55 protein-coding genes, 1 tRNA gene and 1 other RNA gene (2 of these 57 cut by a window edge) are annotated in these 55,249 nt (G+C 63.1%); 22 read left to right on the top strand and 35 right to left on the bottom strand.

Annotation, left to right across the window (positions count from 1 at the left end; genetic code table 11):
- From J2Y48_RS02905 to J2Y48_RS02865, 9 genes are all read right to left on the bottom strand, one after another.
- Window positions 1-757, bottom strand: the 5' portion of a protein-coding gene (locus J2Y48_RS02905; RefSeq protein ID WP_310412407.1) for a type II secretion system F family protein. The gene continues 224 nt to the left of window position 1, outside the view; the window shows 757 of its 981 coding nt (coding positions 1-757); the start codon lies at window positions 755-757; the stop codon falls past the left edge of the window.
- A 14-nt stretch (window positions 758-771) separates the two neighbouring features.
- Window positions 772-1,782, bottom strand: a complete 1,011-nt coding sequence (locus tag J2Y48_RS02900; protein WP_310412404.1) for a type II secretion system F family protein — start codon at window positions 1,780-1,782, stop codon at window positions 772-774.
- A gap of 12 nt (window positions 1,783-1,794) precedes the next feature.
- The gene (locus tag J2Y48_RS02895; RefSeq protein ID WP_310412401.1) at window positions 1,795-3,267 is read right to left on the bottom strand and encodes a CpaF family protein; all 1,473 of its coding nucleotides are present in this window, start codon (window positions 3,265-3,267) and stop codon (window positions 1,795-1,797) included.
- A 36-nt stretch (window positions 3,268-3,303) separates the two neighbouring features.
- The gene (locus tag J2Y48_RS02890) at window positions 3,304-4,593 is read right to left on the bottom strand and encodes a CtpF protein (RefSeq protein WP_310412398.1); all 1,290 of its coding nucleotides are present in this window, start codon (window positions 4,591-4,593) and stop codon (window positions 3,304-3,306) included.
- A gap of 43 nt (window positions 4,594-4,636) precedes the next feature.
- Window positions 4,637-5,287: a CpaD family pilus assembly protein gene (locus J2Y48_RS02885; RefSeq protein ID WP_310412710.1), complete on the bottom strand. Its 651-nt coding sequence runs from the start codon at window positions 5,285-5,287 to the stop codon at window positions 4,637-4,639.
- Between the two features lie 61 nt (window positions 5,288-5,348).
- Window positions 5,349-6,899 (bottom strand): type II and III secretion system protein family protein, encoded by a 1,551-nt coding sequence (locus J2Y48_RS02880; protein ID WP_310412395.1) that lies wholly within the window; start codon window positions 6,897-6,899, stop codon window positions 5,349-5,351.
- 14 nt (window positions 6,900-6,913) lie between these two features.
- A complete protein-coding gene (gene cpaB, locus J2Y48_RS02875; protein WP_310412392.1) occupies window positions 6,914-7,720 on the bottom strand; it encodes a Flp pilus assembly protein CpaB in 807 nt (268 codons plus the stop codon).
- Between the two features lie 245 nt (window positions 7,721-7,965).
- Window positions 7,966-8,478 (bottom strand): prepilin peptidase, encoded by a 513-nt coding sequence (locus J2Y48_RS02870; RefSeq protein WP_310412389.1) that lies wholly within the window; start codon window positions 8,476-8,478, stop codon window positions 7,966-7,968.
- A gap of 174 nt (window positions 8,479-8,652) precedes the next feature.
- Window positions 8,653-8,829, bottom strand: a complete 177-nt coding sequence (locus J2Y48_RS02865; RefSeq protein WP_310412386.1) for a Flp family type IVb pilin — start codon at window positions 8,827-8,829, stop codon at window positions 8,653-8,655.
- A gap of 350 nt (window positions 8,830-9,179) precedes the next feature.
- Between J2Y48_RS02865 and J2Y48_RS02860 the strand changes: the two genes are divergently transcribed.
- The 7 genes from J2Y48_RS02860 to J2Y48_RS02830 all read left to right on the top strand — a co-directional run bounded on the left by J2Y48_RS02860 (window position 9,180) and on the right by J2Y48_RS02830 (window position 14,742).
- Complete coding sequence (locus J2Y48_RS02860) at window positions 9,180-9,572, top strand: pilus assembly protein N-terminal domain-containing protein (RefSeq protein ID WP_405030148.1); 393 nt, start codon at window positions 9,180-9,182, stop codon at window positions 9,570-9,572.
- Between the two features lie 255 nt (window positions 9,573-9,827).
- Window positions 9,828-10,409: a pilus assembly protein gene (locus J2Y48_RS02855; protein ID WP_310412381.1), complete on the top strand. Its 582-nt coding sequence runs from the start codon at window positions 9,828-9,830 to the stop codon at window positions 10,407-10,409.
- Complete coding sequence (locus J2Y48_RS02850; protein WP_310412378.1) at window positions 10,406-11,047, top strand: pilus assembly protein; 642 nt, start codon at window positions 10,406-10,408, stop codon at window positions 11,045-11,047. The genes J2Y48_RS02855 and J2Y48_RS02850 overlap by 4 nt, the downstream gene beginning before the upstream one ends.
- A 100-nt stretch (window positions 11,048-11,147) precedes the next feature.
- Complete coding sequence (locus tag J2Y48_RS02845) at window positions 11,148-12,377, top strand: phosphopentomutase (RefSeq protein ID WP_310412374.1); 1,230 nt, start codon at window positions 11,148-11,150, stop codon at window positions 12,375-12,377.
- Window positions 12,374-13,342 (top strand): adenosine deaminase, encoded by a 969-nt coding sequence (locus tag J2Y48_RS02840; RefSeq protein WP_310412371.1) that lies wholly within the window; start codon window positions 12,374-12,376, stop codon window positions 13,340-13,342. Before J2Y48_RS02845 ends, J2Y48_RS02840 begins: the two co-directional genes overlap by 4 nt.
- Window positions 13,343-13,464: 122 nt before the next feature.
- Window positions 13,465-14,094 (top strand): uracil phosphoribosyltransferase, encoded by a 630-nt coding sequence (gene upp / locus J2Y48_RS02835; protein ID WP_310412368.1) that lies wholly within the window; start codon window positions 13,465-13,467, stop codon window positions 14,092-14,094.
- A gap of 123 nt (window positions 14,095-14,217) precedes the next feature.
- Window positions 14,218-14,742 carry a TIGR02281 family clan AA aspartic protease gene (locus J2Y48_RS02830; RefSeq protein ID WP_310412365.1) on the top strand — a complete coding sequence of 175 codons (525 nt, stop codon included), beginning with the start codon at window positions 14,218-14,220 and terminating at the stop codon, window positions 14,740-14,742.
- Here the strand turns inward: J2Y48_RS02830 and deoA are convergent.
- Genes deoA through J2Y48_RS02795 form a run of 7 tightly spaced genes read right to left on the bottom strand, consistent with a single transcriptional unit; the run spans window position 14,732 to window position 21,655 of the window.
- Window positions 14,732-16,045, bottom strand: coding sequence for a thymidine phosphorylase (gene deoA / locus J2Y48_RS02825; RefSeq protein ID WP_310412362.1), 1,314 nt, complete (start codon window positions 16,043-16,045; stop codon window positions 14,732-14,734). The two genes, J2Y48_RS02830 and deoA, sit on opposite strands and share 11 nt — an antisense overlap.
- A 1-nt stretch (window position 16,046) precedes the next feature.
- Window positions 16,047-16,820 (bottom strand): deoxyribose-phosphate aldolase, encoded by a 774-nt coding sequence (deoC, locus tag J2Y48_RS02820; RefSeq protein ID WP_405030143.1) that lies wholly within the window; start codon window positions 16,818-16,820, stop codon window positions 16,047-16,049.
- A 4-nt stretch (window positions 16,821-16,824) separates the two neighbouring features.
- A complete protein-coding gene (locus J2Y48_RS02815; protein WP_310412357.1) occupies window positions 16,825-17,622 on the bottom strand; it encodes a purine-nucleoside phosphorylase in 798 nt (265 codons plus the stop codon).
- Window positions 17,619-18,011 carry a cytidine deaminase gene (locus J2Y48_RS02810; protein WP_310412354.1) on the bottom strand — a complete coding sequence of 131 codons (393 nt, stop codon included), beginning with the start codon at window positions 18,009-18,011 and terminating at the stop codon, window positions 17,619-17,621. Before J2Y48_RS02810 ends, J2Y48_RS02815 begins: the two co-directional genes overlap by 4 nt.
- A gap of 1 nt (window position 18,012) precedes the next feature.
- Complete coding sequence (locus J2Y48_RS02805; RefSeq protein WP_310412351.1) at window positions 18,013-18,984, bottom strand: ABC transporter permease; 972 nt, start codon at window positions 18,982-18,984, stop codon at window positions 18,013-18,015.
- 5 nt (window positions 18,985-18,989) lie between these two features.
- Window positions 18,990-20,123, bottom strand: coding sequence for an ABC transporter permease (locus tag J2Y48_RS02800; RefSeq protein WP_310412348.1), 1,134 nt, complete (start codon window positions 20,121-20,123; stop codon window positions 18,990-18,992).
- A complete protein-coding gene (locus J2Y48_RS02795) occupies window positions 20,120-21,655 on the bottom strand; it encodes an ABC transporter ATP-binding protein (protein WP_310412345.1) in 1,536 nt (511 codons plus the stop codon). Before J2Y48_RS02795 ends, J2Y48_RS02800 begins: the two co-directional genes overlap by 4 nt.
- A 171-nt stretch (window positions 21,656-21,826) precedes the next feature.
- Here J2Y48_RS02795 and J2Y48_RS02790 point away from each other — a divergent pair, with 171 nt between their 5' ends.
- Complete coding sequence (locus J2Y48_RS02790; RefSeq protein WP_405030147.1) at window positions 21,827-22,057, top strand: SlyX family protein; 231 nt, start codon at window positions 21,827-21,829, stop codon at window positions 22,055-22,057.
- A gap of 69 nt (window positions 22,058-22,126) precedes the next feature.
- Here the strand turns inward: J2Y48_RS02790 and J2Y48_RS02785 are convergent, their stop codons facing one another.
- The 3 genes from J2Y48_RS02785 to J2Y48_RS02775 all read right to left on the bottom strand — a co-directional run bounded on the left by J2Y48_RS02785 (window position 22,127) and on the right by J2Y48_RS02775 (window position 24,343).
- Entirely contained in the window at window positions 22,127-23,119 is a 993-nt protein-coding gene (locus J2Y48_RS02785; protein WP_310412339.1) for a BMP family ABC transporter substrate-binding protein, read from the bottom strand.
- 208 nt (window positions 23,120-23,327) lie between these two features.
- Window positions 23,328-23,978 (bottom strand): peptide-methionine (S)-S-oxide reductase MsrA, encoded by a 651-nt coding sequence (gene msrA / locus J2Y48_RS02780; protein ID WP_310412337.1) that lies wholly within the window; start codon window positions 23,976-23,978, stop codon window positions 23,328-23,330.
- A gap of 44 nt (window positions 23,979-24,022) precedes the next feature.
- On the bottom strand, window positions 24,023-24,343 hold the full coding sequence (locus J2Y48_RS02775; protein ID WP_310412335.1) for a hypothetical protein: 321 nt from the start codon (window positions 24,341-24,343) through the stop codon (window positions 24,023-24,025).
- A gap of 235 nt (window positions 24,344-24,578) precedes the next feature.
- Here J2Y48_RS02775 and J2Y48_RS02770 point away from each other — a divergent pair.
- Window positions 24,579-24,668 (top strand) — tRNA-Ser (locus J2Y48_RS02770).
- A gap of 462 nt (window positions 24,669-25,130) precedes the next feature.
- Here J2Y48_RS02770 and J2Y48_RS02765 read toward each other — a convergent pair.
- Window positions 25,131-26,987, bottom strand: a complete 1,857-nt coding sequence (locus J2Y48_RS02765; protein WP_310412332.1) for a hypothetical protein — start codon at window positions 26,985-26,987, stop codon at window positions 25,131-25,133.
- Between the two features lie 573 nt (window positions 26,988-27,560).
- On the opposite strand from J2Y48_RS02765, the gene J2Y48_RS02760 reads away from it, so the two are divergent.
- The gene (locus J2Y48_RS02760; RefSeq protein ID WP_310412329.1) at window positions 27,561-28,085 is read left to right on the top strand and encodes a hypothetical protein; all 525 of its coding nucleotides are present in this window, start codon (window positions 27,561-27,563) and stop codon (window positions 28,083-28,085) included.
- Window positions 28,086-28,130: 45 nt separating this feature from the next.
- Here the strand turns inward: J2Y48_RS02760 and J2Y48_RS02755 are convergent, their stop codons facing one another.
- Both J2Y48_RS02755 and J2Y48_RS02750 read right to left on the bottom strand, forming a co-directional pair.
- On the bottom strand, window positions 28,131-29,720 hold the full coding sequence (locus J2Y48_RS02755; protein ID WP_310412326.1) for an ABC transporter substrate-binding protein: 1,590 nt from the start codon (window positions 29,718-29,720) through the stop codon (window positions 28,131-28,133).
- Window positions 29,721-29,768: 48 nt separating this feature from the next.
- On the bottom strand, window positions 29,769-30,710 hold the full coding sequence (locus tag J2Y48_RS02750; protein WP_310412323.1) for an alpha/beta hydrolase: 942 nt from the start codon (window positions 30,708-30,710) through the stop codon (window positions 29,769-29,771).
- Between the two features lie 296 nt (window positions 30,711-31,006).
- Between J2Y48_RS02750 and J2Y48_RS02745 the strand changes: the two genes are divergently transcribed.
- Entirely contained in the window at window positions 31,007-31,987 is a 981-nt protein-coding gene (locus J2Y48_RS02745) for a GlxA family transcriptional regulator (protein ID WP_310412320.1), read from the top strand.
- 182 nt (window positions 31,988-32,169) lie between these two features.
- Here J2Y48_RS02745 and J2Y48_RS02740 read toward each other — a convergent pair whose 3' ends face one another.
- The 4 genes from J2Y48_RS02740 to J2Y48_RS02725 are packed head-to-tail and all read right to left on the bottom strand — an operon-like array spanning window position 32,170 to window position 37,620.
- A complete protein-coding gene (locus J2Y48_RS02740) occupies window positions 32,170-33,408 on the bottom strand; it encodes an aminotransferase class III-fold pyridoxal phosphate-dependent enzyme (protein WP_310412317.1) in 1,239 nt (412 codons plus the stop codon).
- Complete coding sequence (locus J2Y48_RS02735) at window positions 33,408-35,549, bottom strand: iron ABC transporter permease (protein ID WP_310412313.1); 2,142 nt, start codon at window positions 35,547-35,549, stop codon at window positions 33,408-33,410. The genes J2Y48_RS02740 and J2Y48_RS02735 overlap by 1 nt, the downstream gene beginning before the upstream one ends.
- Entirely contained in the window at window positions 35,549-36,655 is a 1,107-nt protein-coding gene (locus J2Y48_RS02730; protein ID WP_310412311.1) for an ABC transporter ATP-binding protein, read from the bottom strand. The genes J2Y48_RS02735 and J2Y48_RS02730 overlap by 1 nt, the downstream gene beginning before the upstream one ends.
- A complete protein-coding gene (locus J2Y48_RS02725) occupies window positions 36,652-37,620 on the bottom strand; it encodes an extracellular solute-binding protein (protein WP_310412308.1) in 969 nt (322 codons plus the stop codon). The genes J2Y48_RS02730 and J2Y48_RS02725 overlap by 4 nt, the downstream gene beginning before the upstream one ends.
- Before the next feature lie 108 nt (window positions 37,621-37,728).
- Here J2Y48_RS02725 and J2Y48_RS02720 point away from each other — a divergent pair, with 108 nt between their 5' ends.
- Complete coding sequence (locus J2Y48_RS02720) at window positions 37,729-38,601, top strand: LysR substrate-binding domain-containing protein (protein ID WP_310412305.1); 873 nt, start codon at window positions 37,729-37,731, stop codon at window positions 38,599-38,601.
- A gap of 43 nt (window positions 38,602-38,644) precedes the next feature.
- On the opposite strand, the gene J2Y48_RS02715 is transcribed toward J2Y48_RS02720, so the two are convergent.
- On the bottom strand, window positions 38,645-40,402 hold the full coding sequence (locus J2Y48_RS02715; RefSeq protein WP_310412302.1) for a hypothetical protein: 1,758 nt from the start codon (window positions 40,400-40,402) through the stop codon (window positions 38,645-38,647).
- A 145-nt stretch (window positions 40,403-40,547) separates the two neighbouring features.
- On the opposite strand from J2Y48_RS02715, the gene J2Y48_RS02710 reads away from it, so the two are divergent.
- Window positions 40,548-40,829, top strand: a complete 282-nt coding sequence (locus J2Y48_RS02710) for a hypothetical protein (RefSeq protein WP_310412299.1) — start codon at window positions 40,548-40,550, stop codon at window positions 40,827-40,829.
- Window positions 40,830-40,984: 155 nt separating this feature from the next.
- Here J2Y48_RS02710 and J2Y48_RS02705 read toward each other — a convergent pair whose 3' ends face one another.
- Window positions 40,985-41,557 (bottom strand): thermonuclease family protein, encoded by a 573-nt coding sequence (locus J2Y48_RS02705; protein ID WP_310412297.1) that lies wholly within the window; start codon window positions 41,555-41,557, stop codon window positions 40,985-40,987.
- Window positions 41,558-41,862: 305 nt separating this feature from the next.
- Between J2Y48_RS02705 and J2Y48_RS02700 the strand changes: the two genes are divergently transcribed.
- Together J2Y48_RS02700 and J2Y48_RS02695 are read left to right on the top strand one after the other, a co-directional pair.
- The gene (locus J2Y48_RS02700) at window positions 41,863-41,997 is read left to right on the top strand and encodes a hypothetical protein (protein ID WP_310412295.1); all 135 of its coding nucleotides are present in this window, start codon (window positions 41,863-41,865) and stop codon (window positions 41,995-41,997) included.
- Window positions 41,998-42,349: 352 nt separating this feature from the next.
- Complete coding sequence (locus J2Y48_RS02695) at window positions 42,350-42,679, top strand: hypothetical protein (protein ID WP_310412292.1); 330 nt, start codon at window positions 42,350-42,352, stop codon at window positions 42,677-42,679.
- Between the two features lie 61 nt (window positions 42,680-42,740).
- On the opposite strand, the gene J2Y48_RS02690 is transcribed toward J2Y48_RS02695, so the two are convergent.
- Both J2Y48_RS02690 and J2Y48_RS02685 read right to left on the bottom strand, forming a co-directional pair.
- Entirely contained in the window at window positions 42,741-43,067 is a 327-nt protein-coding gene (locus J2Y48_RS02690) for a hypothetical protein (RefSeq protein ID WP_310412290.1), read from the bottom strand.
- A gap of 451 nt (window positions 43,068-43,518) precedes the next feature.
- Window positions 43,519-44,232 carry a cytochrome c family protein gene (locus J2Y48_RS02685; protein WP_310412287.1) on the bottom strand — a complete coding sequence of 238 codons (714 nt, stop codon included), beginning with the start codon at window positions 44,230-44,232 and terminating at the stop codon, window positions 43,519-43,521.
- A gap of 150 nt (window positions 44,233-44,382) precedes the next feature.
- Here J2Y48_RS02685 and J2Y48_RS02680 point away from each other — a divergent pair, with 150 nt between their 5' ends.
- Together J2Y48_RS02680 and J2Y48_RS02675 are read left to right on the top strand one after the other, a co-directional pair.
- On the top strand, window positions 44,383-45,138 hold the full coding sequence (locus J2Y48_RS02680; RefSeq protein WP_310412284.1) for a 3-deoxy-manno-octulosonate cytidylyltransferase: 756 nt from the start codon (window positions 44,383-44,385) through the stop codon (window positions 45,136-45,138).
- A gap of 23 nt (window positions 45,139-45,161) precedes the next feature.
- Window positions 45,162-46,016: a prephenate dehydratase gene (locus tag J2Y48_RS02675; protein ID WP_310412281.1), complete on the top strand. Its 855-nt coding sequence runs from the start codon at window positions 45,162-45,164 to the stop codon at window positions 46,014-46,016.
- A 436-nt stretch (window positions 46,017-46,452) separates the two neighbouring features.
- Here the strand turns inward: J2Y48_RS02675 and J2Y48_RS02670 are convergent, their stop codons facing one another.
- Genes J2Y48_RS02670 through J2Y48_RS02660 form a run of 3 tightly spaced genes read right to left on the bottom strand, consistent with a single transcriptional unit; the run spans window position 46,453 to window position 48,547 of the window.
- Complete coding sequence (locus J2Y48_RS02670; protein ID WP_310412278.1) at window positions 46,453-47,151, bottom strand: YafY family protein; 699 nt, start codon at window positions 47,149-47,151, stop codon at window positions 46,453-46,455.
- Window positions 47,152-47,162: 11 nt separating this feature from the next.
- Window positions 47,163-48,140 (bottom strand): NAD(+) diphosphatase, encoded by a 978-nt coding sequence (nudC, locus tag J2Y48_RS02665; protein WP_310412276.1) that lies wholly within the window; start codon window positions 48,138-48,140, stop codon window positions 47,163-47,165.
- The gene (locus J2Y48_RS02660) at window positions 48,137-48,547 is read right to left on the bottom strand and encodes an HIT domain-containing protein (RefSeq protein WP_405030142.1); all 411 of its coding nucleotides are present in this window, start codon (window positions 48,545-48,547) and stop codon (window positions 48,137-48,139) included. Before J2Y48_RS02660 ends, nudC begins: the two co-directional genes overlap by 4 nt.
- A 118-nt stretch (window positions 48,548-48,665) precedes the next feature.
- On the opposite strand from J2Y48_RS02660, the gene ffs reads away from it, so the two are divergent.
- The 5 genes from ffs to J2Y48_RS02635 all read left to right on the top strand — a co-directional run bounded on the left by ffs (window position 48,666) and on the right by J2Y48_RS02635 (window position 53,137).
- Window positions 48,666-48,762, top strand: an RNA gene (ffs, locus tag J2Y48_RS02655) — signal recognition particle sRNA small type.
- Window positions 48,763-48,808: 46 nt separating this feature from the next.
- Window positions 48,809-50,689, top strand: a complete 1,881-nt coding sequence (locus tag J2Y48_RS02650) for a DNA polymerase III subunit gamma/tau (RefSeq protein ID WP_310412273.1) — start codon at window positions 48,809-48,811, stop codon at window positions 50,687-50,689.
- A 33-nt stretch (window positions 50,690-50,722) separates the two neighbouring features.
- Window positions 50,723-51,046: a YbaB/EbfC family nucleoid-associated protein gene (locus J2Y48_RS02645; protein ID WP_310412270.1), complete on the top strand. Its 324-nt coding sequence runs from the start codon at window positions 50,723-50,725 to the stop codon at window positions 51,044-51,046.
- 202 nt (window positions 51,047-51,248) lie between these two features.
- Entirely contained in the window at window positions 51,249-51,854 is a 606-nt protein-coding gene (recR, locus tag J2Y48_RS02640) for a recombination mediator RecR (protein ID WP_310412267.1), read from the top strand.
- 11 nt (window positions 51,855-51,865) lie between these two features.
- Window positions 51,866-53,137: a lytic murein transglycosylase gene (locus J2Y48_RS02635; RefSeq protein WP_310412264.1), complete on the top strand. Its 1,272-nt coding sequence runs from the start codon at window positions 51,866-51,868 to the stop codon at window positions 53,135-53,137.
- A 7-nt stretch (window positions 53,138-53,144) separates the two neighbouring features.
- Here the strand turns inward: J2Y48_RS02635 and J2Y48_RS02630 are convergent, their stop codons facing one another.
- Window positions 53,145-54,773, bottom strand: a complete 1,629-nt coding sequence (locus J2Y48_RS02630; RefSeq protein ID WP_310412261.1) for an MFS transporter — start codon at window positions 54,771-54,773, stop codon at window positions 53,145-53,147.
- A 229-nt stretch (window positions 54,774-55,002) separates the two neighbouring features.
- Window positions 55,003-55,249 carry the 3' portion of an SRPBCC domain-containing protein gene (locus J2Y48_RS02625; RefSeq protein ID WP_310412258.1) on the bottom strand. Its footprint extends 215 nt past the window's final position, so only the last 247 of its 462 coding nucleotides appear in the window; its start codon lies off the right edge, out of view; the stop codon is at window positions 55,003-55,005.

The following is a 55,249-nucleotide window of genomic DNA, read 5'->3' as shown; positions in this document are numbered from 1 at the left end:
CCTTGACGATGTCGAGTCCAGTGCGGGTGCCGAGGTTTTCATAGGCCACCCGGCGATCCTGCAGGAAGGAAAGCTCCGCCGTCGTCAGCACCAGCTCTTCTGCCAGTTCGGCCGAGGCGACAGCCATTTCATCGGCCACGCGGCGCAGCGCCACCTCCATCGAAATTCCCGACTCGACGCAGATCAACAGCAAGTCCAGCGCGTCGGGCCAGGCGCGCCGGATCGAAAGCTGCCGTTTGGAAACACGGTTCGAAATGTAGATGTTCGGCGCGTAGAAACCGAGATAGGCGATGCCGATGGAGGCCAGGATGCGGATCGACATCGGCTTGTCGCCAAGATAGCCGAGATAGAAGATGTAGAAGGCACCGACGGCGAAGAACACGAACGGCAGGACGAAACGCGCGAAGAGGAAGATGTTGAGCGCGTTCTGCGATCGATAGCCCGCCTGACGCAGCTTGTTCATCGTGCCGGCGTCCACCAGTGCTTCGCGCAGGTTCAGTTTGTCGACGATCTGGCGCACGGAAGTGTTGTTCCGGGCCCGCAGCGAGCCCTTTCCCTGCAACTCGGCGTTCAGCCGCGCGCGCTCGCGCGCCCGGATCTGGTCCCGCTCAAGCGCGACCGTCTTCATCCGCTTATTGAGATCGCCACCCTCGAAATAGGGGGCTGCGAGCGTGTAGAAGGTCGCCAGCACCGCGATCGCGACGAAAGCGGGCAACAGGATATCGGGGTTTGTAAGCGTGCTGGCCAGTTCCGACATTGCGCCGTTCCCTCTCAGATATCGAAGTTGATCATGTTGCGCATCACCATGACACCGATCGACATCCAGACCGCCGAGGCGCCGAGAATGAGGTGGCCGCGCGGATCGGTGAAGAGGACTATCATGTAGGCGGGCGACGAGAGGTAGACGAGCAGCATGACGATCAGGGGCAGCGCGCCGATGATGGCAGCGGACGCCTTCGCCTCCATCGACATGGCGCTGATCTTGGCTTTCATCTTGCGCCGCTCGCGCAGGACACGGGAAAGATTGCTGAGGGCTTCCGAGAGATTGCCGCCAGCCTGGCTCTGGATGGCGATGACGATGGAGAAAAAGTTGACCTCTTGCAGCGGGATGTAATTGAACATGCGCGCGCAGGCTTCCGGCACGCTCAGTCCCATCTGCTGTGATTCGATGACGCGACGGAACTCCGACTTGACCGGCTCCTGACCCTCCGCGGCGATCAGGCGCAGGGCATCGGTGAGCGGCAAGCCGGACTTGATCGAACGCACCATGACGTCCAGCGAATTGGGAAACTCCTCGAGGAACCTGTTCATGCGTCGCTTCACCATGAAGCTCAACGCCCAGCGCGGAAAGCCGAGACCGGCGATGACAAAGACGCCAACGGCGATGAGGAGCGGCGCCCCGGCAATGATCGACGCGACCATCATGAAGAAGCCGAAGGCCGCACCCATGACCGTGAACCGCATCGGTGTCACGGAGAGCCCCGCCTGAGAAAGTTTGGCCTTGAGATTGGGCGAGGTCTTCTTGTGCCGTTCCTGCTGCTTCTTTTCGAGCTCCTTCAGCGAATCCTGCACCGATTTGCGGCGCTTCGTCATCTCCTGCATGCGCTCGCGCGCAGCCTTGACCTTGTTCTGGTCGGTTTCGGCAGCCTTCACCCGGTTGACGCGGCTTTCGGATTTCTTTTCGGTCTCGATGCGCGAAAACAGCACGCCGTATCCGAGGGCGCCGGCCGCCAGGGCGGCCAGGGCGATGATCGCGACGACGATGATATCCAGTCCGAACATCTCAAGCCTCGGCTATTCCGGTTTTTCCATCATGTCGAGCGTTGCCGCCAGACGCCGTTCCTCGTTGAAATAGCGCGCGCGGTCCCAGAAATGTGGTTTGCCGATACCGGTTCCGACATGACGGCCGATGATGCGGCCGTTAGCGTCCTCTCCCTCGATCTCGAAGCGCATCAGGTCCTGGGTGACGATCACGTCGCCTTCCATGCCGACCACTTCGGTGATGTGGGTGATGCGACGTGAACCATCGCGCAGGCGTGACGCCTGAATAATGACGTCGATCGAGCCGGCAATGATCTCGCGGACGGTCTTGGCCGGCAACGTAAAGCCGCCCATGGCGATCATTGATTCCATGCGGCTCAGGCATTCGCGGGGGGAGTTGGCGTGGATCGTGCCCATCGATCCGTCGTGACCGGTGTTCATGGCCTGCAGCAGGTCGAACACCTCGGGACCACGAACTTCGCCGACGATGATGCGTTCGGGCCGCATGCGCAGGCAGTTCTTGATGAGGTCGCGCATGGTGATCTCGCCCTCGCCCTCGATGTTCGGCGGGCGGGTTTCGAGGCGAACCACGTGCGGCTGCTGCAATTGCAGTTCGGCGGAGTCTTCGCAGGTGATGACGCGCTCGTCGGTATCGATGTAACGCGTCATGCAGTTGAGCAGCGTCGTCTTCCCCGAGCCGGTACCGCCGGAGATGACGAGATTGCAGCGCACGCGGCCAATGATCTGCAGGATCGTCGACCCTTCCGAGGTGATCGAGCCAAAGCGCACCAGCTGGTCGAGTGTCAGTTTGTCCTTCTTGAACTTGCGGATGGTGAGTGCGGTGCCGTCGATGGCGAGCGGGGGGGCAATGACGTTCACGCGCGAGCCGTCGGGCAGGCGGGCGTCGCAGATCGGGCTTGATTCGTCGACCCGGCGGCCGACCTGGCTGACAATGCGCTGGCAAATGGACAGCAACTGGGCATTGTCGCGGAAGCGGATTTCCGATTCCTCCACCTTGCCGCCAACCTCGATGTAGGTCTTGCCGGCGCCGTTGACCATGATGTCGGCGATGTCGTCGCGCGCCAGCAGCGGCTCCAGCGGGCCGTAGCCGAGAACGTCGTTGCAGATGTCGTCGAGCAGTTCCTCCTGCTCGGAAATCGACATCGCAAAGTTCTTGATCGTGATGATGTCATTGACGATGTCGCGAATTTCCTCGCGCGCACTCTCCGTGTCGAGCTTGGCGAGTTGCGACAGGTCGATCGTATCGATCAGGGCGGAGAAGACCTGCGATTTGGTGTCGTAATAGTCTTCTGTGCGCGGTGAGCGCTTGCGGCCGATCGGTGAGGGCTGGTGCGGCGCCGGCGGGGGTGTCGTTTCGCGAACGGGTTCAGCCACGGCGATAGCGGCCGTGCGCTCGACAGGGGCAGGCGCCGGCGCGGCCTGCGGCGGATGGCCACTTGGGCCACCACTCTTTCCAAAGCCTTCGTTTCCGCGTCTACCGAACATACTGCTTCATCCAGTTCTCAAAGCCCTGGCAGGGCGTCATTTGCGGCCGAGCATGCCCAGCACTTTGCCGAGCCCGCCCTTTTTGGGCTTCTTCACCGTCGCCCGTCCCGTCACGATGTGCGCAATCTGCGAGAAGGTTTCCGCCGCCGGCGACTTCTTGTCCATTTCGGCGATCATGCGGCCACTGTTGGCGGCCGTGCCAAACAGCTGGGCATCGAAGGGGATGATCGCGATCGGCTGGACTTCGAGCGGATCGCAGAACTCGTTGGGGGCGATCTCAGGTCGTTTCGGCAAGCCCACCTGGTTGAGAACCAGGTGAGGGGGGCGATCGTTCGGCCGCAGCTTCTTCAAAGCATCGAACATGTTCTTGGCGTTGCGCAGGTTCGCGAGGTCCGGCACGGCGGTCACGATCACCTCGTCGACCTCGCCGAGAAGCGTGCGGGTCCACTCCGACCATGCATGTGGCACGTCGAGCACGTTGACCGGGGCGCTTCGCTGGAGAACCTCGATCATCGGCTGGAACGAACCGCGTTCGAGATCGTAGGCGCGGTCGAGCATCGAGGGTGCCGCAAGCAGGGACAGGTGCTCGGAGCACTTCGACAGCAATCGATCGAGGAAGACCTCGTCCAGCCGCTCGGGCGTGTAGACGGCCTCGGCCATCCCCTGCGCCGGATCCTGGTCGAAATTGATGTTGGCCGTGCCAAAGGGCAGGTCCAGGTCGGCCAGCACCACTTCCGTCGAGAACAGGCTGGAGATGCCCCAGGCGCAATTGTGCGCGATCGTCGACGATCCGACCCCGCCCTTGGCGCCAATAAAGGCGACCGTGCGGCCGAGCGGCTCGGCTTCGGGATCGATGAAGATCGAGGCGACGGCGTTCAGGACATCGGCCATAGATACCGGCGCGACCAGATACTCGGAGACGCCGTTGCGGATCAGCTCGCGGTAGAGCGCAATATCGTTGTGATGGCCGACGATCACCACCTTCGTGCTCGGATCGCACACTTCGGCGAGCGGCGCGAGCTCAGCCATCAGCGCGGACGGTTCGGTCGACGTTTCGATGACAATGAGGTTTGGCGTCGGGGCGGAGGCGAACATGTTGGCGGCCGCCGGGATACTGCCGCTGTTGATGCGCAGGCTTACCTTGGCCATGCGGCGGTCGCTTGCGCAGCGCTCCATTGTCTGCAGCATGCCCTCGCTCTCGCAGAACGCATGGATCGAAATGCGTGGCAGCGGCCGCAGATGATCGAGTTGGCCGGTGTGCCCGCCGTCCTCGAGGAAGACGTCGGCGGGTTCGTGCGCCTCAATGCCGTATTCGATACTCGTCATCTCTCAAGTCCCATCCTTGACCGTCAGGCCGCTCTGGCGTCCGTTAGAATCTCGTGCCGTCCTCGCGGTAATCCTGGATCGCAGTTGCGCGGCGCTCTGCGTCGATCGGCGTCATGCCGCGCGGTCCGACGAGATCCATCGGATTGGCAATCTGTGCGGCGAGATTGGCCTGGGTCGCGCAGCCGAAATTGTAGTACTGCCGGTTTTCCATGGTGTTCAGCGTCAGATCTTCTGGCCACTGACCGCAGGGGTTCGTCTTGGCCGTGGTCGAGACGAAGGCGAGCCGGATCGGGGCGGCGTCGCCCTGGCCGGCGGCCCCATAGCTGGTCTGGATGATCCGCTTGCTCGGCACGCCCTCCGCGACGAGGGTCGCGCGGATTTCCTTGCGCAGAGCGGCGGCGGCGCCGGCGTTCAATGATCCTTGCGGTACCATGATCTGCACTGTCCCGTTCGACTTCGACGCATAGTTCTGGGCAAAGCCGCGGATGTTGTCGCGCATGGAGAGTGTCAGTGACCGATCGCCCGATGCGACGGGAACATCCAGGGTGTGTTCGGCTTCCGTCAGCACGATCGGGTGCCGGGTGCGATAGTCGTCGGGGATCGAAGCGGTTGTCGTAACGTCGCGGTTGGCGCAGCTTGCAAGCAGCGCGGCCGAAAGAACGAGTACTGCCGGAACGGCGCGGTTGAGCGGCATTGGGCGGAGCCTTTCGAGCGGACCCTTTAAGCGAATGCGTGCGGTCATGTCCGTTCCCCGATCACTTGTAGATGAAGCCGACGGCGCCGGCATAGTTTCCGACCGGCACCCCAGCCTCCTTGCGGCCGTAGATCTGGTTGACCCGGCCGAGGAAGAAGCTCGCGGCGTCGTTCGTCGGGTTGAAGTTGTCGTCCGGTCGGTTCAGCACGCTGCGTGCGACCGGGCGAACGAGGTAGGGGGTGGCGATGATCACCATTTCGGTCTCGTTGCGCACGAAGTCCTTGGAGCGGAAGAGGGTACCGAAGATCGGGATCTTGGAGAGACCCGGGAAGCCCGACATCGCCTGGCGGATGTCGTCCTTGACGAGGCCGGCGATCACGATCGAGCCGCCGGAGGGCAGTTCGACGCTGGTGGAAGCCTGGCGGCGGCGGATGCTGAGCGCGGTCGCACCGGGAATGCCCTTCTGGCCGATCAGCGAAGCCGAGCCCTCGAAGGTCGGCTCCGAAACTTCGGTATCGACCCGCAGGCTGATGCGGCCGGCCGACAGCACGACCGGCTTGAAGTTCAGCCGGATGCCGTATTCCACGGTGTCGTAGTCGCGGCTGACTTCGGTCTCCCTGGTCTCTTCGTTGGTCTTGATTCCCTGCTCGCTGAGCAGGCGGAACTCGCCGCCGACATAGAAGTTCGCCGCCTCGCCGGAAATGGCCGTGAGGCTCGGTTCTGCGAGTGTGCGCATGACGCCCGCCTGTTCCATGGCGTTGAGATAGCTGGCAATCGCTGTCCCACCGACCGTTCCCGAAAGCGCCGCATTGGTGGCCCAGTCGACCGAACCGCCGAGATTGGTGGGGTTGCGGAAGGAGATACCGCCGTCGTTGCCCAGGACGGAGCCGTTGAAGCCCAATTGTTTCAGGACCTGGCGGCTGACTTCGGCGACCGTGATCTTGAGCGTGACTTGGTCCTCGCCGTCGATCTTGAGCATGTTGACGACCTGCGAGCGTTGCCGGTCTTCGCCGAAGATCGCCGCGTCACCGTTGTTGCCCTGTGCGGTTACGGTTCGCGTCGTCGCTTCACCGCCTGTCAGGAAGATGTCCGCCAGGCGAGCGGCCTGCAGCGCATCCTGAGGCGTGCGCACGGTCCCGGTGAGAACGATGTTATCGGAGATGATCTCGACGGAGATGTCGGAGTCGGGAATGAACCGGCGCAGGTGCTCCTGAAGTCCGGCGATGTCGCGTTCGACGGCAAGCTCGAGGCTGATGATCTCTTCGCCGTTCGGCCCGAAGATGAAAACGTTCGTCTGGCCGACCTCCTTGCCGAAGATATAGATGCGGCGAGAGGTCCGGGTGACGGCGTCGGCCTTCATCGGATCGGCGACGAGGATGTCGTGTGCGTCGGTTGGCAGGTCCACGACGATTGCCTTGTTGAGCCCGAGCTTCAGCGATTTGCGCGCGCCCGGACCGGCATTGGTGATGCGAACGAGCGAGGTCGAAGCCGCCTGCGCCAGGTCAACCGCGCTGCCGCCCGTCACCACCGCTCCGGGCATCCCGGAGAAGGCGAGGCAGAAGGTCATCCCGCCGGCGACAGAAGCTCGAAATCTCTTTCCGAATCCACGCACGTTGCGCTCCTGCTTCATTGGTTGGCACCGGGCGAGTTCGATTTGACGATCTCGCCGGATTTGATGACCTGGATGATCGGCGCGCCGTCACCACCACTCAAAAGATAGTCAGCGGCCTCGGTATCCTGCTCCTGCGCATCGGCTACGCTTCGCAGTGCCAGCTGCAGCCGTTCGGCCATCTGCTGGGCGACCGTGATTACCTTGGCCTGGTCGGGCGTCAGCTCGAGCGTCGCCGTCGTGCCGACGACGGTCTTTGAGCCGTCGTCCTTCTCTTCGATCTGCTGGTCGATCGCCAGCACCCGCACATTGCTCAGGATGGTCTCGGTGATCTTCATCTCGGCGTCCCCCGGACGGACCATGATGACGTCGACCCGGTCGTTCGGCAGGATGAAGCCGCCAGCACCGGTTGCAACGGAGATCTCGGTCGAGACGGCGCGCTTGCCGGCAGGAAGCAACGACGACATGATCTTGCTGCTCGAATCGGCAACCTTCTCCTGCCGGATCGGTTCGCCCTTGAAGATCGGCATGCGCACGACCGCGCCCTCGAGTTTCTCCACCGCGTCGGGCCGGTTCTGGTCGGTAATGAAGCCCTCGGCGACGCCGGTTTGCGGCCAGGCGCTCCAGCCGAACGAATCGGCGTTCAGCCGCGAGCCGACCGGAAGGCTTTGGGTTGCGACCAGGACGTTGACGGTTGGTTCGCGCTCGACCACCGGCTCGCTTTGAACCACGGACTTGCCGCGGGTGAGCTGCAGCGCGAGATAGCCCGCGCCGCCCGCCGAAAGGACGGCCACTGCCAGTATGATGATTCGCGCCGGTTTCATGGTTGGCCCCTGGACGTGCGGAGATGCGTAACGTCACCTTAACCATCAATTGGTGTATTTATGGTTAATGAGTTGCTTAGGAGTTTGGTTAACAGATCGTTTCTGGCGAGCGTCTGCCAGGGAATTGCGCATTGCTAACGCAATTTCTGAGGGAGGAAATCCCGTCTACGCCCACGCAACTGACGCCAGGTACCTGAGCCGATATGGCTGGACGAACGGCAGTCGTGCCGCGGTACGCCAGCGTCTCAATGGAAGTTGGCCAGTGCGGCTTGCATGAGTGGCGAAGACGGATAGGCGAAAAAGGCCGCAATGCCGATTGCAATGCCGTAGGGTACCTTTTTGGCCGTCAGGAGATGGTTCGGCAGGGGCAGGCCGGAAGCCATGATTGCGCTGGCGTGGCCACGAAGTGACAGGATTGCGAGCGTGAGAATGCCACCGAAAAACGAAACATAGACGAGGTACGCCACGAGCGACGGCGTCAGGCCGAACCATATGGCGCTCGCCGAAAGAAGCTTTGCATCGCCGCCGCCCATAACGCCGATGGCGAAGAGCGCGAAGCAAGAGGCGAACACGATCAGGCCGGCGAGCAGATGGAATCCAATCTGCGGCATGGCCAAGCCTGCAAGTGGTGCCACGACGATGAAACTGGCCAGCAGGATCGCGGAGACGCGATTCGGGATGGTCATGGTAAAGAAGTCAGAGAAGGCAGCGATCGCCAGGCACAGCGGAAAGACGACAAAGATGGCTGCTTCGGTCATATGACATGCTCCCCTTTGCGGCCAACTCTAGCGCGTGAGCGTTAAGGTTTTCCAAAGTAAGCCATCGGTGCTGATCGTGCTTGGCTCAGGGAAAAAAGGACCGCCTCCCAGGAAGGCGGTCCTTTTTGATTATGCGACTGTCGCGTCGGGCCGCCCCAGGGCGGGCGCCGTCGCTTAGCTCTGCGACTCGGTCATCGTGGTCGCGAGGAAGTTGAACTGATTGTTCAGCGCGCCACCGAGAGCGTTGGCGCCGAAGATCAGGGCAACGGAGATGAGGGCTGCGATCAGGCCGTATTCGATGGCGGTCGCGCCGGATTCGTCCTTCAGGAAGCGAGCGAAAATCTTGGTCATGGGAACTCTCCTAACTCCACAAGTGTTGGGTTCAGCACGTCCGACAACTGTTTGCCGTTGTTCGGATGACTGCAACCTACAGGCGCCGCATTGCCACCTGCTTAAGGAAGGCGGTTACCGGAGCGTTAATGCAGACTGTCAGAAATCGTGGTAAACAAAGACCTCAAGGAACCTTGCTCGTCGGAGCCAGCTGTAGGGGATGGGATCGCGCACTACCTGCCCTTCTATTGCCGGGCGGGAACTGCTGCGCGGTTAAGGCTTCGTTCACCATTCGCGGCGATGCTTACGCGAGCGACAGCTATAGGGTATTCGGGATGGAAACCGCCAGGACACTTGCCACCTCCAGGGCCATGCGCCTGGTCATCGGCATTTTGCTTTCACAGGCATGTCTTGCCATCGGCGCCGCCCGTGCCGAGGACACTGACATGCTGCGGGTCTATATGGACCACGCGCGCGTGCTTAAGCTCGACCGCCCGGTCAGCAAGGTCATCGTCGGCAACGCCGATGTCGCCGACGCGACCGTGGCCGATGCCAAGACGATTGTTCTGACGGGGCGCAATTTCGGGACAACCAATCTCGTCCTTCTCGATGCCGACGGCAACGCGATCGTCGACGAGCGCATCCTCGTTTCGATCGATGAGGGCAATACGGTCCGGGTGTTCCGCCAGACGGAGCGCTCGGTACTCTCCTGTACTCCGATTTGCGAGCAACACGCGCAGCGCATTGCCAGTCCGTCTCCCTGACGCGGTCCCTGCCGGCAGCCCAGCATCGCGGAACGGCTGAAAAATTGCGGCTCTCTGCAATGCGCCGACCGCGCGCGAAAGTGAGCCCGCTAGAAGCCCGGCTCCGCTTACGAAAAATAAACAATCGATGACTTAAATTGCCGAAGCTGTTCTGCCGTTGCGCCATGAGGTCGACGGCACGGCGATGCGTGGATCGAAGCATCCGGTGTCCATCGATGATGGACCGGCGATGCGGGCGTAGGGTGTGTCGCAACCATGCTGACAATCGGCAAGCGGACAAGCAGGAAATCCGGGTCCTTCAGGCGCGTCCTCGGCGATCGCCGGGGTGCGACTGCTTTGGAGTTCGCGATTCTGGCGCCCATATTCCTTGGCGTGGTGTTTGCGATCATCGAAACCTGTGTCGCCTATGTTGCCGAGCAGGTCCTGCTCAACGCCAACGACGCGATGGCGCGCAGAATCCGCATGGGCGAGATCACCTTCAACACGGGACGCCCGACAGACAAGACGAAGGAGCAGTTTCGCGCGCTGTTTTGCGACGAACTGGTCGTCCTCCTTTCCTGCACGCCCGAGGAGGCAATGATAGCGTCACGCCTGCACGTCGACGTGCGCAGCGTCACGTCGTTCAATGAGCCGACGACCATTCCAAGCTCTCTCCCTAACAATTTCACACCTGGTGGGAAGTCATCGATCAACATCGTGCGTTCCTATTACACCTGGCCCGTCATTGTTGATTACCTGCGGCTGGTAACGTTTCACAGGCCGGAAGCGCAGCGGTCTTCGATCAACCAGCAACTATTGGTCGCTACGGCTGTGTTCAGGAACGAGGACTACAAATGACGGTACGTGGCAACGGGCGGACGCATTTCCTTGCCGACATGATCGCAACGTTGCGTCGCCTCCTGTCGGCGCGGGAGGGAGTGGGTGCGGTCGAGTTCGCGATCCTCGTCCCCCTGCTGCTCGTCGCCTATATCGGCGCCTACGAAACGTCGGTTGCAATGTCGTTCCTCAACAAGGTCGGCCGAGCCTCGGCAACGATTTCCGATTTTCTGACCCAGGGCGAAACCGTTTCGGTGGAGAAGGACATGCAGGGGGCGGCGACGGACATAGCCCTCAACGTGATTGCTCCCTTCACAAGCGAGGATTTCGAGATCAAGATTACCGGGGTTCAGGTGGACGACGCTGGCACCGCCACGGTCGCCTGGTATTGGCAGAATGCTGCGGCCACCGGCAGCACACCCGCCAAGGGCGATCCGTTTGCGCTGGCTGCAGACATGAGAATGAGCAAGTCGTTCTACGTCCAGACCCAACTGTCGATGAAATACGAATACCTGCTCTTTCTCCGCGAGATCGCCTGGCGTCTGGAAGACCCGACATTCCGCCGAACCAGCCTCAGCCGCGTTCGCAAAGGCGACACGATTTCCTGTACGATGGCCGCGGGTGCCGTCACACAATGGCCCGGTTGCGTGAAGAACTGATTCTTCTTGAGCGAACGGCGTCTTCTGTGTCATTTCGACGGCTGTTCGCTGCTCCGGCCCGGGGTGGCGGGCGCACTGTTCCGATTTCGGCAGGTGGCGGATGGCCAGAGCGTTTCTATTCGTACTCGATTCCTTCGGCATTGGCGGGGCGCCGGACGCTGCCGCCTTCGGTGATGACGGCGCCAATACGCTCGGACATATCGCCGAGTTCTGCGCCGCCGGCGCTGCCGATCGGGCCGGTCTGCGCCACGGTCCGCTGAAGCTTCCGAATATGTCGACTCTCGGCCTGCTGCACGCCGCGCGCGCCGCGACCGGTCGCTTTCCGGCCGGCATGGACGTACCCGAACGCGTGTTCGGTCACCACGGGGCAGCGACCGAGGTCTCGCGCGGCAAGGACACACCGTCGGGCCACTGGGAGATAGCCGGGACCCCGGTCATGTTCGATTGGGGCTACTTTCCCTCCGAAGGCGACGCCTTTTCCCCCGAACTGGTCGCCGCCGTCTGCGAGCTCGGCAAGGTTCCGGGCATTCTCGGTAACTGCCATGCGTCCGGAACCGAGATCATCGCCCGGTGCGGCGACGAGCACATCCGAACCGGCAAGCCGATCTGCTATACCTCGACCGATTCCGTCTTCCAAGTCGCGGCGCACGAGACCCATTTCGGGCTCGACCGGCTCCTGTCGTTCTGCCAGACCGTGCGGATCATTCTCGACGAATGGCCCGGCGGCAGGATCGGCCGGGTGATCGCGCGTCCGTTCACAGGCGAGACGCCGGCGACTTTCACGCGGACCGGCAACCGGCGCGACTATTCGGTTTCGCCGCCGGAGCCGACGCTGCTGGATCGCCTGACCGAGGCAGGACGCACCGTTCACGCCATCGGCAAGATCGGCGACATCTTCGCGCACAAGGGGATCGGCCGACTGTCGAAGGCGGACGGCAACCGGGCGCTTTTCGAGGCGACGCTGCGGGCCATGGACGAGGCGAAGGACGGCGACCTCGTCTTCGCCAATTTCGTCGACTTCGACATGCTCTACGGCCATCGCCGCGACGTGGCCGGGTATGCTGCGGCGCTTGAGGCGTTCGACCGGCTCCTGCCGGAGGTCGATCGCAAGATGCGTCCCGGCGACCTCCTCGTTCTCACCGCCGATCACGGCTGTGATCCGACCTGGCGCGGCACCGATCACACGCGTGAGCGGGTACCGATCCTGACCTTCGGTCCGGGCATCCGGTCCCGCCTGATGGAGACCCGTACGACCTTCGCCGACATCGGACAAACGATTGCAAAGCACCTGGGTCTCACACCCGGCCCTTACGGAAAGAGCTTTTTGTGATCGGGCACCTGAAGAAGGTAGAACTGCACTGTCATCTCGAAGGGGCCGCGCCACCGGTGCTGGCGCAGGCACAGGCCAACAAATACGGGGTAGACACCCGCGATTTTCTGCGCGACGGCGCGTATGTCTGGCATGATTTCACGAGCTTTCTTGGCGCCTATGATGCGGTCGCAAGCCTGTTTCGCACCGAGGCCGACTACGCATTGCTGACCGAGACCTATCTCGGCTCACTCGCTGCGGCGGGGACCGTCTACAGCGAGATCTTCGTCTCTCCCGACCATGGCGAGGCGGTCGGGCTGGGCGCTGACGGATACATTGCCGGCATCAGCCGAGGCATCGAGGCAGCGAGGATTCGCACCGGGATCGAGTGCCGAATGGTCGTCATCGGCCTCAGGCACAAGGGGCCGGAGCGGGTCGAATGGGCGGCGCGCTATGCCGCGAACTGCCGCAATCCGCTCGTCACCGGTTTCAACATGGCGGGTGAGGAGCGCGTCGGACGAGTTGCCGATTACGCCCGCGCCTTCGACATCGCGCGAGATGCCGGTCTCGGAATCACCATCCACGCCGGCGAGCTTTGCGGCGCTTTTAGCGTGCGCGACGCACTCGACCATGTCCGTCCCAGCCGCATCGGCCATGGTGTGCGGGCGATCGAGGACCCGGCACTCGTGGATCGGCTGGCGGACGAAGGTATCGTGCTCGAAGTCTGCCCGGGGTCAAACGTCGCGCTCGGCGTGTTCCCGGATTTTGCCAGCCATCCGCTTCGCCGGCTTCATGCCGCAGGCGTCAAAGTCACGCTCAACTCGGACGACCCGCCATTCTTCCAAACCTCGCTCCAGCGCGAATACGCCGTTGCCAGCGAGGCCATGGGATTCACCGCGGCGGAGACTGATGAAATGACTCGGACCGCCATCGACGCCGCCTTCGTCGACGAGGCGACGCGGGCAGCGCTCCTTGAGCGCCTCTGACGCCGCCAACGACGTTTCGCTCGATCGGGGATGAGCCGTCGTAGACTACGCCCGTCCCTTGCGGGCGAGGGCGTTATCGTGGAAAAAGGGGCGATCAACACAGAACCAGGGAAGGTTTGTCCATGGACGGCGTCACAGTCATCGATCACCCGCTCGTGCAGCACAAGCTGACCATCATGCGCAAGAAGGAGACCTCGACCGGCAGCTTCCGCCGGCTCCTCCGTGAGATTTCGACGCTGCTCTGCTACGAGGTGACGCGCGATCTGGAGCTGACGACCGAACGCATCGAGACCCCGCTGCAGGCGATCGACGCGCCGATCCTTGAGGGAAAGAAACTCGTGTTCGCCTCGATCCTTCGTGCCGGCAACGGCCTGCTCGAGGGTATGCTCGAACTCGTCCCCTCCGCCCGCGTCTCGCATATCGGCGTCTACCGTGACCATGAGACGCTCGAGGCAGTCGAGTACTTCTTCAAGGCGCCGGATCTCCTGGGCGAGCGCCTGGTCATCGTCGTCGATCCGATGCTGGCGACCGGCAACTCGGCGATCGCGGCGATCGAGAAACTGAAGGAGCGCGGCGCCAGCAACATCCGCTTCCTCTGCCTGCTGGCGGCCCCCGAGGGCATCCGGAACTTCCGGGCGGCGCATCCGGACGTGAAGATCTATACCGCTTCGATCGACAGTCATCTGAACGAAAAGGGCTACATCATGCCCGGCCTCGGCGACGCCGGCGATCGGATGTACGGCACGAAGTAGGGCGTTAATCCGCCGTTAGCCATGGCGTCGGTTCGTTGTGGCAAAGCGGGACAGTGAGGACGGTTTTTCCGTTCCATCAACCCGGGCATGCTCTAGTCGGGATGTTTCCCAAAGGAGATGCCAATGCTCACCCGCAGTCTGTTCGTGGTTGCCGCCATTGCCGTTGCCGCCGTCTATGTGCCCGGCATTGCCGGCACCTATCTGCCGGCCAAGCCGGAAACGAGGGCGGTGGATGCACCAAAGGCCCAACCGGTGTCGACCGCGCGCTACACCGGTAGTCGCGGCGTGACGCTCGAAGCAGACGCCACCGGCCATTTTTCCGGCGTGTTCACGATCAACGGCCGCAAGGAAAAGGGCATGGTCGACACCGGCGCCAGCATGGTGGCGATCAATCTTTCGACCGCCGAACGGCTCGGCATTCCCCGCAAGAACCTCGACTTCCGCTATGCCGTCGACACGGCGAACGGCAAGGCGCGCGCAGCCTATGTCCGGCTGGACAGTGTCGCGATCGGTTCCATCAGCGTGCCGAATGTCGGCGCGATGGTGCTGGAGGACAAGGCGCTCTCGGGGATGCTGGTCGGCATGACCTTCCTGAAAGGGTTGTCGTCCTACCAGGTCGATGGCGCGCAGATGCGGCTCATCCGCTGATCCGGCTGACGATCGGATAATCCGGTCCTAGCGCCACCTCGCCAACCGTATAGAGGCGGCGCAGGCGCGCGGCGCCGGCAGCCGCCTCATCCAGTGTGCGGGCGTGCACGCGCCCGATCTCGTCGCCCTTGTCGATCCATGTCCCGAGCGGGCGCAGCCGGTCGAAACCCACGCGAGGATCGATTTCCTGGTCCGGTCTCGTGCGACCACCGCCGAGTTCGATCAACGCGATCCCGAGACCGCGCGTGTCGCACGCCGTCAGGTAGCCGGTCTCGTCAACGGTGACCGGCAGGATGATCGGCGCCTTGGCGAGGATCGAGCTGCCGCCGTCGAGCAGGTTGGCCGGGCCACCAAGGAGGTCGACCATGCGGGAAAAGGCTTCGGCGGCGCTGCCGTCCGACAGCACGCGCTGCGCTCTTGCATGGGCCGCCGCACCGTCCGGGTCGATTCCGGCGGCCACCAGCATCTCGGCCGCAAGGGCCAGAACCACGGCTTCGAGCCGCGTCCCGGGTTTTTCTCCCTTGAGAAAGGCAAGGCAGTTCTCGATTTCGACAACATTGCCGACGGCATCGGCGAGTGGCTGGTTCATGTCCGTGATGAGGGCAGTGCTGCGCAGGCCCGCGCCGTTGGCCACGTCCACCAGCGCTCGGGCAAGCCTCTCGGCGTCGGGCCGGTCCGTCATGAACGCGCCGTTGCCGAGCTTGACGTCCAGCACCAGTGACTGCAGCCCTGCGGCAAGCTTCTTCGACAGGATCGAGGCGGTGATCAATGGCACGGAATCGACGGTGGCCGTAACGTCGCGAATGGCATAGAGGCGGCGGTCCGCGGGCGCCAGATCGGCGCTTTGGCCGATGATGGCGCAACCGACCTCCCGCACCGCTCGACGAAACAGGCTGTCAGGTGGATTGATCATGTAGCCGGGGATCGATTCCAGCTTGTCGAGCGTGCCGCCCGTATGGCCGAGGCCGCGGCCGGAGATCATCGGCACCGCCAGTCCGCAGGCGGCCGCAATCGGCGCCAGCATCAGCGAGACATTGTCGCCGACGCCGCCGGTGGAATGCTTGTCGGCGACAGGCCGGTCGACGTCCCGCCAGTCGAGGACGTCGCCCGAGTCGCGCATCGCCTGGGTCAGTGCCACGGTCTCGCGTGCGTCCATCCCGCGAAACCACACCGCCATGGCGAAGGCTGCAATCTGCCCCTCGCTTGCGGTGCCGTCTGTCAGCGCGGCGATGAAGCCGGTGATTTCTTCATCCGTCAATTCCGCGCCGTCGCGCTTGCGGCGTATGATCTCCTGCGGGAGCATCTCAGTAGGTCGCGTTCGCGCTGCCGCCCTGCCTGCCTTCGAGCGTGGCGAGGATGTCGCCAAGCAGGCCAGAGGCTCCGAAGCGGAAGGTGGAGGGTATCGCCCAGTCCGGCCCATGGATCGCCGCGGCGAGATTGAGATAGAGCGCAGCGTCGCCGACGGTACGGACGCCGCCGGCCGGCTTGAAGCCGATATTGCGCCCACTTTCGCGGATGGCGTTCAGCATGATGTCGGCCGCCTCGAGCGTGGCGTTGACAGGGACCTTGCCGGTCGAGGTCTTGATGAAGTCGGCTCCAGAGGAGATCGCCAGTTGCGAGGCGTTGCGGATCAGGTCGCGATCCTTGAGCTCGCCGGTCTCCAAAATGACCTTGAGCAGGATGGGGGCCGTGCAAACGGCCCGCACAGCGGCGACCATCTCGCGCACCGCCTGCTCGTTGCCCGCGATCAGCTTCCTGTAGGGGATGACCAGATCGATCTCGTCGGCGCCATCGGCAATTGCCGTCTTCGTTTCTGCCGCGACCTCATTCACCGGCAGATCACCGGAGGGGAAATTGACGACGGTGGCGATCCGGACCGGGCTGTTCTGACCGAGCAGTGCGCGCGCCTGCTGAACGAAGCGCGGCCAGATGCAGATCGCTGCCGCGTTGCCGAAGGGCGTTTGCGCCTGCTGGCACAGGCGCTCGATCGCCGCCGCGTCGCAATTGTCGGTCAGATCGGTCAGGTCCAGCAGCGAAAGGGCTTTCGCGGCGACAAGGCGAGGGGTTGTTTCGATCATTGTCCTACTCTCCATCCGCGATCATCTCCGCAAGGATGGCGGACAGCCGCGCACCGCCGACCGGCGCCATGTCCTTGGTTTCGTGATGGCTTAGTTCTGCACCCGTCATGCCCGCCCCGAAGTTGGTGATGACGGAGGCCGCTGCGACCTTCAGGCCGAGGAAGCGGGCGATCAGCACCTCCGGCACGGTCGACATGCCCACCGCGTCCGCCCCGAAGGTGCGCGCCATACGGATTTCGGCCGGCGTCTCGAAGCTCGGTCCCGAGAACCACATGTAGACGCCCTGATGCAGCGGCGTCCCGGTCTTCTTGGCGGCCGCCTCCATCCGCGCCGCGAGCCCGGCGTCATAGGCGTTGGTCATGCCGACGAAGCGCTCGTCGCTGTCGACGCCGATCAGCGGGTTGGCGCCGGAAAAATTGATGTGGTCGGCAATCCGCATCACCGAGCCGGGCGGCATGTCCTCGCGCAGCGAGCCGGCGGAGTTCGTCAGGATGAGCGAGTCGACGCCGAGACCCTTCAGCACTTCGAGCGGTCCGCGCATCGCATTCGCGTCGCCCTTTTCATAGTAGTGTACACGGCCGGAAAGCATGATGACGGGGACGCTGCGAAGATGGCCGATCACCATCTCGCCGGCGTGACCGGAGACGGAACTGACCGGGAAGCTCGGGAGCTCGGAGTAGGGGATGCGCACGGCACCTTCCACCGCCTCCACGAGGGAGCCGAGGCCGGAGCCGAGCACGATGCCGTAGCGCGGCGCAAGGCCGCCGAGCCGCGGGGTGAGATGGTCGACGACAGCTTTCATCCGATCACCTCCGTCGCGAAGCTGTTCGGCAGAAGCTCGTCCATCGTCATCATTTTCTTCACGCCAGTCTCGTCGCACAGATAGATACGCGTCGCGGGCGAGGCGAACTCGGCGATCTTCTGCCGGCAGCCGCCGCAGGGCGGGCAGAGCGGCAGCTTTTCGGCGATCACCGCCATTTCGACGATTCGCTTTGCTCCAGCCATGATCATGGCGCTGATCGCGGTCGGCTCGGCGCACCAGCCCTGCGGAAACGAGATGTTCTCGATGTTCGCGCCAGTGTAAACCTTGCCGTCCTCGGCGCGGATCGCGGCCCCCACCGGGAACTTCGAGTACGGGGCATACGCATACGCCATCGCGTCGCGTGCCGCTTCGAACAGGTCGTGGGACATCTCAGCGCTCCTTCACATAGGGCACACCGCCGGCCTTGGGCGGGATCGCCTTGCCGATGAAGCCCGCAAGCAGGATGACGGTGAGGATATAGGGCAGCGCCTGCATCAATTGGACCGGCACCTTGCCGATCAACGGCAATGGCGTGCCCTGGTAGCGGATCGCAAACGCGTCGAGGAAGCCGAACAACAGGCAGGCGAACATGACGTTGACGGGACGCCATTTGGCAAAGATCAGCGCGGCCAGCGCGATGTAGCCCTTGCCGGCCGTCATGCCCTTCGTCCAGCCGGCATTGGCGGCGAGCGAGAGATAGGCGCCTGCGACCCCGCACAGGATGCCGCAGCAGATCACGCCGCGGTAGCGCATCCAGATGACCGAGATGCCCGCGGTATCGACCGCGCCCGGATTCTCGCCGACGGCGCGCAGCCGAAGACCGAAACGCGTGCGGTAGAGGACCCACCAGGTGAAGGGCACCATCAGGAAGGCGAAATAGGTCAGCGCTGCGTGGCCGGAGAGCAGCTCGGCATAGATCGGGCCGATCAGCGGTACGCTCCGGAGTGCCTCGGCGAACGGCAGCTCGATCTCCTGGAAACGGGCCCCTTCGGATAGCGCCGGCGTGCGGCCACCCTGTTGGAACCAGGCTTGGCCGAGGATGACGGTGGAGCCGGCGACGATGAAATTGATGGCGACGCCCGAGACGATCTGGTTGCCGCGCTGGGTGATCGAGGCATAGCCGTGCACCAGCGACAACAGGACGGAGACGACGACCGCCGCCAATAGTCCGGCCATGGCCGACTGGGCGACAAAGGCGACGCAGCCGGCGGCAAAGGCGCCACCGAGCATCTTGCCCTCGAGGCCGATGTCGAAGACGCCGGCCCGCTCGGTGAAGAGGCCTGCCAGTGCCGCCAGGATCAGCGGCGTGGAAAGGCGCACCGTCGATTGGGCCAGTTCGAGGAAGAGCTGAAGAAGATCCATCGGCATCAGGCTCCCTTGACAGCCGCTTCCGTGTGTCCGCGCCCGGAGACGGCGAGGACCGCGCGCGTGATGGCGGGGCGGAACATGTGCTCCAGCGCACCGGCAAAGAGGATCACGAGACCCTGGATGATGACGATCATGTCGCGCGAGATGGACGGCATCTCGAAGGAGATCTCCGCCCCGCCCTGGTAGAGCACGCCGAACAGGATCGCCGCCGGAATGATGCCGGCCGGGTGTGAGCGCCCCATCAGCGCCACTGCGATGCCGACGAAGCCGGCGCCCTGGACGAAGTCGAGCTGCATCCGGTAGGTCTCGCCCATGATCGGGTTCAGCGCCATCATCCCGGCAAGCGCGCCGGAGATCATCATGGTGATGACGATGATGCGCGCCTCCTTGATGCCGGCATAGCGGGCAGCCGCCGGGCTATGCCCCATGGTGCGCATCTCGTAACCGAGGCGGGTCCGCCAGATCAGCACCCAGACGCCGAAGGCGGCTGCGAGCGCCAGCAGAAAGGTGACGTTGAAGGGCGAGGTGCCGACGCTCAGCCCGAAGATTTTCATCAGCCAGTCGAGCTTCGGCAACTGTCCGCCGGCCTCGAAGGTGCGCGTCTCCAGCGACATCGAGCCGAGCGGCTTCATAACCCGGTTGAGCATGTAGTTCATCAGGCTCGCGGCGATGAAGTTGAACATGATCGTGGTGATGACGATGTGGCTGCCGCGCTTGGCCTGGAGCCAGCCGGGGATAAAGGCCCAGGCGGCACCGAAGAGGGCGGCGCCGAGGATCGCAACCGGGAAAACCACATACCAGGGCATGATCCGGTCGAGCGAAAGGCAGGCGAGCGCCACGCCGATGCCGGCGACGTAGGCCTGTCCCTCGCCGCCGATGTTGAACAGCCCGGCATGGAAGGCGACGGCAACGGCAAGGCCGGTGAAGATGAAGGTGGTGGCGTAGTAGAGCGTGAAACCGATGTACTCGCCGCGCCCGAAGGCGCCGTTGATCATGTGGTAGGCCGCTTCGAGTGGGCTCTCCCCGACGAGCAGCACGACGAGGCCGGCCACCGCAAAGGCGACGATGAGATTGACGAGCGGGATCAGGCCGTACTCGGCCCAGGCGGGCAGTTTCGCATAGGGTACGCTCATTCTGCGGCCTCCTTCCGGCCTTCCACGCCGGCCATCAGCAGGCCAAGCTCGCCCTCGGAGGCATCGGGGGCGCGCTCGCCGACGACGCGGCCGGCAAACATGACGAGGATGCGGTCCGACAACGCGCGAATCTCATCGAGTTCGACGGATACCAACAGCACCGCTTTGCCCTGGTCGCGCATCTCGATGATGCGCTTGTGGATGAATTCGATCGCGCCGACGTCGACGCCGCGCGTCGGCTGGCCGATGATGAGCACGTCCGGGTCTCTTTCCATTTCACGCGCCAGCACGATCTTCTGCTGGTTGCCGCCGGAGAAATTGGCGGTCTTCAGCCGCGCATTCGGCGGGCGGATATCGTACTTCTCGATTTTCTCCTCGGCATCTGCGCGGATCGCGTCGATGTCGAGCAGGAAGCCCTTCCGGTATTTCGGATCGTCGTGGTAGCCGAGGATGGCATTCTCGCTTTCCTCGAACTTCAGCACGAGGCCGACATGGTGGCGGTCCTCGGGAACATGCGCCAGCCCGCGTGCGCGAAGCTCCGCCGGATCGGCATTGCCGGTGACGTCGATCGCCTCGCTGTTCAGCAGCACGCTGCCCGACACGGCGCGGCGGATGCCGGAAATCGCCTCCAGCAGCTCCGACTGGCCGTTGCCGGCAACCCCGGCGATACCGACGATCTCGCCCGCGCGCAGATCGAAGGACACGTTGTCGACCATCGTCACGCCACGGCTGTCGCGTACGGTGAGGTTCTCGACCGAGAGCTTCACGTCACCCGGCTGCGCCTCGCCTTTCTGCACCCGCAGCAGCACGCGTCGGCCGACCATCAGCTCTGCCAGTTCCTCCACCGATGTCTTGCCAGTCTCGCGCGTCGCCACCATCTCGCCGCGGCGCATGACCGAGACCTCGTCGGTGATCGCCATGATCTCGCGCAGCTTGTGGGTGATCAGAATGATCGTCTTGCCCTGAGCCTTGAGCTGCTCGAGGATGCGGAACAGGTGGTCGGCCTCGGCGGGGGTCAATACGCCGGTCGGCTCGTCGAGGATCAGGATGTCGGCCTTGCGGTAGAGGGCTTTCAGGATCTCGACGCGCTGTTGCAAACCGACCGGCAGTTCCTCGATCACAGCGTCCGGATCGACCTCCAGCGCATACTCCCTTTCGAGCCGCTTGAGCTCGGCGCGCGCCCTGGCGATGCCTGCGTTGAGGATCCGGCTTTCCTCGGCTCCGAGCATGATATTCTCAAGCACGGTGAAGTTCTCCACCAGCATGAAGTGCTGGTGGACCATGCCGATCCCGGCGGCGATCGCCGTGTTCGGGTCGCGAATGTCGATGGGGCGTCCGTCGACCAGGATCTCGCCGCGGTCGGCCTGGTAGAAGCCATAGAGGATCGACATCAGCGTCGACTTGCCCGCGCCATTCTCGCCGACGATGCCGTGGATGGTGCCCTTGCGGACCTTCAGGTTGATGTCCTTGTTGGCATGGACGAGCCCGAAGCTCTTGTCTATGCCCTTCAATTCGATAGCCAATTCGCCCATGACGATCCGTTGTTTTTCCGCGTGGGAGCCGTCCGTCCGCTTGCTGCGGATTCTTCAGGTCCAGTCTTGTTGCTTCCGGTCCGCTTGTCCAGCATCATTGCGGCCTGCCTCGCCATTCGATAGATCCACCGCAATGAAACGGAAGGCGGCCATAGCATGGCCGATCGAACAATGACCAACCCAGTGCCCCTCGACGACGACAGCTCGGGCCGCATCGCGGCCCTTGAGGAGCATATCGCCCATCAGGACCGGACAATCGAGGAGCTGTCCGGCCAGATGGCCGAACAGTGGAAGGTCGTCGAGCAAATGCGGACCAAGCTGGACCGGTTGACGGAGCGCTTCCTCGTTCTCGAGGAAAGCTCGCTCGAAGCACCGCCGATCACGCGCCCGCCGCACTACTGACATCTGGAAGCAGATACGCAAAAGCCCGCCGGACCGTTGCGATCCGGCGGGCTTTTTGTTCGAAGGCTATCAGTAGGGGCAGGACTCGTCCGACATATAGTCGTGGACGGTCACCGTGCCGGCGATGATATCGGCCTTGGCCTTCTCTACCGCAGCCTTCATCTCCGCCGATATCAGCGAGGCGTTGTTGTCGTCGATGGCGACGCCGACGCCGTCTTCCTTGAGCCCAAGCACGTTGATGCCGGGGGTGAACTTGTCCTCGTTCGCCGACTTGAAGGCGTCGTAGACGGCGACGTCGACGCGCTTGAGCATCGAGGTCAGCACCTTGCCCGGATGCAGGCCGTTCTGGTTGGAGTCGACGCCGATGCCGAGCTTGCCGGCATCCGCTGCCGCCTGCAGGACGCCAACGCCCGTGCCGCCGGCAGCGTGGTAGACGACGTCCGAACCCTGGTCGAACTGCGACTTGGCGATTTCACCGCCCTTGACCGGGTCGTTCCAGGCGTCCGGCGTCGTGCCCGTATAGGCTTCGAGCACCTTGACGTCCGGACCCGTCGACTTGGCGCCGCCGATATAGCCGCAGGCGAACTTGTGGATCAGCGGAATGTCCATGCCTCCGACAAAGGAGACGGTCTTGGACTGGGACGACATGGCGGCGAGGATGCCGGCGAGCCAGGAGCCTTCCTCTTCCTTGAAGACGACCGAACGGACGTTCGGCTTGTCGACGACCATGTCGATGATGGCGAATTTCGTGTCCGGATACTCGGCTGCGACCTTTTCCAGCGTGGCGGCCCAGGAGAACCCGGCCATCACGATCGGGTTGTTGCCGTCCCCGGCGAAGCGGCGCAGTGCCTGCTCGCGCTGGGCGTCGTTGGCGATCTCGAAGTCGCGATACGCGATGCCGGTCTCGGTCTTGAACTTTTCGGCGCCGTTATAGGCTGCTTCGTTGAAGGATTTGTCGAATTTGCCGCCCAGATCGTAGATGATCGCCGGCTTGATGTCGGCCGCAAGCGCCGTCGCCGACATCGCCGCGGTGGCAAGAAAAGTCAGTAAGGTTTTTTTCATCGTGCAGCCCTGTTGCTCTGATTATGTCGGGTCCCTCCCGCACGTCCCGTAAATCACGGGTGCGGAGTTGCCGACCCCGTTCCCTAGGGTCAGACGGCCGCGATCCTTGCATGGTTGTAGGAAAAATTCACCAGAAATTTTTCACTTGGTAAAAAAACGTTGTCGCCCGGATTCGCAGGGGCTTGCCGGGCCACTTCGTTGCAATCCGTCAGCCGATGGCGCAGGAGATGCCGGTGCCGCGCAGGCCGCAGTAGCCGCCGGGGTTCTTGGCGAGATACTGCTGGTGATAGGGTTCGGCGAAATAGAACGGACCGGCGGGGGCGATCTCCGTCGTGACCTTGCCGCCATGCCCGGCCGCCTCCAGCGCCGCCTGGTATTGGTCGCGCACCTTCACGGCCGCCTCCAGCTGATCGTCGCTGTTGGTGTAGATCGCCGAGCGATAGGTGGTGCCAATGTCGTTGCCCTGCCGCATGCCCTGCGTCGGGTCGTGCTGCTCGAAGAAGATCCTCAGCAGTTCCTCGAGCGAGACGACCTGCGGGTCATAGACGACCCGAACGACCTCCGTGTGACCGGTCAAGCCCGTCGTCGTTTCCTGATAGGTCGGGTTCGGCGTGTAGCCGCCGGAATAGCCGACCGCCGTTACCCAGACACCGGGAACCTGCCAATAGAGCCGCTCGGCACCCCAGAAGCAGCCAAGCCCGAGCAGGATGGAGCGTGTGTTGTCCGGGTAGGGCTCTCCCAATGGGCGACCGTTGACGAAATGGGTTTCGGCCGTCGGAATCGGGTCCGGCCGGCCGGGCAGCGCGCCCTCCGGCGTCGGCATCGTGGTCTTCTTGTTGAACATGTCGATCAGAAACACGCGAGTCTCCTCTTTAGCCAACCTGTGGCGCCATTCGAACCCGGTCAGGCGGTGAAACGTCCGGCGAAGGGCTGGCGTTTGTAGCCCACCATCCAGAACAGAAGCGAAAGTGCCAAAAGGACGGCGGCGGCCGGCTGCGAAAGCACCCACAAGGCCACGGGATCCCAAAGCAGGGGGCTAAGCCTGTTCATGATCGTGTCGGCAACAAAAGCGATCGATTGCGGGCTGGCGGCGGTCCAGGCGACCGCAAGGGGCGTGAGCACCGGTTCGGACGCTGCGACCGACTGGATGGCGTCCAGCGTCGCCGCCATGATGGCCATCGCCAGGGTGATGAGGCTGAGCAGCCTGAAGACAAAGCGGAACATGGATTGCCGGACTCCAAAGGAGCGGTATGGCGCAAAACGCCCCTTCCGCCAATAGATAGGGTCATCGATCATGGCTTGCAATCCACTCCGCGCGGAAGCGCGAAGCGGCCGAGGGCAAAAATCTGTGAGAAAGCGGTTGATCCTTCCGCCGTCATCGGTATATATCGCGCCGTCCCGCCAAACTGGAAATCAGCGAAGCGGCCCGCACCGGGTTGACCGCCGGTCGTTTGCGGACGGACAGGTGGCCGAGTGGTTGAAGGCGCACGCCTGGAACGCGTGTATACGTGAAAGCGTATCGAGGGTTCGAATCCCTCTCTGTCCGCCATTAATCATAAGCATTTGAAATATCGGTCTTTTTCGAGGATCCTTGGCCGGCCCTTGCATCTCTGCTTGCACCTTCGTGGCGGGTATGAATTAATGCAATTTGAGCCAGAAACAAGAAACTGGCCGGGCCCGGAATATCAGGCCATTGGCTTGCGGTTCACAGAGAACGTTCCAGCTTTCCAGCATTCCTTCACGTCGCCCATGCTGAAGCGCGTTAGCTCGCTTCGGTGTCCTTGCGGATACAAGACGCGGTCAACACCGAAACGATCTCGTGGTCCAACCACCTCTTTTCGCATAGCTGTCGAGCCATTGCGCCGCAGACCGCGGTGCCGAAACAATCCTCACCGCCAGCCGACAGCGCCCAGCTCCAAAAAACACATCCAGCTATGGCGTCGCCATTCGGAGAGTTCTTTTCAAACCAGATTACCCAGGCGAACCAGCCAGATAGAAGCCATCCCGTGGCTCAACGATCCAAGAAAATCTCCCTCATGAGCATTGCCGCCTGCCTTGTTTCCAGATGGCTTATACTCTTGAAAATAGCTATTGTTACCTGACAATACTTTGCATGGCGTTCCGGCGCGACGCTGCTCGGTTCAAGCGAAAAGACTTCCACCTCGTCGGAAGTCATGCTCTGGAATATCGACGCCCACGCTGCTTCACTTTCCTCTGGCTGCATAGGCGGCCGGTCGCGAGCGGAGCGGAGCACACGCTCATTCAAAATTGTTTCCACCGTAATCAACTCTTGGGGGAATGCAGAAGTTACTTGGACACTCGCTCCTAGTGCCGCGTATTGAAAGCATAGGGCAGGGTCTTTCGCATTCAAGGCGGTGTATTGATCTGACATAAGCGCAGCATACTGTGCGAGCGTATCATCGTCTGCTCGGGCGAGATTGGCTACGATAGCCTTGGTGAGCAGATCATTTACGTCTTCGCGCAGTTTGGCCTCAGGCTTCGCTGCCAGAATGCCTTGCCTTGTAGTCGTGTAGATTTGCCGAGCCGCGTCTGGATATGTCGTATGGAGAGCATCGATTAATCGATTTGCTGCACGCATTTCGCGCTCGATCGCTGCAAGCGATGGGACGACCTCGTGCCCCGACAACGCGAACCCGTCACCTGTTACCACGGCTGTTACCGCATTCGCTTCCAATAGCTCACTAGCGCTTGGATACCACACTGTTTTCGGAGAAACCGCCAACGCTTTATTGACGAATTCGCTTCTCAATCCTGCTTCCCGATATAAGTGCGCCCATTCTTCTGTCAAATGTCGCAGCTCCGCGTCACCTAACCCAGGGAATGAAGGGCCGTGGAACCCTAGTTTGGCACCCTCTAGCAATGACCGGCGGCTGCCTGCTGCGAACACTAGCGTACAAGCTGACGAGCACTCATTCGGCACGTATGTGTCGAGCGCGCGGGACCTGATTAGCTTTAAGAGCTTGCCCGCTTCAGCGATGCGCCCCCCACTGCTTGTCAAATGAATTGTTGTAACCGCCGGCGCCACCTTGAGCAGCCGTTCAACATCGTTCGATAACCCATACTTTATCCCGCCGAAAATACTAAGCTCGGTGCCACCAGCCAAAAGCTTGAGTTCGCTGGGTGGAATGTCAGGGTCGCCTTCGAAGGCTATTTTATACAATTCTCCAATCTGGGGAGCACCACTCTTGATGAAGGTTCCAGCTGTTTGTAGAACGCCCAACACGGCAGCAACCCGTGCCGCCCCTGCCCAAAAGGTTGTCTTGTTGGCTTGTCGCTGCCTTTGGGCGTGGCGTCGCGCAGACCTCCAGAGCCCCACCACCTGCCACATTAAGAGCACCAATAAACCAAGCCACAGCAGAACCAGAAACCAAAACAACGAGTTAGGTTCAAAGCCTCCCTCGAGCGAAAACACCTCCGTTAGCGCGCTAATAAGTGAGACCACAGCCAGATTGACTAGGAAGTTCACGCCCCAATACGAGGTCGCTAACGGGAACTCACCGCGCCAGTACCGTGCAAACAAATTCGGCCGCGGAGCTTCTGGCACCCCTTTTGGGGCCAACGCTCCAGCGCCTTCGCGGCATTCAGGATGTTCGTTTGCGTCCACTTGGACAGTAGGGGCTTGGTACTCAGCCTTATCCGCATGGTTTTCAGAAGCTGAGCGAGGCCGAGTTTCTGTACTCGCGGCAAAGGAAGGTAGTCGGAGCCAAAACGCGGCGCACACAACGATCTGAGGGATGAGATAGAAACCGAACGAGTAGCCGAAAGCCTCGCTGCTGCCGTTGCCGAACCCATACCCCCCCAATATTGTAGCTGTGCCGAGTGACAATACGCTTGCGGCAAAAGGCACTGCGGTTCTTGGAACACGGTTCCTTAGGACCACCGACCAAAGAGATGTTGTCAGGAACAGTACAAGAAGCCCCCCTGCAATCCCCCCAAGACCACCCGCGTTCATGTGCTGACCTCCCCCAATGCGAGTACAGCTCGCGTGCTGCACCTAATTATGTTGAAAAGAGAAGCGCTTCAACACCTGCGACGCACCAAGCATCCCACGAAGTGCGCCCTTTGCACGTGCCAGCGAAACCGACGGCAGGCAAACCCAAGACATGCCCGCCGACATCGCCTGCGCGAGCAGATCGCGCCCGGCAGCCCCCTCCCGCTCGGCCCGGCGCTGGAGGGGCGAACGTGTTAGCCGGCAGTGATGCGCCTAGCCGTGTCGAGAACATCCTGACGGCGTCCACATAGACCTTGGTGGCGGTGGCGTCGGCGCGGCGATGCATCGGTGCAGGCCGGCAATGATCTCTTGCCGTTTCTCTATCGGCACGCCTGCCGGGGGGCGCCATCGATGAACGGCTGGCATGCCTCCGTGCATTTGATGCCGGCGGTTGCTTCTTTGCCCATGTGTTGACGAGTTCGCCGGACAGTGCGCATCGAAGGATTGGCGACGAGCGCCGACCCACTCGAAAAACTCGATGCCGACTTTACCAAAGAGTTTGGCTTCGCCCCCGACATAGAGGGACGGCTGATCACCAATATGCAATGTGGTGTAGCGACGTTCCTGAGGTCGCTTTCCCGCATCAAGCAGCCCGGCGTTTCAATCTCGCTGGCAAACGACCAATTGAAGAACGGCGATGCACTGCAGGGCGAACTGCAGAATCTCACGAAGAAGAATACGGTGCTCTACCTGATCGACAACGACGGCATCGTCTACAGCCTCGACACGCTGCGCCAAGGCGATCGTTTTGAAATCGGGCGCATCGCGCAATCCGGGGATAGGCCGATGCCGCAACTGGTTCTGACTTTGTCAAGCGACAAGTCCATTCCGGGCAGCCTGCTGACCGAGCCTGCGAAGAGCACGCCTTTGTTTCAACAGTTGAATGAGGCTATCACGACCGAACGGCTCGACGTCGACTACGGGTTTGCGTTCTTCATGCTGGGCGGCTCATAGAGACGCACCCCGCGCCTTGGCGGGGGTGCGTCAGTGGTGATGGTCCTATTCTGCCAGCCAGCAGGACGCCAGTGCCAATCCTCCCATGAGTTCGCCGGCAGGATGCGGCGTGAAGCCGCCGATTTTCTCGGAAACCGCGTCGATCCAGTCGTTGAAGACGGGAATGATCGCACCACCTTCGTCACGGACGATCATGGCCATGTCGCGGTACATCGCCCGACGCTTGGCCTCATCGAGTTCGGCGCGAGCGGCGATGAGAAGCTTGTCGAAATCCGGACGGAAGAAACGGGTCTCGTTCCAGTCGGCAGTCGAGAGATAGGCCGTCGAGTATTGCTGGTCCTGCGTCGGCCGTCCGGTCCAATAGGAGGCCGAGAACGGGGCCTTGTTCCAAACGCTGGACCAGTATCCGTCGCCTGGCTCACGCCTGATCTCGATCGGGATGCCTGCCTTGGCGGCGCTTTGCTGGAAGAGCTGGGCGGCATCAACCGCACCCGGAAAGGCGACGTCTGAGGTCCGCAGCAGAATGGGATCGCTGTGGCCAGACTTCTTGAAGTGGAAGGCGGCCTTGTCGGGATCGAAGGCGCGCTGCTCGATATCATCCGAAAACAGCGGATATGCCGCGTTGACCGGAATATCGTTGCCGAGCGATCCGTAGCCGCTGAGGATCTTGTCGACCATCTCCTGGCGGTCGATGGCATATTTCAATGCCAGCCGCAGGTCGTTGTTGTCGAAGGGCGCGGTGTTGCATTGCGCGGCAAGGACGTAGTGCGCACTTCCCGCCACGTTCTGGATGGTTACACCGGGGATCCGCTTGATGAGTTCGACCACCTTCGGTTCGACCCGGTTCATCATGTGGATCTGCCCGCTCTGCAGCGAGGCCATGCGCGCGGTGGCGTCGTTGATGACGACGATCTCGACCTGGTCGGCATGGCCGCGGCTCGCGAGGTCCCAATAGCCGTCATAGCGCTCACCGACCTCACGCACGCCCGGTTCATGGGCGACGACCTTGTAGGGGCCCGTCCCGATACCCGCCAGCGGATCATCCTTGCCGCCGTTGGGCTGGATGACGAGATGATAGTCGGACATTACGAAGGGGAGGTCCGCATTGGCCTCCTTCAGGGTGATCACGAAATTGCCGCCGTCCACCTTGAGCGTGTCGATGCCGCGCAGCACGCCGAGCGCGCCCGACTTGCTCTCGGGACCAGCGTGGCGCTCGATGGTGGCGAGCACGTCGTTGGCATCGAGCTCCTTGCCGTTGTGGAAGGTCACGCCCTTGCGGATCTTGAAGGTCCAGGTCTTGGCGTCGGGCGAGGAGCCGTAGTCCTCGGCCAGCCACGGGATCAGCGAGCCGTCGGGGGCAACGTCGGTCAGTTTTTCGCCCCAACAGCGCGTGAAGGCGCCCCTGACCTGGTTGTTGATGCCCGCGGGATTGAGGTCGTCGGTGGAATCGCCGCCGACCAGGCCCGCCTTCAGCAGGCCACCCTTGATCGGTCCGGCGGCCCGTGCCGCACTGCCGAGCAGCGAATTTGCAAATGCGGCCGTCAGGCCCAAGGCCGCGGCGCGACCGAGGAAATCGCGGCGGCTCATCCTGCCGCGGACGGCCTGATGGCTGAGAAACTCAATTTCATTCGACATGACGTTCCCTCCCTGTGATTTTGATGGTGCGCGCGCGGGGCGCCGCATTCAGTAGTTCCACTCTCCCTTGCCGAGCCCGCGTACGGCTTCGACGATGCGCGTAAAACTGTCGCGGGCGCGGCTCACCGTGTGTCGTGCCCGCAGATAGCCGTGGACCAGTCCCTCCTCATTGAACCAGGCCGCCTTGCCACCTGACGCCCGCACGCGATCACGGTATTCTTGACCATCATCGGAAAGCGGATCGCACTCCGCCGAGATGATCACGGTCGGCGGCAGACCGGAGAAGTCGGGATCGACGAACGGCGCGTAGGTCGCATCCTTCGAAACGTCCTTTCCGCCGGTGCGCACGTCCTTGTAGAAGGCCATGTCGCGCACTGTCAGCAGCGGCGCCTCGGCATGGATGACGTAGGATCCCTTGGTCTGGTCGCCACCGAAGCCCGGATAGATCAGCACCTGGCCGATCGGCGCGTTGGCGTGGCCACGCACCGTGTGAGATACGGCCGCGGCGAGGATGCCGCCGGCGCTATCGCCACAAAGCAGGATCGGCCGGTCCTGCTGCGTGGCCGCCCATTCGAACGCGGCACGGCAGTCGTCATAGGCTGCAGGATGGACATGTTCCGGCGCGAGGCGGTAGTCGACCGAGACAACGTCATAGCCCGTGCGCGCGCAAATCTCGGCGCAGACGTCGTCGTGACTATCAAGCCCACCGACGACGAAACCGCCACCATGGAAATAGAGCACCCGCACCGCCTCGTCCGGTGCATTTCGTCGATAGGTCCGGATGGGGATGGCGTGCGTCGCCGTTTCGATCCTGGAATCCTCGGCCACCACGCCTTCCGGATAGCCGGCGTGGAATTCGCGGCACATGCGATCATAGGTGCGACGCTGCTCGGCGATGGAATGGTCAACCGCATCCGGCGGATAATAGGAGTTGGTGCGATCGATGAAGGCCCAGGTCTCGGTGTCGATCAGCTTTGAATAATCAGTCATCAATCCGCCTCTCCTAAATGAACCGCGTATCACGCTGAAGATGCGACACGCGCCGTGCTGTGTTCCTGAGCATGGGCCTGCTTTGCAGGTATTTCCCTGTCATTGCGCTTCGCGTGCGCTCATGATCCGATTGCCCGCACCCGGTCCAATGCCAATGTGCCGGCACCGGCAAACGGTAGATCCGGGAAATCCAAGCACCCCTCCCCAAAGTCCTCGCTCAGGTTGCTCATGGATGCTATATGCGCAGCGACTTCGTACACGCCGCAAAATCCGCATGAGACGATGCATATTACGCAATGAACTCGATATTCTCGCCGTCGTCGAACAGGCTGAAAATCACCCTTCTGGTCTTCCCTGAGTTCTCGCTCCTGTCCCTTGCAGCGACGCTGGAGCCGTTGCGGGCCGCAAATCGCGCCTCCGGCCATGACCACTACACCTGGCGGGTCGTCAGCGAGGACGGAAATCCGGTGGTCAGCTCGAGCGGCCTGCTTCTTCCGGTGCAGGGTCGATTCGAACTGGACGACAACGTCGATGCCTTGATCATATTGGCTGCGTTCAACGTCGCCAGGCACACGACCGCGCGTTTGCTCACCGGTATCCGTAAATTCGCGCAGCGTGGCATCGCAATCGGCGGCGTCGAATCCGGCTCCTGGGTTCTGGCACAGGCCGGCATCCTCGACGGTCGCCAAGCGACGACACACTGGGAGGATCTAGAGGATTTCGCAGCGCGTCATCCGCGGATAGATGTACGGCCGGACCGATTCGTGGTCGATGGCAACCGGTTCACGACCGGCGGAGCTTCACCGGCGCTGGACATGATGCTGCATCTCATTCGGGCGCGGCAGGGCTATTCGCTCGCCATGGATGTCGCCTCGATCTTTATCTATGAAGAGGTTCGTGCCGCTGGCGATCCGCAGCCGATGGTTTCCCTCGGAAAGCTGGACTGGAGTGAACCGCGCGTCTCCTCGGCAATAAGAGTGATGGAGAAGCGCATCGAACAGCCCGTTTCCATCCCTGCGATTGCTGACATCCTCGGCGTTGGCGAGCGCACGCTGGAGATGCTCTTCCTCCAGACAGTCGGGCTGTCCCCGCGCGACTACTATTTGAACTTGCGCATGAAGGAAGGACGGCGCCTGGTTCTCGATACCCACAAGTCCATCACGACGATCGCCATCCAGACAGGCTTCAGCTCCGCATCTACGTTTGCCCGCCGCTTCCGGGCGACCTTCGGTGAAAGCCCGCGACAGGCTCGGCAGCGATTGAAATCAAGAAAGTAGGGCGGAAGGCGAGGGCCCGGAAGAGCGGTCGCCCTTGCGAGACTTGCCCTTCCGGTGTCGGCGCTCCGGATCCGAAGCCGCTAAAACGTGTCGCGATCTTTCAGATTCGCTTGCCACGCTTTAGGTCCTTGGTCTTTCGCATGTCTTTGTCCCGAAACCGGTTCCACTTTCGGGAGACATGCTTAGGAAACGGCCTGGACCGCCCTGCCGATCCGCTCGAGCGTATCGACGATCTCCACCTCGGAAATGACCAGCGGTGGCGAGAACGAGATGCTCGATCCGCCCTTGAAGACAGTCGATACGCCTTCCTTGCGCAGTTCCGCCAGCATGTGGCGCTCGAAGTCCGGACCTGGCTCGCGGCCCATGGCCGGCAAGTCGAGCTCGATCGCCAGCAGAAGACCTTTGCCCCGCGCGCCCTTGATCGCCGGTATTTTCCGCGACAGGGCCGCGATCGCGTCGATGAACACCTGCTCACCGGCGGCGGCGGCGGCCACCAGCCCTTCGTTCTCGATGATCTCGATTGTGGTCAGCGCGGCGCGGGTGGTGAGCGGGTTCTTCTCGTGGGTGTAGTGGCCGAGGTCGAGCTCGGGCGCGATGTTGAGCCGGGCATCGGCGACGACCGCCGAAATCGGCAGCATGCCGCCGCCGAGCGCCTTGCCCAGCACCACGGCATCGGGCACCGTGCCGACGTTCTCGAACGCGAAGAACTTGCCGGTCTTGCCGAGCCCGGTGGGAATTTCGTCGAAGATCAGCAGCGCGCCGTGGCGGTCGCACAGCCGGCGCACCTCCGCCCAGAGCCCGTCGGGCGGCACGTGGCAGTTCGTTCTAATTGGCTCGGCGACGAGGCAGGCGATGCCGGTTTCCGAGGCGGCGAAGGCGGCCTCGATCTCGGACAGCATGCGGTCCGCGCCGCCCGGTCCCCAATAGGGGGCGACGTGGTGGCGTCCGGGCAGGAACGGTCCGAGCCGCGGGTCGATTTCGGCGCGTGACAGGCCGAAGGCGCCAAAACCGTGGCCGTGGTAGGACCCCTGCAGCGAAATCGTCTCGTGCCGGCCTGTGGCGACCCGGGCAAGCTTCATCGCGATCTCGATCCCGTCCGAGCCGCTGTTGGCGAACAGAACCTTTGCCGGTGCGCCGGGCCAATGGGAGAGCAGCTTCTCGGCGAGGCTCACAGCCGGCAGGTTGGTGAAGCGGCGCGGCGAGAAGGGCAGTTCGTCCAACTGCGCCTTCAAGGCGGCGACGAGGGTGGGATGGCCATAGCCGACGTGATGGGCGGTGTTGCCGTGCAGGTCGATCAGCCGATGGCCGTCGGTTTCCTCCAGCCAGATCCCGCCGACCGCGCGCAGCGCCGACTGGCAGGGCGAGGATCCGTGCTGGTGGAAGAACGCAATGCCGTCGCGCTCGGTGAGAATATCCGTCATCATGCTTTCTCCGGTCGGGCAAGAACGGCGCGCAGCCGCTCCGTCAGGGATTGAAGTCTGCGCCCGAAGCTGCGGGCGCGGTTGTTGGCTGGGTTGTCCAGCAGCCAGACCAGTGCCATGGCCGACAATGCCAGGACGAGCAGCAGCAAGCTCTTGGCGCCAGCGTAACCGAATTCCCCGGACGTGGCGTGATTGAAGATGGCCACCGACGCGAGCTTGTGATTGCCCGAGACGAGGAAGATCACCGAGGAGAGCGTCGTCAGCCCGTCGATGAAGACGTAGAGCGTTCCGAGAAGCAGCGCCGGCCGCAGCATCGGCAGGATCACCCGGGCGAAGCGAGACACCAGTCCGGCGCCGAGCCCCTCGGCGGCCTCTTCGATGGCCGGATCGAGCCCCTGCAGGGCTGCCCGCGCCGCCAGGACGCCGACGAACAGGTTGGAGAACAGGATGTTGAGCACGAGGATCGCGGAGGTGCCGGTGAGCGCCAGCGCCTTGATGCCGAAGGGCAGATTGAAGGCGATGATGTAGCCGATGCCGAAGATGATCCCCGGCACGATCGCCGGTGCCAGCGCGATGAAGAAGATGACGTTGGCGCCGGGCGGCCGCAGCCGCTCGATGACGTAGCCGACCACGATCCCGAGCAGGCCGCCGATCGGCGCGGCAATGACGGCCAGCGAGACGCTGCTCCACACCAGGCCCAGCCCGCGCTCCGAGCTGCCGTAGCCCGTTCCGGCAAGGCCGACATCGACGCCGGTGGCGGTGAAGTAGCCGAGCGTAAAGCTCCAGTCGACGCCCCACACGCGCACCACCGCACCGAGCGCCATCGTCACGTAGATGGCAAGGATGACGAGCGCGACGGTCGTCGTCAGCCCCGACAGGGCGACACGCCAGCCAAGCGGAAGCGCCAGCTCGGAACGGCGCCCGCCCGCGCCGGTGCTCGCATAGCGCTTCCGCCGCCCGACGCTCTCGAGCATCAGGTAGATGAGCAGGGAGGGAACCAGCAGCCACACGCAGATGGCGGCAGCCAGCGGGGTGTTCTGGAAGGCGGTGATCTGGTCGTAGATCAATTCGGCCAGCACCGGCATGTCGTGGCCGAGCAGCATCGGGTTGCCGAAATCGGTGAGACTGAGGATGAACACCAGCACCACGGCCCGCTTGATCGCCGGCCAGGCCATTGGCACGGTGACCCGCGAAAAGGTCTGCGCGTGCCGCGCGCCGAGATTGGCCGATGCCTCGTCGAGATTGCCATTGTGCTTGCGCATGACGTTGTCGAAGACAATGAAGGCGGCCGGCATGAAGGCGAGCGTCTGGGCGATCAGCACGCCGGCGAAGCCATAGATGTTGGACTTCTCGGCGTCGATCATGCCGAGCCACTGGTCGAGAAACGTGTAGGTGGCGAGCCCGCGTCGCCCGAACAGCATCACCGTGGCGGTGGCGATGAGGACAGGCGGTGCCACCAGCGGGGTGAGCAGCACGGCGCGCGTCACGCCAGGCCAGCGTACGCCGCCGAAGTTGACGCCATAGGCCAGCGCGAAGGCAAGCGATACCGTGGATAGCATGGCGCAGAAGGCGAGCTTGAGGCTGTTGAACGCGGCGGTGCGCAGCTGGCTGTCGCGCGTCACCTCGAGATAGTTGTCGAGGCCGAACCGCGTCTCGGAGCCAAGGCGCAACTCGTCGAAGCCGGCCGGGCCGAGAGCGTCCTTGACCTTGAAGGCCAGTGCAACCCGCTTGTGCAGGGCGACATGGGCGATCGGGTAGGCTTCGTCGAAACCCACGCGCTCATCCGTCGACAATGCCGACACGGCAGCCGCGACCCTGACGCTCTGATCGCTGTAGGCTGCCTTGCGGTCCCAGGTCACGGGGATGCCGGCCAGTTCGAAGGCGGCTGCGGTCGCATCGACCGTTTCCGCCTCCGTGGCCGTCGTGACCCAGCGGTCCATCGTCGCGGCCCGCTCGAGCGGCGGCATCGCATCGAGTGCGTTCGTGGTGACGACGCTCATCCGCTCGAGCGTCATCGGCCCGCGGATGACGAAGCTTTCGACCAAAACGGTGCCGAGCGGATAGGCGATGAACAGCACCAGCACCGCCGCAACGATGGCGGAGAGCACGATGCCGGGGAAATTTCGCGCCGAGACGGTCATCAACGGTTTCCGTCAGGGAGGATGCAGCAATGCGCGGCGCTCGGCTGCACGCGCACGGGCAGGCCGGGGTGCAGGATGAGGTCGCTGGCAGCCGAAGGCCGGTCGGCAACGACGGTGCGACCCGATTCCAGCCTCACCTGCAGCCGCAGATGCGCGCCGCAGAAGGTCGCCGTCACGATCCGGCCGGCAAATCCGGGTTGATCGGGCGCGGCGATCGCAAGATGTTCGGGCCGGTAGATGGCCGTCGCACGGCTGTTCGGCAGGGCGGTCGAGGGCAGGATTGCCGGCCACACTTCGCCATCGGCCTCGATGCCCGACCCGATTGCGACCCCTTCGATGACGTTTGAGACGCCGACGAACTCGGCGACGAAGCGTGTCTTGGGCCGATGGTAGATCTCCGACGGCGTGCCGACCTGCTCGATCCGGCCATTGGCCATCACGGCGATCCGGTCCGACAGGGCGAACGCCTCCTCTTGGTCGTGGGTCACATAAAGCGTCGTGAGACCGAGCCGGTTGACCAGGACGCGCAGGTCGGTCCGCAGTTTGGCGCGGATCCGGGCATCGAGCGCCGACATCGGCTCGTCGAGCAACAGGACTTCGGGCCGCGACGCCAGCGCCCGCGCCAGGGCGACGCGCTGCTGCTGGCCACCGGAGAGTTCGTGCGGGTAGCGGTCCAGCAGGTGGTCCAGCTCCACAAGGGTCGCAAGCTCCCGAATTCGGGCGCGCATTTCCGGGCGCGCCGTCGACTTGATGGCATCCGAGAACCCGATGTTGTCGGCGACGGTCTTGGTTGGGAAAAGTGCGTAGGACTGAAAGACAAAGCCCATCTGCCGCTTCGACGGCGGTTGCCCGGTGACATCGTCCCCCGCCCGCAGGACCCGTCCGGAATCGGCGGTCACGAAGCCGGCAATGATGCGCAACAGCGTGGTCTTGCCGCAGCCGGAGGCGCCAAGAAGGCTGACGAACTCGCCTCGGCCAAGGTCGAGGCTGACATCGTCGACGGCCGCCGAGCCGCCGAAGATCTTGCGGATGTTGCTGACACGGATATGCGGCTGGCCCCCGTGGGGGACCAGCCGTTCGGCCGCGATCGGTACCGAAATATTCATGACTTGCTGAGAATGCGAGTGTTGAACTCGGTCCGGAATTCGTCGATGGAGACCGGGCGACGCATGTTCCAGAGCGTTACCTTCGACAGGTCGACGAGACCGTAACCGGGCACGGCGGTGGCTCCGACGACCTTGCCGAGCACTTCGGCGGCGTCCTTGCTGGCCATGAAGTCGAGGAACAGCTTGGCTTCTTCCGGGTTCGGCGCGCCGGCCACCAGGCCACCACCTTCGGTGACGTTGGGGGTAATGCCGCTGTAGACGACTTCCACCGGGCGGCCGGAGGATTTCAGCTGGTAGCAGGTCGTATCGAAGCTGATGCCGATCGCGACTTCGCCGGTGGCTGCGAGTTCGGCGCCGCCCGATCCGCCTTCCGAATACTTGAAGACGTTCTCGTTGAGGTTCTCGACGAACGGCCAGCCGAACGCGTCGACGAAGGTCGTGTGGATGGCGCCGCCGGTTCCCGACTTCATCGGCGAGGGAAGCGAGATTTCATTGTCGTAGACCGGCTTCAGAAGGTCTTCCCAGCTGTTGGGCATCGGCAGCTTCTTGCTCGCCAGCCGCTCGGTGTTGACGACCATGCACATCGTCGTGGCGAAGTGCTTGTTGTAGAAGCCGTCCGGATGACGGAACTGTTCGCTGATCAGCGAGTCCTTGGGCTCATAGGGCTCGAAGACGCCGGCGGCGGTCAGCTGGTCGAGTGCGGTATTGTTGACCAGGTAGACGACGTCCGCCTGCGGGTTGGCCTTCTCGGCAATGGCGCGTTCGGTAATCGGGCCCGTCGAACCGGAGACGAACTTGACCTCGATGTCGGGGTGCTTGGCGCGGAACGCTTCGACGAGCGCCGTGTTGACGCTGTCCGATGCGTTGTAGATGACGAGCTCCTTCGCCAGGGCGGCCGTGGAGGTGAGTGCAAGGCACGCAACCGCCGTCGTCAGTCGTGTCAGATTGGATTTCATGATTGCCATTGTGGATCTCCGTACGACCAGTGCGCGATATTGACTGGCGTGTTATAATTCTTACTTAGTTTCGTGACAGGCATATGAAGCGAAACTTATAGCGGGAGGATGGGCGGGATGAACTTCGCGCAGCTACGGGCATTTCATGCGGTTGCCGTGACGGGCACATTTTCGGCGGCGGCCCAGGCGCTGGGGGTCAGCCAGCCTGCCGTTACCCAGCATGTAAAATCCCTTGAGGACAGCTGCGGCGCGCGCCTGTTCGTGCGGAGCGGTGGCACGATCGAGCTGACGGCGGACGCCCTGGACCTGCTGCCCATGGTTCGCGAGGTCATGCTGACGATCGACGACATCGCTGCGCGGCTGGAGGACAGCCGATCGCTGCGGTCCGGCTACCTGTCTCTCGGTGTGTGCTCGCCCTGCCTCGTCATGCCCATCCTCGAACGCTTCTCGGCGCGATTTCCCGGCGTGCGGGTCGATGTGCGGATGGAGAACTCCAGCCAGTTGCTGGATCTCGTCGCCAGCCATCGGGTCGACCTTGCACTTGCGACGCTGACGGAAGAAGTGCCGGAGTTTCTGTGCCGCCATCTGGTCGATCAGAGCGTCCTCGTCATCGTGAACGAGGGGCACCCCTGGTGGGGCCGAGCCAGCGTTTCCGTCGACGAACTGGAGGGGAAGACATTCGTATTGCGCGAAGAACGGTCGATGACGCGTCAGCTTTTCGAGCGCGGCCTTTCGCGGGCTTCGGTCAACATCGTGCCGCGCTTCGTGCTGGGCAGCCGCGAGGCGGTGAAAGAGGCGGTCGCCGCCGGCCTCGGCGCGGGCATCGTCCTCAGTCGTGAACTCGGATTTGACCGACGTCTGCGCGGCATTCCGGTTACGGATGCGGACATGTCCGCTGGCGAATACATCGTCGCCCTGCCGAAACCTGGTGCGAAGGGCGCGATCCGCGAATTCATGGACATCGCGGAAGAGGTTTTCCCCTCCGCCTGAAGAGACGCCGAGAAGACTGACGACCCATTTCGAAGGCACGGTTCTACTGCGGCAGTATCGCTATGCCGGCCTTCCGCAGTCCATCGTAAAGTTGCTGCTGGTCCTGGGGGCGGTGGACGCGCAGTGCCACTTCCTTTCGGAGGTCATTCAAAAATTGCGGCGCGTGCGTCTCCAGCCAGTTGCGCTCCTCGTTTGCTTGCGCAAGCTTGCCCTGCTGGCTGAGAATGGCGGTCAGGATGAGGTGGTAGACCGCGTTCTCACGCAGGTCCGCCAGGCGGGCCCACCGTTCGGCGCCGCTGTAATCCCCGTCGATGTAGGAGCAGATTGCCAGCGCCATTTGAAAATACCCCATTGGCCCTGGATTCCGGCCAACCGTCTCGGCGACTATGCCGCAGCCACGCTGCCACTGTCCGGACAATGCCAGCCGAAAACCATACTCTCCGCTCAGTTCCGTATCGTTCGGATTGATCCGGAAGGCGCGCTCGCCCACGGCGAGCGCCGTCTCGACGTCGCCTTGGAAGAACCGGGCAAGCATTTCGGCCTGTAGGGCGCGAACATTTTCGGGGTCGAGCTCCACCGCGCGCTCGGCCGCCTGGATCGCCAGGTCGAGCAGTGGCGGCGACGGCGGTTCCAGACGGTAACGGAAGCGAAGTTCGTCGATATAGGTGAGCGACAGAAGCGCCCATGCCGTAGCGTAGTTCGGAAAATGCTCCACCGTCTCCTTCAAGCAGCTTTGAACCGAGGCGTGCGTTTGCGGACTAAGATCCGCCCGATAGCCATAATAGGACAGGGTGCAGGCGTAGGCTTTCCAGTTGCTCGGGGGCGCCTGCAGCATCTGCGCCGCGTCGGCCTGGAAAATGACGCCGTAGGGTTGGGCGAGGGCGGTTGCGACTGCGCGCGCCACATCGGATTCCATATCCAGCAGCTGGCGCACGCCAAGGTCGGCATCGAAGCTTCCAGTCCAGACGACGGAGTTGTCGGCCCGGCTGAGGAGACGAGTGGTGAGCCGGAGCTTGTCATTGTCGGCCCGGACACGGCCCTCGAGCGCATAGAGCGGCAGGTCGTTTCTCGTCGCCCGTTCTTTCACGCCGCCATCGTCCGGCCGGCCGGCAATGACCGAGATCTCCTTGAACCGGGCCATTTGCCCGATGACCTCGTCGGTTAGTCCTCTGGCAATCATCGCAGATTCCCGCGTGCCGGTGAGATCCTCGAACGGCCTGACGACCACCTGCGGCATGTCCGGTACGGCACTTGCAGGTGGGTTCGATTCGGGGCTCCGGAACTCCCATCGCGCCAGGTTGGCCAGCAGGGCCATGCCGGCAATCGCCAAGGCCACGATACCAACGATCGACCATGGTATTTTAGGTGCCCGCACGCCAAGCCAACTCCGCTCGTGGCGGGGGGCCGGCGTCCCTGGCTCCACGCCGGTGAAGCGGGTGAAGACCGGAACATACCCGCCCTTGGGCATCGTAATGAGGATCGGGTCCTTCTGCCCCGCCAGGAGGTAGTAGCGTTCCAGCGCGCGTCGGACGCGGCCTGCCTCGATCCGCACGACCGGATCGTTCTGCGCATCGAAGGTTGCGTCCCGGCCGAAAACCTCGATGGCGATGGAATAGGCCTTGATCCTGTCGGCCCGCCCCTGCAGTGCCTCTTGGACCACATAGGTCAGGAACTTGTGAGCCCGGTCGGGCGCGTCAAACGCCGAACTCGACCGGATTCGCGCCAGTTGGTCCTCAATCTCACTGTTTGTCGGCGGCGTAGAGACGTCCGCGGGGGCGCTTTGTGGAAATGCCAGACTCACATCCATTCCTCTCATCGCGACGCATGACAAGACTGCGAGGATTAACGCCTGTATGTTCAAGTATATTACGTCAATCGCTGACGATGACGCAATATCATCATCTTAGTATCAGCATTGCAGGTTGCGTCTGGCCGGAGAAATCGCCATGACTGTATCGGGGCAAGATGAAGGACTGGCTTCTGCGCTTCGACGATTTCCGACCCATTCCGCGCAAATCCGCCATCTGATCGAGCGTAACGAGAGCTTCCGCGCGATGTGCGATGATCTTGCAATCGCCGAGCGGGCCTTGCTTTCGGTCGATCGGCTGCCCAGCGCCATCCGCGACGAACGGCGCATCGAATTTACCCAGATGGTGGATAGCCTCGCTGTTGAAATCGAACGCTGTTTGAGCCGGATCAAGGTGGTTTTCCAGCGCGGAACGATCTAAAGCGCTTCGCGATTTTTCAAAGTTCGCTTGTCAGGCTTTAGGTCCTTGGTCTTTCGCAGGTCTTTGTCCCGAAACCGATTCCCACATTCTGGAGACATGCTGTCGTTGGTCGTTCCGCTGTCCGGAGAAGAGCGCGCGACGCCTGTAGCCTCGTCTCACGGACACCACGATTGTCGTTGTCCGGTCCAGGGACGCGCCAGCCCCCTTTCGACGAGGGCGTCGCCGATTGACCTGCCGTCCCGACGCACGATGCGCAACTTTCGGCCATGCTGGTCCTCGCCGATCGGCGCCCATGTCTCCAACTCGAACCTGCCCGCGTTGAGCAGCACCCGCAGTGCCTCCTTGGCATCCCCACCGAGGAGCCGCTCGCGATCGCATTTTGCTTCCTTGGTCGCCGGCACGTAGATGTCGGCCATGCGGATTGTCGCGCCGCGGTAAATGAAGTTTCCACCATCGACGATGCAGTTGTCCTGCTTGATCCCGCAATAGAAGAAGGTGATGTCGCCGGTGCCAGTCTCGCCTGTGGTCGCGGGCTGTCGCGCCGGCTTTTGAACCGGCGCTGGCCGCGATAATCGAGGTGCTGCGGGGGCCGCTCGGGCGGTGGTGGTTGTCTCCGCGGCCTTTCGTGCGCGATCGGAAGGGCTGAGCCGCTCGGCAAGGGAGGGCAGGTTCTCCCGCGCGACGATGGCCCCCACCATCAGGAGGCCGAGGAGATACCAGGGCCACATTCGACCGCGCGCGGATGCGCGCCGGCGAGTTCCGTTGCTTCTGCGTTTTCGCGGCTTCTTGGGGGGCATTCTCTGGGGTCCGGAATCGGGATTGGTGCGGTTGCGGTAGCTAGCCTTGCCGCCATCGGCATGTCAAAGCCCCAATGAGGGGGCAGGCCGTCTGACGGTCCGCGTTCCGCGCTGCGATGACAGGCGTAAAGAATATGTTACTTCCGCCGTAAGGGTTTTGTGTTCATCTGGCGTTCAGAAAAGGCCACCTCGCCGCTCGCCGGTGCTATGGTCCGATCAGTAGATGGAGGGCCGAGATGATTCGTACCACCCTGTCCCTGGCGGTGTTTGTCACATTTGTCGCCGTCATGGTTGGATTGGCGTTTGTTCCCGAGCTTGTCGACATCCATTTCGCAGCGAACGAGGTCGAGCAGGCCGCCGTTGTGGAATAGGTGATCACTGAGCGATTGCATCGCCTCGCGCGCGTCATCACCAGGCCCGGGCAGTTGGGTACAGCGGCTTACGTGTCCGTCAACAATTCGATCTAGACTGCCCAATTCCGCTTGGAACACACCCTGATTGCAACTAAGCTCTCAGCGGTGGTGCTAGCTCCACCCCTACAAATGTCCCAAACCTGTGCCTCCCCGGCGCCCGCGCGCAGCGCCGGGCTCTTCCTGCGACCTTTCGATGCCGGTCGACGGAAGTTCAGGAACTTCCCGGACGTTTTCCCGTTTGACCATCAAAGGACTTCCGGCAACTTGACCGCGCTGACCGCTCGACAGAGCGAGATGGATGGAGGCAGGCATGGCGAATTTTGATGCTCAGGGCCAGATCACCGCTCTCCGGGAAGAAATAGAAAAGCTGCGTCAGGAACTCGCGGCACAATCGGCCGAAACCTACGAGGACATCCGCAACCGGGCCGGGAACGCAGGTCGATCCGTGCGTGCAGCAATGCGAACGGGCGCCGACTATGTCCGCTCGGAGGGGGCCGCTGCGGCTGGCGCGGCGCGCGAACACCCCGCTGCCGTCTCGACGCTTGTGCTGATGGCCGGTCTTGCAGGCCTGATGCTCGGCTACCTTCTCGCGTCCGAGCCGCCGTCACCCAGCAAGTACAGCAGGTATTGGCGACACTGAGGTTGCCGTCAAACAGAAGGGAAGCGCATCGGCAAGGGCCCTTGTGAGAGGCGGCGTGCAATCAACGCCGCCGCAGGCCGAACAGATAGCCGACGAATGCAGCGCAGAGCAAAGCCGACAGCGGATTGGCCGCAACTCCGGCGCGCACATCTTCCCGCAGCGAGTTGACCTGCGAAACTGCATAGCGACCGCTGCGCGCGGCAAGGATTCCGAGCGATTCCCTGAGGCGGGCCACTTCTTCTTTCAGCAGCTCGATCTGTTCCGCGATCTCTGCCTTTGCCGCTTCCGCATCGACGTCCTCGGTCGTCCCGGTTACTCCCGTCGCCTTGTTCCGACCGCGAACGACATCGAGCGGTGCGCGCGGGTTGGTCTTATTCTCGTCCGTCATGTCCGAATCTCCTGCAACGGCTAGTTTTGCCAAAACTCGAAAGACCGGCATCGGGTTCCAAAGGGACGGCACCGGATCACCGGTGGATGATTAACTCTTTATTTACCAAATTCGCCGATGTTGGGCCAATCGGAACCAGCGGACCCGTCATACGGTTGTTACCGAGACAAGTTACAAGGACCGCATCGGGCGCTCGCCATCGAAGGCGACAAATCGGTTTGTTCCTGACGCTGACCACGGATGTACTGGCAGTGTACGGGCATTCTCCCGGCGAGACCGGGAATGAGGAAGCGGGGTGAGATGACCCCGCTTTTTTCATATCCGCAGTTCCCTTTTTCCTGTCCGCACCCCCCCCCGGGGGCTCGCACAAGCTTTCGCAGTATTGCACAAACAAAAAACCCGGCCGATGGCGGCCGGGTCTGATGAGTCTGATGAACTGAGTGGTCGCAGCTTACTGGGCAGCCGGAGCGGTCTCAGGCGCAGCCGGTGCGGCACCCTCAGCCGGAGCAGCTTCGGTCGCTGCCGGCGCAGTACCTTCAGCCGGAGCAGTTTCGGTTGCGGCCGGAGCAGCGCCTTCGGCAGCCGGGGCGGCTGCCGCGCCTTCCGCCGATGCGTCCGGAAGCGGTGCCGGGCTGTCGGACAGCGTGCGCAGATAGGCGATCAGGTTGGCGCGCTCGTCGTCCTTCTTCAGGCCGGCAAAGCCCATGGCCGTTCCGGCGATGTACTTCTTCGGCGCGGCGAGGAAGTGATTGAGATGGTCGAAGTCCCATACCTGCTTGCCGTCCTCCGCAAAGGTCTTCATGCCGGCCGAGTAGCTGAAGCCTTCATGCGAGGCGATCGGGCGGTTGACGACGTCCCAGAGATCGGGGCCGACCTTGTTCGGTCCGCCCTTCTCTCCGCTGTGACAGGCTGCACACTTCTTGAAGACGGCTTCGCCGGCTGCGGCATCCGCGCTCGCCAGCAAGGTGGCGATCGGCGTCGCGGCTGCTTCGGCTGCGCCGCCCTCGTCTGCGGCTTCCCCTCCGCTTTCCGCGGCAGCGATCACAAAGCCTTCCTTTTCTGGGGCGGCCGAGTGGAAGATGCCTTCCGATGCGATGGATACCGACATCAGCACGAAAACCGTGCCGAGAAGGGCACCCACGCCCATGTTCACATAAGAGTTCATCCGCAGCTCCCCTGGGAGCCGGCGCATCGCAGCCGGCCAGTCTTGAAATCGCGCGGAACCTATGTCTTTTGCTGCTTCGTTGCAACAGTGATTGTGCAGCGGCTGATGAGACGATTTGACACTTTTTGCGTGCTTTTTGAAGGTTAGGACATGAATCCTCCGAATTTTGAAGAAACGCTCGTGCTGATCCCGGCCCGCATGGCCTCGACGCGCCTGCCCGGCAAGCCGCTTGCCGATATTTGTGGCTTGCCGATGATCGTGCAGGTCGCCAAGCGGGCGGCCGAGTCCGGCGCCGGCCGCGTGGTGGTGGCGGTCGACCATCAGGAAACCTTCGACGCGGTCGCCGCCGCCGGCTTCGAGGTGGTGATGACGAAGGTCGACCATCAGTCGGGCTCCGACCGCATCTACGAAGCGCTGTTGAATTGCGATCCGGACCAGCGGGCACGGTTTGTCATCAACGTCCAGGGCGATCTGCCGACGATCGATCCCGCGACGATCCGGGCCGCGTTGAACCCGCTTGCCGATCCGTCGACCGACATCGCCACGCTGACCACCGAGATCACGGATCCGGACGAGAAGACAAATCCGAACGTCGTGAAGGTCGTGGGCTCGCCCATCGGCAGCAGCCGGCTGCGGGCGCTCTATTTCACGCGCGCCACCGCGCCCTATGGCGACGGGCCGCTGTATCACCATATCGGCCTCTACGCCTACCGGCGAAAGGCGCTGGAAACCTTCGTTTCGCTTCCGCCGTCGACGCTGGAAAAACGTGAATCACTCGAACAGCTGCGTGCCCTGGAAGCAGGGTTGCGCATCGATGCGGAGATCGTTGACACCGTTCCGCTTGGTGTCGATACTCCCGCCGACCTCGAGAAGGCGCGCAAGCTGCTCGCGGCCGCGGCCCGCTGACAGCCCCCTAAATGGATCGACCCATGATACAGAAGAACAACAAGATCGCCTTCCAGGGGGATTTCGGCGCCAATTCCGACATGGCCTGCCGGGACATGTTCCCGCAGATGGAACCCTTGCCCTGCCAGACCTTCGAGGAGGCCTTTCTTGCCGTCGAGAACGGCGACGCCGATCTGGCGATGATCCCGATCGAGAATACGCTTGCCGGCCGCGTCGCCGACATCCATCACCTTCTGCCGGAGTCGCGCCTTCATATCGTCGGCGAATACTTCATGCCGATCCGCTTCCAGCTGATGGTCCTGCCGGGTGTCGTGAAGGACGAAATCCGCACTGTCCACAGCCATATCCATGCGCTCGGCCAGTGCCGCAGGATCGTGCGCCTGAACGGATGGAAGCCGGTGATTGCGGGAGATACCGCCGGGGCGGCAAAGCTCGTGTCCGAAACCGGGGACCGCAGCATGGCGGCTCTTGCCCCGCGTCTGGCCTCCGAGCTCTATGGCCTCGAGATCATCGCCGAGAACGTCGAGGATTCGGAGAGCAACGTCACCCGTTTCGTGGTGCTGGCCCGCGAGCCGAGCGTCCCTGCCCGCGCCGAGCCCGACGAGGTGATCGTCACCACTTTCGTTTTCAACGTCCGCAACATCCCGGCGGCGCTCTACAAGGCGCTCGGCGGCTTTGCCACCAATGGCATCAACATGACGAAGCTGGAGAGCTACCAGATCGCCGGCAAGTTCTACGCGACCCAGTTCTATGTCGATATCGAGGGCCATCCGGACGACGCAAACGTGCGCCGGGCGCTGGAAGAGCTGGGCTTCTTCTCCGAAAAGGTGCGCATCCTCGGATCCTACCGGGCGCATTCCATGCGCGGTCAACTTTGAAAAGCCAAAGCCTGTCGCCGTGCAGCGACAGGCCCTTTGCTTGCAGACCCGAAAGGCCGGGGTGCGAGCCAAACTATCGGAAGTTCGACATCGTCCAGGGCGCAACGGGCTGCTGCGATTGCTCGCATGAGACGCGCCCGGATGGTGATCGCCAGTCGATGAAGCCGATGTCGCGGCGCAGGTACTCCGGCATCGCCTCAAGGTCGAGGCGCGGGCAGCGTGCCGTTCGCATGGGCCGGCCGATTGCATCGACAACTCGCGAAAGGAATGTTCGCCGCTGCTTTGCGGGCCGTCCAACAGGTGCGAAGCGCGCCGAAGCACAGGGCCCGGAAGGATTGAGGGTTGCGATCATTTCGTCCTCCATTCACGCTTGAATGGTATGGATCATAGCGGATCATGCTGACAGATTATGGCAGTAGCCTCGCGTCGGGGCAGATTAATCCTGGGTGCTGCCGACCTGCTCCTCTTGCCGCTCCCGCCAATCCTTGAGGAGAATGGCCCGCCGACGAGGGTAACGCTCGTCTTGAGGAACCATCTCGATGATGCGATCGGTGCGAAAGTGGCGGAAATCCTGCCTCAGTTCGCACCAGGCCACCACCACGCGCACCTGCTCATAGTAGCTGAGCGCGAACGGCCAGATTCGGCGGACTGACACCGCGCCGGTTTCGTCGGAGTAGGTAAGGTTCAACATGCGCTCGCTGCGGATTGCCTTGCGGATGGCGCCGAGATCGGCCTTTGCCTCGATCGGAGGGCGAAGGTTGACGAGAAGTGTCGATGCTTCCACCGCCTCCCGCATCTCCGGCGGTAGGACGTCGGCGATCTTTGCGAGAGCATCGGCGCCGGCGGTCGCGAGGCGCGGATCGGCAGCGCGCGCGACCCAGCGCGAGCCAAGCACAAGCGCCTCGATCTCGTCTTGCGAGAACATCATGGGTGGCAGCATGAAACCGGGCTTCAGGACATAGCCCACTCCCGGCTCGCCATCGATCAGCGCCCCCTGCGCCTGCAGGCTGGCGATATCGCGGTAAAGCGTTCGGATGCTGACGCCCGTTTCTGCCGCGAGCGCGGCGCCGCTCACCGGACGGCGGTAGCGGCGCATCGTCTGCAGCAGGGTCAAGAGGCGTTCCGAGCGCGCCATTGCCTCCAAGCCTATGGGGTCGGCCAGTCGAGCCAGTCGCGCATCAGACGGTGGGCGATGGCACCTTTCGGCGGCGAGATCGTCGCCCCGGTTGCCGGATCGACGCTTGCGGTGCGGGCGAGCAATTCCACGGTTTCGGCTCGCGTGAACCAGCGGCAGTCCTCCAGTTCCTGCTCGTCGCGGTGGATCTCGAAGGATTTCGCCTCCGCATAGCAGCCGATCATCAGCGAATGTGGCATCGGCCAGGGCTGCGAGGCGTGGTAGCGCACCCGCCCGATCCGGATGCCGGACTCTTCCAGCGTCTCCCGGCGCACCGCATGCTCGATCGTCTCGCCGGGCTCGACGAAGCCGGCCAGGCACGAATACATGCCTTCGGGGAAATGGTACGACCGGCCGAGCAGGCAGCGATCGCGTTCGACATCGATTGTGAGCATGATGGCAACGGGGTCGGTGCGCGGAAAGGTCTGATGGCCGCAGGCGGTGCAGACCCGGCGATATCCGCCGATCTCCATGCGGTTGGCCGCGCCACACCGGCCGCAGAAGCGGTTGTTGCCGTTCCAGGTCAGCAGGCTGGAGGCCTGTGCGAACTGGCCGAGCAGGTCGTCGTCGAGCATCTGCTGGCGATAGAGGGTGCGTCCGTCGGCCGCCTTCAACGGTTCGTGCAGCGCGTCAGGGTCGGCGCGGACCGGCACGGCGAGCCGCGGCTCACCGTTCTTGAGGTAGCCCAGCAGGATCGTTTCCTCGACGATCGGGTCCAGTCCCGAAAGCTCGTAAGGGGCGAAAAGCGGATCGATGATCTTCTCGTCGTGCTTGACGACCAACTTGCCGCCGGCCAGGGCGAAAGCATGCACGCCATCGGTCTCGAAGGCGCGGTCCACACAGTCCTCCGCCCGGTATTCCGAGCGCCGGTCCAGGCTGTTCTCGGCAAAGGCGACCATGGTGCTGGGTTCGGCGTGCGGAAGGTGTCGGTCGAAGATCGATGATGTCATGAGCCCAGGTGTTCCAGCAGCTTGGCGGTGAAGGCAGCCTTGTTGTCCGCGTCCCAGGCCTCTGCTGATCCAAAGCCCCAGACGGGGCCGGGCCAATTGGGGTCTCCTTCGTTGCGGGCGATGATATGAACGTGGAGCTGTCTGACGATATTGCCGAGCGCGCCGACATTGATCTTGGTGGCGCCGGTGGCGCGCTTCAGCGCATCGGCGACGAGATTGATCTCGAAAGTCAACATCGTCTGATCGAGCGGGGTGAGCTCGAAGATTTCGCAGACATCTGCCCGCTGCGGCAAGAGCACGAGCCAGGGCCAGCGCGCGTCATTCATCAGGCGCAGTTCGCAAAGCCCGATCCTCGTCAGCATCTCGCTGTCGCGTGCCAGCCGCTCGTCCGCCTCGAATGCGCTCAATGTTTCGCTCCCGTTGTTTCGCCCCACTGCGAGTCATGCCACGGGTTCGTCATCCGCTCCAACAGTTTTTTGCCGCGCCGCCTTGCATTCTGATGCATTATTGCCGATATGGAAACCGGGAGGTTGGTGGTGGACGAGCCACTCGCCAACCGGGTCAGGTCCGGAAGGAAGCAGCCCTAACGAGCCCGGCACGGGTCATCGTGCCAGCCTCCCACCTAACGTCCTGTCGGGACGCGATTTTCAAGCGATGCGGCAGGGGCGATGAGCGAAGACACACCACTTCCGTCAGGTGAAAAGCCCGCCGCATACCGGGTTCTGGCGCGAAAGTACCGTCCCAAGGATTTCACGGATCTGATGGTCGGCCAGGAGCCGATGGTCCGCACGCTCACCAACGCCTTCGAGACCGGCCGCATTGCACAGGCCTACATGCTGACCGGTGTGCGCGGGGTCGGCAAGACGACGACGGCGCGCATTCTCGCGCGTGCCCTCAACTACAAGACCGCCGAGATCGACCGGCCGACGATTGACCTGAAGGTCCTCGGCGAACACTGCCAGGCAATCATGGAGGGCCGGCACGTCGACGTGATCGAGATGGACGCGGCGTCCCACACCGGCATCGACGATATCCGCGAGATCATCGAGCAGGTGCGCTACCGCCCGGTTTCTGCCCGCTATAAGGTCTACATCATCGACGAAGTGCACATGCTCTCGACGCAGGCCTTCAACGGCCTGCTGAAGACGCTCGAGGAGCCGCCGGAGCATGTAAAGTTCATCTTCGCGACGACGGAAATCCGAAAAGTTCCGATCACGGTGTTGTCGCGCTGCCAGCGCTTCGACCTGCGCCGCATTGCAGCCACCGACCTCGTCGGGCTGTTTTCGACGATCCTTGAGAAGGAAGGCGTGCAGGCGGAGCCGGATGCGCTCGCCATGATCGCGCGTGCCGCCGAGGGGTCCGCCCGCGACGGGTTGTCGCTGCTCGACCAGGCGATCGCCCACGGCGCGGGCGTGGTGGAAGCGGCGGCTGTGCGCTCCATGCTCGGCCTTGCCGATCGCGCTCGTATCGTCGACCTGTTCAGCCATGTCGTCCGCGGCGACGTGGCCGCGGCCCTTGCCGAATTTACCGCCCAGTACGAGGCCGGCGCCAGCCCGCCGGTGGTCCTGACCGACCTTGCCGATTTCACCCATCTTGTCACCCGCATGAAATACGTGCCCGACGCGGCAAATGACCAGTCGCTGAGCGAAATCGAGCGCGTGCGCGGTGCGGAGCTGGCCCAGAGCGTCGCCGTCAGCGCCCTGTCGCGCATCTGGCAGATGCTGCTGAAGGGCATTCCGGAGACGGAAGCCTCGAGCCGACCGGCGGGCGCCGCCGAAATGGTGCTGATCAGGCTCGCCCACGCCGCGCATTTGCCGTCACCGGAGGATGCCGCTCGGCGTCTGGCCGAGCTTGCAAACGGGAGTGATGGCGGAAACGGGCAACGCGCACCCTCGGGCAACGGCTATTCCGGTGGGACTCAGGCATCGTCACAGCCGCCTGTTTCTGCCGTAGGGCGTTCCCCGGAGCAGCCGACGATGCGTGCCGGCAACGGTGGGGCAACCATGCTGCGGGCGGTGCCGGCCGGTGATCCACTGCCGCAGGTGGTGCCAGCGATCGAACAGCGTCCGGACCCTGTCGAGGCCGCGCCTGTGGTAAAGGTTCCGGTGCGATCGCTCGAGGATATCGCCGAGCTTTGCACGAAAAATCGCGACATCCGCCTGCGCGCGCTGCTTCGCAACTTCGTCCGTCCGGTGAAATTCGAGCCAGGCCGTGCGGAGATCGGCCTTGCCGACGACGCGCCGAAAGCGCTGGTCGGCGACCTGCAGCGGCGTCTTGAGGAATGGACCGGCATCCGCTGGATGGTGATCGTTTCCCGCGAAGCCGGCGGGCCGACACTTGCGGAAGCCGAGGCGAGAGCGCAGGAGCAGCGGGTCGCCGATGCGCGCCAGGACCCCGATGTGGCTGCCATCCTGCAGCGGTTCCCGGGTGCGAAAATCACCGACGTGCGCATCAAGGCACCGCCGGTCGAAAGCGAGACGATCGAAGTGGCGGCTGCCGCCGAGTCCGCCGAGGGTGACATCCTGCCCGGTGACGACATAGAGTTCTGACGGTCTTAATACGAAATACGGAAGGAGCGACCGATGCGCGACATCATGGGCATGATGGGCAAGGTCAAGGAAATGCAGGCCAAGATGGAGAAGATGCAGGAGGAGATCGCCGCGCTCTCCGTCGACGGCACCTCCGGCGGCGGTCTCGTCACGGTCACGCTCGATGGCAAGGGCAACATGAAGGGGCTGAAGATCGATCCGTCCATGTTCAAGGAGGACGACGTCGAGATTCTCGAGGATCTCATCGTTGCCGCGCACAAGGATGCCAAGGACAAGGCCGAGGCGCTGGCAGCCGAAAAGACCAAGGCCCTGACGGCCGGTCTGCCGATCCCGCCCGGCTTCAAGATGCCGTTCTGAAACGCGTCCCCTCCACGCGAGCCGCATAAAGGCCGCGCTGCCGCTTAGGCAGCTGCCATCTTCGATGTCTGCCTCGGCGAACATACGAGGCCGCATGAGCGACGCGCTGGCGTGCATGCGGTCCGCTCTCCGATGCCAATTTCATGAAAAAGTCCAGCTTTCGCGATTTCAGTTCCGCACTGATTTGCGATAGAAGCAGCCCATGGCAAAACGCGTCACCGGTCCGGAAATCGAAAAACTCATTCAGCTGCTCGCCAAGGTGCCGGGGCTTGGCCCGCGTTCCGCCCGGCGGGCGGCGCTCCATCTTGTGAAGAAGAAAGACCAGCTGCTGGGGCCGCTGGCCGAGGCGATGGGTGAGGCGCATCGCAAGGTGCGCATCTGCTCCTGCTGCGGCAATGTCGACACGATCGATCCTTGCACGGTCTGCATCGATGAGCGCCGCGACCGGTCGGTGATCATCGTTGTCGAGGATGTGTCCGATCTCTGGGCGCTGGAGCGGGCCGGCGCCATGAATGCCGCCTACCACGTGCTTGGCGGCACGCTCTCGCCGCTCGACGGCGTCGGCCCGGACGATCTCAACATCCGCGGCCTGATCGATCGCGTCACCGCCGGCGGCATTCGCGAGCTGATCATTGCGGTGAATGCGACCGTCGAAGGCCAGACGACCGCGCACTACATCACCGATCATCTGCAGGGCCTTGACGTGAAAATAACAAGGCTCGCCCACGGCGTGCCGGTTGGCGGCGAGCTCGACTATCTCGACGAGGGCACGCTGACGGCGGCCCTGCGTGCCCGTACGACCATCTGAGAGGGAACTGGATGACAGCTGCGAACATCAAGGCAGGAACCCTTGTGCGCATCGCCCGAGGCGCCATCGCCCTTGGCGTGCTGCTGGCGCCCGTGGCGGCCCATGCCGTCTCGAAGGCCGACGTCGAAACGCAGTTCCAGGCCTGGCTGCAGCGCGACCTCTGGCCCGAGGCTTCGGAGGCCGGCGTCTCGCAGAAGGCCTTCAAGGCTGCCTTTGACGGCGTGCGCCTGAACTGGGACCTCCCCGATCTCGTGCCGCCCGGCGCCGCGCCGAAGAAGGAGCAGAAGCAGAGCCAGGCCGAGTTCTCTTCGCCGGGCGCCTATTTCTCCGAGAAGCGTTTGCAGGGGCTTGCTGCGAGTGGGCGCACGCTGGCGTCGACCCATGCCGCGACGTTGCGCAAGGTCGAGCGGACCTATGGCGTGCCGGGCGAGATAATCCTTGCGGTGTGGGGGCGCGAATCCGGCTTCGGGCGCGCCGATATCCCGCATCCGGCTGTCGAAGTGCTGGCGACCAAGGCCTTCATGTCGACGCGCAAGGACATGTTCCGGCGCGAATTGATTGCCGCCCTGCACATCATCGACGGAGGCGACCGTGCCCCGGCGCAGCTGAAAGGCTCGTGGGCCGGCGCGATGGGCCAACCGCAGTTCATGCCGACCAGCTATCTCAAATACGCCGTCGACTTCGACGGCGACGGCGTCCGCGACATCTGGAACTCCGTGCCTGACAGCCTCGCCTCGATTGCCAACTACCTGCGCGAGAAGGGTTGGGAGCCGGGCCGCGGCTGGGGCTACGAGGTGCGCATTCCCGAGGGCGTCTCCTGTGCGCAGGAAGGACCCGATCTCGCAAAGCCCATCGGGGAATGGGCATCCGCCGGCATCGAACGCATTTCGGGCAAGGGCTTTTCGAAGACGGAGGGCCGGGCCTCCGGCATGATGCTGGTGCCGGCCGGCCGGCACGGTCCGGAATTCATTGTCACGCCGAATTTCTATGTGATCAAGGAGTACAACAACTCCGATCTCTACGCGCTCTTCATCGGCAATCTTGCGGATCGCATCGCCTATGGCAACGGCCCCTTCCAGGGCGGCTGGGGCGACGTCGGCAAGATGATGCGCTCCGACGTGCTGGCCATGCAGAAGGCGCTGGTCGCCAAGGGCTACGACGTCGGCAAGGTCGATGGATTACCCGGCTACAAGACCCGCCGTTCGCTTGGCGACTGGCAGTCGAAGTCCGGCTTGGCACCCACCTGCTACCCCGATGTCACCTTGAAGGCCAGGCTGCGCTGACTTTCTGTCAGTGCATGTCGACCTGCCGCTTGTAGCGTTCGTATTCGGTCGGCAGGATCGTTTGCCGCTCGATCATCCGGTGCACGCGCGGTGGCTCCTGGCCGCGATGGAGCGCCCGCAGGCGGTCGCCATTCTCCGCATCCGCCTGCGTGCGGCGCTGGTTGTGGCGCACATACTCGATCCAGGTCGGTACGTGGTAGGTCTCGCTCCAGATGGTTGGATTTTCGAGGTCGCGCATCAGCGTCCACTGGCCGGCGCCGTCGCGGATTCGGATGCGCCGGCGCTCCGCCATCGCCGTCAGGAAGGCGGAGATATCCTCTTCCGCAATCTCGTAGTCGATGAGAACGACGATCGGGCCGCTGCGCGGCTTGAGGTCGAGCGGCAGTTGCGGCTCGCTGAAGCGGTTCAGCGGGTCAAGGTTGAGGGACTCGAACTGCGGCAGGCCATAGCGCAGCCCGAGCGCGGCGCCGGCCATCATCGCGACGGCGGCCCAGAGTAGCGCGTTCGACGCCCCTCGGCCGTCCGCGACGACGCCCCAAAGCCAGCTCCCCCCGGCAATGCCCCCGAAGGTCATCGTCTGATAGAGCGACAGCGCACGCGCGACGACCCAGCGCGGCGTCGAAAGCTGCACCGTCGTGTTGAACAGCGACAGGGCCAATACCCAGCAGGCGCCGGCGACGAAGAGGGCGGGGCCGGTGACGATGGAATTGTCGCTAAAGGCGGTCACGACGGCGCTGAGCGCAAATCCAGCGAAAGCCAGGCGCACGATCGCCTCGCTGGAGAGCACTTCCCGCATTCGCGCACTCGCCAGCGCTCCGCCGATCGCTCCGACGCCGAAGCAGCCGAGCAGGATGCCGTAGGTCAGCGGGCCGCCCTTTACCAGGTCGCGCGCGACGAGCGGCAGGAGCGCGAGGATGGCGCTGGTCGAAAGGCCGAAGGCAAAACTGCGCAACAGCACCTTGCCGATGTTCGGAGACATCGACACGTATCGCAAGCCGGCGGAAATCGCCCGGCCGAACGGCTCGCGTGGCAGCGGGCTCCTGGGGAGCGCCGGCTTCCAGCGCAGAAGCGCGAAGATCAGTGCGAAATAGCTGAACGCGTTGGCGGCGAAAGCGCCCGCAGCGCCGGCCGCGGCGACGATCGCACCACCGACGGCGGGGCCGACGCTGCGGGTGAGGTTGAACCCCATCGAGTTCAACGCCACCGCGGCCGGCAGATCCTCGCGCGGCACCATGTCGCCGACCGAGGCTTGCCAGGCCGGATTGTTCAACGCCGTGCCGCAGCCGATCAGGAAGGTGAAGCCGAGAAGCAGCCAGGGCGTGATCAGCCCATACCAGGCAGCCAGCGTCAGGGTGATCGATACGACAAGCATGAAGAACTGGGCGGTGAGCATGATGCGGCGGCGATCGAAGCTGTCGGCCAGTGCGCCCGAGACGAGCGAAAACAGCATGATCGGCAGTGCTGTCGAGGCTTGCACCAGTGCAACCATGTTTGCCGAACTGGAAATCGAGGCCATCATCCAGGCCGCACCCACCGACTGGACGAGGCCGCCGAAATTGGAAATCAGGCTTGCCGCCCAGATGAGGCGGAAGGTGTCGTGCCTGAAGGGTGCAAGGGGGGAAATGCGATCGGGCACCGCTCAGTCTCACCTCTTCTGATTTGGCTCGCCACCAAGATAGCGAGGTAATGCGTGGCGGCAAGGAAAACCCGCCGTCGAAATGGGTGCGGCTGCGATTCCTAACGGGATGGAATCGTTGCGACCATGTCCGCGTGGAAAGGATGGTTGCGGTGGCGCGCAGTCTGACAAGGTTGTCAGCGCCAAAGGAACGGCCGGGCGGCGAAACCGCCCGGCTCGCTTTACGGGCTCACGCGAGAGCCGCGCCGAGTTCGGCCAGAATGCGGGTCCAGCCACTCTCGTGACCGTTGCGGGCGTCTTCGCTGGCAAACTTCACCTGGCGGAGCGTAACCTCCGTTGTGCCGCTGTCTATTTCCCTGAGATCGATCGTCACCACGCTGTCATCGACCGAATAGGGGGATTCCCAGGTGAACGCGAGGCGTGAATACGGGTCGATCTCCAGATAGGTGCCGGCGTGCGGGATCTCTTTTCCGTCG

Origin of the sequence: Mycoplana sp. BE70, assembly GCF_031455855.1 — a bacterium.
Classification (GTDB): domain Bacteria; phylum Pseudomonadota; class Alphaproteobacteria; order Rhizobiales; family Rhizobiaceae; genus Mycoplana.
The sequence above is the reverse complement of the archived record's forward strand: the minus strand, read 5'-3'. Positions and strand labels throughout refer to the sequence as shown.

What these genes read in the sequence shown, in the direction of transcription:
- J2Y48_RS02650 (WP_310412273.1), top strand. Translation starts at nt 48,809, where the DNA reads ATGAGCGAAGACACACCACTTCCGTCAGGTGAAAAGCCCGCCGCATAC.
- J2Y48_RS02725 (WP_310412308.1), bottom strand. Translation starts at nt 37,620, where the DNA reads ATGGCAATCATGAAATCCAATCTGACACGACTGACGACGGCGGTTGCG.
- J2Y48_RS02865 (WP_310412386.1), bottom strand. Translation starts at nt 8,829, where the DNA reads ATGACCAAGATTTTCGCTCGCTTCCTGAAGGACGAATCCGGCGCGACC.
- J2Y48_RS02695 (WP_310412292.1), top strand. Translation starts at nt 42,350, where the DNA reads ATGGCGAATTTTGATGCTCAGGGCCAGATCACCGCTCTCCGGGAAGAA.
- J2Y48_RS02645 (WP_310412270.1), top strand. Translation starts at nt 50,723, where the DNA reads ATGCGCGACATCATGGGCATGATGGGCAAGGTCAAGGAAATGCAGGCC.
- J2Y48_RS02795 (WP_310412345.1), bottom strand. Translation starts at nt 21,655, where the DNA reads ATGGGCGAATTGGCTATCGAATTGAAGGGCATAGACAAGAGCTTCGGG.
- J2Y48_RS02785 (WP_310412339.1), bottom strand. Translation starts at nt 23,119, where the DNA reads ATGAAAAAAACCTTACTGACTTTTCTTGCCACCGCGGCGATGTCGGCG.
- cpaB (WP_310412392.1), bottom strand. Translation starts at nt 7,720, where the DNA reads ATGAAACCGGCGCGAATCATCATACTGGCAGTGGCCGTCCTTTCGGCG.
- J2Y48_RS02790 (WP_405030147.1), top strand. Translation starts at nt 21,827, where the DNA reads ATGACCAACCCAGTGCCCCTCGACGACGACAGCTCGGGCCGCATCGCG.
- J2Y48_RS02775 (WP_310412335.1), bottom strand. Translation starts at nt 24,343, where the DNA reads ATGTTCCGCTTTGTCTTCAGGCTGCTCAGCCTCATCACCCTGGCGATG.
- J2Y48_RS02850 (WP_310412378.1), top strand. Translation starts at nt 10,406, where the DNA reads ATGACGGTACGTGGCAACGGGCGGACGCATTTCCTTGCCGACATGATC.
- J2Y48_RS02800 (WP_310412348.1), bottom strand. Translation starts at nt 20,123, where the DNA reads ATGAGCGTACCCTATGCGAAACTGCCCGCCTGGGCCGAGTACGGCCTG.
- J2Y48_RS02750 (WP_310412323.1), bottom strand. Translation starts at nt 30,710, where the DNA reads ATGACTGATTATTCAAAGCTGATCGACACCGAGACCTGGGCCTTCATC.
- upp (WP_310412368.1), top strand. Translation starts at nt 13,465, where the DNA reads ATGGACGGCGTCACAGTCATCGATCACCCGCTCGTGCAGCACAAGCTG.
- J2Y48_RS02810 (WP_310412354.1), bottom strand. Translation starts at nt 18,011, where the DNA reads ATGTCCCACGACCTGTTCGAAGCGGCACGCGACGCGATGGCGTATGCG.
- recR (WP_310412267.1), top strand. Translation starts at nt 51,249, where the DNA reads ATGGCAAAACGCGTCACCGGTCCGGAAATCGAAAAACTCATTCAGCTG.
- J2Y48_RS02900 (WP_310412404.1), bottom strand. Translation starts at nt 1,782, where the DNA reads ATGTTCGGACTGGATATCATCGTCGTCGCGATCATCGCCCTGGCCGCC.
- J2Y48_RS02685 (WP_310412287.1), bottom strand. Translation starts at nt 44,232, where the DNA reads ATGAACTCTTATGTGAACATGGGCGTGGGTGCCCTTCTCGGCACGGTT.
- J2Y48_RS02755 (WP_310412326.1), bottom strand. Translation starts at nt 29,720, where the DNA reads ATGTCGAATGAAATTGAGTTTCTCAGCCATCAGGCCGTCCGCGGCAGG.
- J2Y48_RS02670 (WP_310412278.1), bottom strand. Translation starts at nt 47,151, where the DNA reads ATGGCGCGCTCGGAACGCCTCTTGACCCTGCTGCAGACGATGCGCCGC.
- J2Y48_RS02700 (WP_310412295.1), top strand. Translation starts at nt 41,863, where the DNA reads ATGATTCGTACCACCCTGTCCCTGGCGGTGTTTGTCACATTTGTCGCC.
- J2Y48_RS02710 (WP_310412299.1), top strand. Translation starts at nt 40,548, where the DNA reads ATGACTGTATCGGGGCAAGATGAAGGACTGGCTTCTGCGCTTCGACGA.
- J2Y48_RS02740 (WP_310412317.1), bottom strand. Translation starts at nt 33,408, where the DNA reads ATGACGGATATTCTCACCGAGCGCGACGGCATTGCGTTCTTCCACCAG.
- J2Y48_RS02675 (WP_310412281.1), top strand. Translation starts at nt 45,162, where the DNA reads ATGATACAGAAGAACAACAAGATCGCCTTCCAGGGGGATTTCGGCGCC.
- J2Y48_RS02805 (WP_310412351.1), bottom strand. Translation starts at nt 18,984, where the DNA reads ATGGATCTTCTTCAGCTCTTCCTCGAACTGGCCCAATCGACGGTGCGC.
- J2Y48_RS02705 (WP_310412297.1), bottom strand. Translation starts at nt 41,557, where the DNA reads ATGTGGCCCTGGTATCTCCTCGGCCTCCTGATGGTGGGGGCCATCGTC.
- J2Y48_RS02890 (WP_310412398.1), bottom strand. Translation starts at nt 4,593, where the DNA reads ATGACGAGTATCGAATACGGCATTGAGGCGCACGAACCCGCCGACGTC.
- J2Y48_RS02845 (WP_310412374.1), top strand. Translation starts at nt 11,148, where the DNA reads ATGGCCAGAGCGTTTCTATTCGTACTCGATTCCTTCGGCATTGGCGGG.
- deoC (WP_405030143.1), bottom strand. Translation starts at nt 16,820, where the DNA reads ATGATCGAAACAACCCCTCGCCTTGTCGCCGCGAAAGCCCTTTCGCTG.
- J2Y48_RS02815 (WP_310412357.1), bottom strand. Translation starts at nt 17,622, where the DNA reads ATGAAAGCTGTCGTCGACCATCTCACCCCGCGGCTCGGCGGCCTTGCG.
- J2Y48_RS02720 (WP_310412305.1), top strand. Translation starts at nt 37,729, where the DNA reads ATGAACTTCGCGCAGCTACGGGCATTTCATGCGGTTGCCGTGACGGGC.
- J2Y48_RS02690 (WP_310412290.1), bottom strand. Translation starts at nt 43,067, where the DNA reads ATGACGGACGAGAATAAGACCAACCCGCGCGCACCGCTCGATGTCGTT.
- J2Y48_RS02635 (WP_310412264.1), top strand. Translation starts at nt 51,866, where the DNA reads ATGACAGCTGCGAACATCAAGGCAGGAACCCTTGTGCGCATCGCCCGA.
- J2Y48_RS02745 (WP_310412320.1), top strand. Translation starts at nt 31,007, where the DNA reads ATGAACTCGATATTCTCGCCGTCGTCGAACAGGCTGAAAATCACCCTT.
- J2Y48_RS02830 (WP_310412365.1), top strand. Translation starts at nt 14,218, where the DNA reads ATGCTCACCCGCAGTCTGTTCGTGGTTGCCGCCATTGCCGTTGCCGCC.
- J2Y48_RS02870 (WP_310412389.1), bottom strand. Translation starts at nt 8,478, where the DNA reads ATGACCGAAGCAGCCATCTTTGTCGTCTTTCCGCTGTGCCTGGCGATC.
- nudC (WP_310412276.1), bottom strand. Translation starts at nt 48,140, where the DNA reads ATGACATCATCGATCTTCGACCGACACCTTCCGCACGCCGAACCCAGC.
- J2Y48_RS02885 (WP_310412710.1), bottom strand. Translation starts at nt 5,287, where the DNA reads ATGCCGCTCAACCGCGCCGTTCCGGCAGTACTCGTTCTTTCGGCCGCG.
- J2Y48_RS02855 (WP_310412381.1), top strand. Translation starts at nt 9,828, where the DNA reads ATGCTGACAATCGGCAAGCGGACAAGCAGGAAATCCGGGTCCTTCAGG.
- J2Y48_RS02680 (WP_310412284.1), top strand. Translation starts at nt 44,383, where the DNA reads ATGAATCCTCCGAATTTTGAAGAAACGCTCGTGCTGATCCCGGCCCGC.
- J2Y48_RS02895 (WP_310412401.1), bottom strand. Translation starts at nt 3,267, where the DNA reads ATGTTCGGTAGACGCGGAAACGAAGGCTTTGGAAAGAGTGGTGGCCCA.
- J2Y48_RS02730 (WP_310412311.1), bottom strand. Translation starts at nt 36,655, where the DNA reads ATGAATATTTCGGTACCGATCGCGGCCGAACGGCTGGTCCCCCACGGG.
- J2Y48_RS02860 (WP_405030148.1), top strand. Translation starts at nt 9,180, where the DNA reads ATGCGCCTGGTCATCGGCATTTTGCTTTCACAGGCATGTCTTGCCATC.
- deoA (WP_310412362.1), bottom strand. Translation starts at nt 16,045, where the DNA reads ATGCTCCCGCAGGAGATCATACGCCGCAAGCGCGACGGCGCGGAATTG.
- J2Y48_RS02735 (WP_310412313.1), bottom strand. Translation starts at nt 35,549, where the DNA reads ATGACCGTCTCGGCGCGAAATTTCCCCGGCATCGTGCTCTCCGCCATC.